General features: G+C 36.5%; 46 protein-coding genes (1 of these 46 only partly in view). 14 read left to right on the top strand and 32 right to left on the bottom strand.

The window, feature by feature from the left end; genetic code table 11:
- Positions 1 to 34 precede the first annotated feature (34 nt).
- The 3 genes from ACE3RB_RS05450 to ACE3RB_RS05440 all read left to right on the top strand — a co-directional run bounded on the left by ACE3RB_RS05450 (position 35) and on the right by ACE3RB_RS05440 (position 2,364).
- Complete coding sequence (locus tag ACE3RB_RS05450; protein WP_047420152.1) at positions 35 to 490, top strand: hypothetical protein; 456 nt, start codon at positions 35 to 37, stop codon at positions 488 to 490.
- An 8-nt stretch (positions 491 to 498) separates the two neighbouring features.
- Positions 499 to 948: a D-aminoacyl-tRNA deacylase gene (dtd, locus tag ACE3RB_RS05445; RefSeq protein WP_374463321.1), complete on the top strand. Its 450-nt coding sequence runs from the start codon at positions 499 to 501 to the stop codon at positions 946 to 948.
- Between the two features lie 267 nt (positions 949 to 1,215).
- Positions 1,216 to 2,364, top strand: a complete 1,149-nt coding sequence (locus ACE3RB_RS05440; RefSeq protein WP_374463320.1) for a S8 family serine peptidase — start codon at positions 1,216 to 1,218, stop codon at positions 2,362 to 2,364.
- Here ACE3RB_RS05440 and ACE3RB_RS05435 read toward each other — a convergent pair.
- From ACE3RB_RS05435 to ACE3RB_RS05390, 10 genes are all read right to left on the bottom strand, one after another.
- Positions 2,311 to 2,823 carry a hypothetical protein gene (locus ACE3RB_RS05435; RefSeq protein ID WP_374463319.1) on the bottom strand — a complete coding sequence of 171 codons (513 nt, stop codon included), beginning with the start codon at positions 2,821 to 2,823 and terminating at the stop codon, positions 2,311 to 2,313. The two genes, ACE3RB_RS05440 and ACE3RB_RS05435, sit on opposite strands and share 54 nt — an antisense overlap.
- 60 nt (positions 2,824 to 2,883) lie before the next feature.
- On the bottom strand, positions 2,884 to 3,423 hold the full coding sequence (locus ACE3RB_RS05430; protein ID WP_374463318.1) for a hypothetical protein: 540 nt from the start codon (positions 3,421 to 3,423) through the stop codon (positions 2,884 to 2,886).
- Positions 3,424 to 3,476: 53 nt separating this feature from the next.
- A complete protein-coding gene (locus ACE3RB_RS05425; protein WP_374463317.1) occupies positions 3,477 to 3,680 on the bottom strand; it encodes a hypothetical protein in 204 nt (67 codons plus the stop codon).
- A 17-nt stretch (positions 3,681 to 3,697) separates the two neighbouring features.
- Positions 3,698 to 4,183 (bottom strand): DUF1361 domain-containing protein, encoded by a 486-nt coding sequence (locus ACE3RB_RS05420; protein WP_374463316.1) that lies wholly within the window; start codon positions 4,181 to 4,183, stop codon positions 3,698 to 3,700.
- Between the two features lie 6 nt (positions 4,184 to 4,189).
- Positions 4,190 to 5,560 (bottom strand): DUF4173 domain-containing protein, encoded by a 1,371-nt coding sequence (locus tag ACE3RB_RS05415; protein WP_374463315.1) that lies wholly within the window; start codon positions 5,558 to 5,560, stop codon positions 4,190 to 4,192.
- Between the two features lie 196 nt (positions 5,561 to 5,756).
- Positions 5,757 to 6,242 carry a Coq4 family protein gene (locus tag ACE3RB_RS05410; RefSeq protein ID WP_374463314.1) on the bottom strand — a complete coding sequence of 162 codons (486 nt, stop codon included), beginning with the start codon at positions 6,240 to 6,242 and terminating at the stop codon, positions 5,757 to 5,759.
- 53 nt (positions 6,243 to 6,295) lie between these two features.
- Positions 6,296 to 6,586 (bottom strand): hypothetical protein, encoded by a 291-nt coding sequence (locus ACE3RB_RS05405; RefSeq protein ID WP_374463313.1) that lies wholly within the window; start codon positions 6,584 to 6,586, stop codon positions 6,296 to 6,298.
- A 64-nt stretch (positions 6,587 to 6,650) separates the two neighbouring features.
- The gene (locus tag ACE3RB_RS05400) at positions 6,651 to 6,941 is read right to left on the bottom strand and encodes a transcriptional regulator (RefSeq protein ID WP_002981743.1); all 291 of its coding nucleotides are present in this window, start codon (positions 6,939 to 6,941) and stop codon (positions 6,651 to 6,653) included.
- A gap of 87 nt (positions 6,942 to 7,028) precedes the next feature.
- Positions 7,029 to 7,646 (bottom strand): hypothetical protein, encoded by a 618-nt coding sequence (locus ACE3RB_RS05395; protein ID WP_374463312.1) that lies wholly within the window; start codon positions 7,644 to 7,646, stop codon positions 7,029 to 7,031.
- A 213-nt stretch (positions 7,647 to 7,859) separates the two neighbouring features.
- Positions 7,860 to 8,624 carry an enoyl-CoA hydratase/isomerase family protein gene (locus ACE3RB_RS05390; protein ID WP_374463311.1) on the bottom strand — a complete coding sequence of 255 codons (765 nt, stop codon included), beginning with the start codon at positions 8,622 to 8,624 and terminating at the stop codon, positions 7,860 to 7,862.
- Between the two features lie 254 nt (positions 8,625 to 8,878).
- On the opposite strand from ACE3RB_RS05390, the gene ACE3RB_RS05385 reads away from it, so the two are divergent.
- Positions 8,879 to 9,430 carry a phage tail protein gene (locus ACE3RB_RS05385; RefSeq protein WP_374463310.1) on the top strand — a complete coding sequence of 184 codons (552 nt, stop codon included), beginning with the start codon at positions 8,879 to 8,881 and terminating at the stop codon, positions 9,428 to 9,430.
- Between the two features lie 38 nt (positions 9,431 to 9,468).
- Positions 9,469 to 10,290: a T9SS type A sorting domain-containing protein gene (locus ACE3RB_RS05380; RefSeq protein WP_374463309.1), complete on the top strand. Its 822-nt coding sequence runs from the start codon at positions 9,469 to 9,471 to the stop codon at positions 10,288 to 10,290.
- 83 nt (positions 10,291 to 10,373) lie between these two features.
- Here ACE3RB_RS05380 and ACE3RB_RS05375 read toward each other — a convergent pair whose 3' ends face one another.
- The gene (locus ACE3RB_RS05375; protein ID WP_374463307.1) at positions 10,374 to 11,060 is read right to left on the bottom strand and encodes an SMUG2 DNA glycosylase family protein; all 687 of its coding nucleotides are present in this window, start codon (positions 11,058 to 11,060) and stop codon (positions 10,374 to 10,376) included.
- A gap of 4 nt (positions 11,061 to 11,064) precedes the next feature.
- Positions 11,065 to 11,841 (bottom strand): DUF4241 domain-containing protein, encoded by a 777-nt coding sequence (locus tag ACE3RB_RS05370; RefSeq protein ID WP_374463306.1) that lies wholly within the window; start codon positions 11,839 to 11,841, stop codon positions 11,065 to 11,067.
- Positions 11,842 to 12,017: 176 nt separating this feature from the next.
- Here ACE3RB_RS05370 and ACE3RB_RS05365 point away from each other — a divergent pair, with 176 nt between their 5' ends.
- Positions 12,018 to 12,689 carry a lysostaphin resistance A-like protein gene (locus ACE3RB_RS05365; RefSeq protein ID WP_374463305.1) on the top strand — a complete coding sequence of 224 codons (672 nt, stop codon included), beginning with the start codon at positions 12,018 to 12,020 and terminating at the stop codon, positions 12,687 to 12,689.
- A gap of 104 nt (positions 12,690 to 12,793) precedes the next feature.
- Here the strand turns inward: ACE3RB_RS05365 and ACE3RB_RS05360 are convergent, their stop codons facing one another.
- Positions 12,794 to 12,952: a hypothetical protein gene (locus ACE3RB_RS05360; protein ID WP_374463304.1), complete on the bottom strand. Its 159-nt coding sequence runs from the start codon at positions 12,950 to 12,952 to the stop codon at positions 12,794 to 12,796.
- A gap of 665 nt (positions 12,953 to 13,617) precedes the next feature.
- Between ACE3RB_RS05360 and ACE3RB_RS05355 the strand changes: the two genes are divergently transcribed.
- Genes ACE3RB_RS05355 through ACE3RB_RS05345 form a run of 3 tightly spaced genes read left to right on the top strand, consistent with a single transcriptional unit; the run spans position 13,618 to position 16,200 of the window.
- Positions 13,618 to 14,421, top strand: a complete 804-nt coding sequence (locus ACE3RB_RS05355; protein ID WP_374463302.1) for a hypothetical protein — start codon at positions 13,618 to 13,620, stop codon at positions 14,419 to 14,421.
- Positions 14,422 to 14,431: 10 nt separating this feature from the next.
- A complete protein-coding gene (locus ACE3RB_RS05350) occupies positions 14,432 to 15,280 on the top strand; it encodes a hypothetical protein (protein WP_374463301.1) in 849 nt (282 codons plus the stop codon).
- 8 nt (positions 15,281 to 15,288) lie between these two features.
- On the top strand, positions 15,289 to 16,200 hold the full coding sequence (locus tag ACE3RB_RS05345) for a hypothetical protein (protein WP_374463299.1): 912 nt from the start codon (positions 15,289 to 15,291) through the stop codon (positions 16,198 to 16,200).
- A 79-nt stretch (positions 16,201 to 16,279) separates the two neighbouring features.
- Here ACE3RB_RS05345 and paaZ read toward each other — a convergent pair whose 3' ends face one another.
- The 19 genes from paaZ to ACE3RB_RS05250 form a co-directional block, all read right to left on the bottom strand.
- Positions 16,280 to 18,775, bottom strand: coding sequence for a phenylacetic acid degradation bifunctional protein PaaZ (gene paaZ / locus ACE3RB_RS05340; RefSeq protein ID WP_374463295.1), 2,496 nt, complete (start codon positions 18,773 to 18,775; stop codon positions 16,280 to 16,282).
- Between the two features lie 103 nt (positions 18,776 to 18,878).
- Positions 18,879 to 19,706 carry an alpha/beta hydrolase gene (locus tag ACE3RB_RS05335; RefSeq protein WP_374463293.1) on the bottom strand — a complete coding sequence of 276 codons (828 nt, stop codon included), beginning with the start codon at positions 19,704 to 19,706 and terminating at the stop codon, positions 18,879 to 18,881.
- Positions 19,707 to 19,764: 58 nt separating this feature from the next.
- Positions 19,765 to 20,343, bottom strand: coding sequence for a transposase (locus ACE3RB_RS05330; RefSeq protein WP_374463291.1), 579 nt, complete (start codon positions 20,341 to 20,343; stop codon positions 19,765 to 19,767).
- A gap of 90 nt (positions 20,344 to 20,433) precedes the next feature.
- Entirely contained in the window at positions 20,434 to 21,027 is a 594-nt protein-coding gene (locus ACE3RB_RS05325) for a transferase hexapeptide repeat family protein (protein ID WP_374463290.1), read from the bottom strand.
- Positions 21,028 to 21,123: 96 nt separating this feature from the next.
- The gene (gene pcaF, locus ACE3RB_RS05320; protein ID WP_374463289.1) at positions 21,124 to 22,329 is read right to left on the bottom strand and encodes a 3-oxoadipyl-CoA thiolase; all 1,206 of its coding nucleotides are present in this window, start codon (positions 22,327 to 22,329) and stop codon (positions 21,124 to 21,126) included.
- A 61-nt stretch (positions 22,330 to 22,390) separates the two neighbouring features.
- Positions 22,391 to 23,086: a DUF6624 domain-containing protein gene (locus tag ACE3RB_RS05315; RefSeq protein ID WP_374463287.1), complete on the bottom strand. Its 696-nt coding sequence runs from the start codon at positions 23,084 to 23,086 to the stop codon at positions 22,391 to 22,393.
- A 31-nt stretch (positions 23,087 to 23,117) separates the two neighbouring features.
- Positions 23,118 to 23,531: a PaaI family thioesterase gene (locus ACE3RB_RS05310; protein ID WP_374463285.1), complete on the bottom strand. Its 414-nt coding sequence runs from the start codon at positions 23,529 to 23,531 to the stop codon at positions 23,118 to 23,120.
- Positions 23,532 to 23,862: 331 nt separating this feature from the next.
- Positions 23,863 to 24,330, bottom strand: a complete 468-nt coding sequence (locus tag ACE3RB_RS05305; RefSeq protein ID WP_374463284.1) for a hypothetical protein — start codon at positions 24,328 to 24,330, stop codon at positions 23,863 to 23,865.
- Position 24,331: 1 nt separating this feature from the next.
- Positions 24,332 to 25,465: a 3-hydroxyacyl-CoA dehydrogenase NAD-binding domain-containing protein gene (locus tag ACE3RB_RS05300; RefSeq protein ID WP_374463282.1), complete on the bottom strand. Its 1,134-nt coding sequence runs from the start codon at positions 25,463 to 25,465 to the stop codon at positions 24,332 to 24,334.
- A gap of 79 nt (positions 25,466 to 25,544) precedes the next feature.
- Entirely contained in the window at positions 25,545 to 26,345 is an 801-nt protein-coding gene (locus ACE3RB_RS05295; RefSeq protein ID WP_374463280.1) for an enoyl-CoA hydratase/isomerase family protein, read from the bottom strand.
- 147 nt (positions 26,346 to 26,492) lie between these two features.
- Entirely contained in the window at positions 26,493 to 28,259 is a 1,767-nt protein-coding gene (locus ACE3RB_RS05290) for a hypothetical protein (protein ID WP_374463279.1), read from the bottom strand.
- 123 nt (positions 28,260 to 28,382) lie between these two features.
- Entirely contained in the window at positions 28,383 to 28,847 is a 465-nt protein-coding gene (paaD, locus tag ACE3RB_RS05285; protein WP_374463278.1) for a 1,2-phenylacetyl-CoA epoxidase subunit PaaD, read from the bottom strand.
- Positions 28,844 to 29,524 (bottom strand): hypothetical protein, encoded by a 681-nt coding sequence (locus ACE3RB_RS05280; RefSeq protein WP_374463277.1) that lies wholly within the window; start codon positions 29,522 to 29,524, stop codon positions 28,844 to 28,846. The genes paaD and ACE3RB_RS05280 overlap by 4 nt, the downstream gene beginning before the upstream one ends.
- Positions 29,525 to 29,533: 9 nt before the next feature.
- Positions 29,534 to 30,283 (bottom strand): 1,2-phenylacetyl-CoA epoxidase subunit PaaC, encoded by a 750-nt coding sequence (gene paaC / locus ACE3RB_RS05275; protein ID WP_374463275.1) that lies wholly within the window; start codon positions 30,281 to 30,283, stop codon positions 29,534 to 29,536.
- 135 nt (positions 30,284 to 30,418) lie between these two features.
- Positions 30,419 to 30,700 carry a 1,2-phenylacetyl-CoA epoxidase subunit PaaB gene (paaB, locus tag ACE3RB_RS05270; RefSeq protein WP_002981782.1) on the bottom strand — a complete coding sequence of 94 codons (282 nt, stop codon included), beginning with the start codon at positions 30,698 to 30,700 and terminating at the stop codon, positions 30,419 to 30,421.
- Positions 30,701 to 30,803: 103 nt separating this feature from the next.
- A complete protein-coding gene (gene paaA / locus ACE3RB_RS05265; protein ID WP_332388167.1) occupies positions 30,804 to 31,742 on the bottom strand; it encodes a 1,2-phenylacetyl-CoA epoxidase subunit PaaA in 939 nt (312 codons plus the stop codon).
- 113 nt (positions 31,743 to 31,855) lie between these two features.
- Positions 31,856 to 32,941 (bottom strand): 2Fe-2S iron-sulfur cluster-binding protein, encoded by a 1,086-nt coding sequence (locus ACE3RB_RS05260; RefSeq protein ID WP_374463273.1) that lies wholly within the window; start codon positions 32,939 to 32,941, stop codon positions 31,856 to 31,858.
- On the bottom strand, positions 32,941 to 34,257 hold the full coding sequence (locus ACE3RB_RS05255) for a phenylacetate--CoA ligase family protein (RefSeq protein WP_374463271.1): 1,317 nt from the start codon (positions 34,255 to 34,257) through the stop codon (positions 32,941 to 32,943). The genes ACE3RB_RS05260 and ACE3RB_RS05255 overlap by 1 nt, the downstream gene beginning before the upstream one ends.
- Before the next feature lie 170 nt (positions 34,258 to 34,427).
- A complete protein-coding gene (locus ACE3RB_RS05250; protein ID WP_374463269.1) occupies positions 34,428 to 35,006 on the bottom strand; it encodes a TetR/AcrR family transcriptional regulator in 579 nt (192 codons plus the stop codon).
- A 385-nt stretch (positions 35,007 to 35,391) separates the two neighbouring features.
- Between ACE3RB_RS05250 and clpB the strand changes: the two genes are divergently transcribed.
- The 5 genes from clpB to ACE3RB_RS05225 all read left to right on the top strand — a co-directional run.
- Positions 35,392 to 37,986 carry an ATP-dependent chaperone ClpB gene (gene clpB / locus ACE3RB_RS05245; protein ID WP_374463267.1) on the top strand — a complete coding sequence of 865 codons (2,595 nt, stop codon included), beginning with the start codon at positions 35,392 to 35,394 and terminating at the stop codon, positions 37,984 to 37,986.
- Between the two features lie 336 nt (positions 37,987 to 38,322).
- Positions 38,323 to 39,291, top strand: a complete 969-nt coding sequence (locus ACE3RB_RS05240) for a zinc metalloprotease (protein ID WP_374463266.1) — start codon at positions 38,323 to 38,325, stop codon at positions 39,289 to 39,291.
- A 250-nt stretch (positions 39,292 to 39,541) separates the two neighbouring features.
- Positions 39,542 to 40,072: a hypothetical protein gene (locus ACE3RB_RS05235; protein ID WP_374463265.1), complete on the top strand. Its 531-nt coding sequence runs from the start codon at positions 39,542 to 39,544 to the stop codon at positions 40,070 to 40,072.
- Positions 40,073 to 40,100: 28 nt separating this feature from the next.
- Positions 40,101 to 40,361, top strand: coding sequence for a hypothetical protein (locus ACE3RB_RS05230; RefSeq protein ID WP_374463264.1), 261 nt, complete (start codon positions 40,101 to 40,103; stop codon positions 40,359 to 40,361).
- Positions 40,362 to 40,776: 415 nt separating this feature from the next.
- Positions 40,777 to 41,024 carry the 5' portion of a sensor histidine kinase gene (locus ACE3RB_RS05225; protein ID WP_374463262.1) on the top strand. 469 nt of this gene lie beyond the right edge of the window, so only the first 248 of its 717 coding nucleotides appear in the window; the start codon lies at positions 40,777 to 40,779; the stop codon falls past the right edge of the window.

Raw genomic sequence — 41,024 nt, 5'->3', positions numbered from 1 at the left:
TAATTTTTACAAATATATAAAAATTTAAATTGAAATGAAAAAAACTTTTTCAATCATATCTATTTTCAGCTTATTGATTTTCAGTAACTTAACTATAAACTCTTGTGGAAGCAGAGAAGATACCGTGAGCTGTTTCCCGAATAACCCCATTAATGTATCTCTTAATCTAAACCTGCCTGCTTACTATGCTTTGAACAATATTAACGGCTGGATTTATGTGAATGAACAGCAGTCCGGGACAAGAGGGCTGATTATTGTGCGAACTGCAAGCGGATTTAAAGTATATGACAGAAATGCGCCTCACATATGTCCTGATAATAACACAACCCTTGAAGTAAAGGACAATATTGCTATTATTTGCCCGCAGGACAACACACGATGGATCTTAAGTACGGGACAGCCAGAAGCCGGAGCTAAAACATCTCTGCCGCCTAAAACTTATCCTTATAGCTATGATGCACCAAGCAAAACGTTAAATGTTTATTATTAGAATATAAAATGAAGATCGTTATACAAAGAGTCTCTGAAGCCAGTGTAAAAGTAGACGGAAAAATTGTTGGTGAAATCGGGAAAGGGTTAATGCTGCTGGTAGGTGTGGATGAAAATGATGAAAAAACAGATGCAGATTGGCTTGTACAAAAGGTTTTAAACCTAAGAATCTTTGGAGATGAAGAGGGTAAACTTAATCTTTCTGTGAAGGACATTTCAGGGGAAATCCTTTGCATCAGCCAGTTTACACTGATTGCCGATTATAAGAAAGGAAACCGCCCTTCTTTTATAAAAGCTGCGAAACCTGATAAAGCAGTTCCTCTTTTTGATTATTTTAAAGAAGAAATAAGCAAATCCGGATTGAAAACGGAGAGCGGAATCTTCGGGGCAGATATGAAAGTATCCCTGATCAACGACGGACCTGTGACCATTGTAATGGATTCTATTACCAAAAGCTAAACAGAGAAAGACAAAAGCTCTAAATAACCAATACGTTTCAATAAACTGAGACGTATTTTTTTGATGTGCTTGTATTAAATATTCTCTTCTTAAACCTCACAGGTTTTAAAAACCTGTGAGGTTTATTAGGATAAGCAGGGAAATCCCTGCACAAAAGAAATGAAATAAAAATTTTAAAATTAAATTCACAAAAATGTGATTTATTTTTGTTTTATTACTACTTTTGATGTAAATCAACACTGATTCACAACCATTTAACAAAATAGTATGAAAACAAAAATCAACCTTTTCGCATTGTTTGCGTTCTGCTCTTCCCTGTCTTTTGGCCAGGACAGCCAGCACAGGATGGCTAATGATCAAAATTCAGTTATTTATGTATGCTTTTCAAAAGGCATCAATTCTGAAAAAGCAGCGTTCAGCCGAAACGCTGATCTGGAAAGATTTTCAAGAGAGAATCACATTTCGTTCAAGTATGATCTTGACTTTACGGATATTAAGCTTGATGAAATGGCCAGAAACAGTAAAGCCATCGGAAATTCCACAGAATCTGTAGAAAAGCTGAAAAGAATTTATAAGGCTGATCTTCCTCTTCAGAGCACAGAAACAGCAGAAAAGATCATCCGGACTCTGGAAAGGTTTCCGGAAATAGAATATGTGTCTGTCATGAGTGCTGATCCTGTTGAACCTCCTTTAGTCAATGCTTTTGTGGCTACACCGGATCTGGAAAGCCTTCAGACTTACCTGAACGACAATCCGGGCATCAATGCAAAATATGCATGGTCAAGAGGAATTACCGGACAAAATATCCGTGTAAGGGATGTGGAATATGGTTTTTACAAAACGCATGAAATGCTTTCCAATCAAAATTCTATACAGCTTGAGCCCGGATATTCTCCTAATTCAGGATTAGCGAATAATAATTACCGTGACCATGGGACTGCGGTGGTAAGTATTTTAGGTTCAATTAAAGATAATATCGGACTTACAGGAGCCGCCTACAGTACTTCTGAAATAAAAGGCTATATGGAATGGACCACTGTGGGATACAACAGAGCTTCTGCGGTAAGCAGATCTATCAGCGCATCTCAGGCCGGCGATATTATTTTATACGAAATGCAGACTGGCGGAAAAGACGGCCAGTATTGCCCTGCTGAGTATGACCAGGTCATCTGGGATCTTACAAAAGCGGCTACTGATTCAGGAATCATTATCATTGCAGCTGCAGGTAATGGCAACCAGAATCTTGATGATCCGTTTTATGCCAACTATCTTGCAAGAGGAAACAGCGGAGCCATCATCGTAGGCGCCGGATCTCTTCCGGAATTCCGGAAGAGGGTTTTTAATATCATTTTTTTATCTGTATTATTGTGCAGGAACGCTGTTGAAGTTAAGCGCTACTTTTATATTCATATCTGAAGAGGTCTGATTCTTCAGTTCATAAACTGTTCTTACCGTTAATCCGGAACTTTTTACAATTTCATCAAGGAATCCTGTATCATTCAGATCCAGATTTAAGCTGGAAGAATTGGTAGAAATATTGGAACGTGATGCAACCAGTCTTTCTCCTGTTCCGTTGGATGAAACATAGATCTTAACGGTTTTAAATGCACTCAGGTTACCTCCTGAAGGAGATGCAACAGAAATTTTTGCATCTGATATTCTTACATCTTTAATCTTTGCATTATTATTAACTCCAAACCATGTCTGCACATTGGTAGCTGTTGCAGTAGAAGAGACTTCTTTATCAGCAGGTACTCCCGTAGATACCAAGACATTTGTAGTGTATGGAAATGTATTCTGAACCAGCGACTGTACGGTTCCGCAACTTACGAGTACTGCTGAGGCGGCCATTGCTGTTAGAACTATATTTTTCATAATTTTAAATTTTTAAACTTCAAAGTTTAGTTTGCAGAAATTGTACCAAATTGATTGGTTTTATTCTACAGTTACTGTAAAGCTTCCTTTAGTATTTCCGGAAGCCATATTACTTTTACCGATAATTAGCCATACTTCTCCTTTTCCCGGAGTGTCATAAGTAATTTCCCTTCCAAAGGGACCATCGTAATTCCCATTAGGCAGTCTTATCTGATTGAATCTGATATTGAAATCTTTTTCTTTTGTAGAAATTTTTGCTTTAATATTCGGACGGTCGTAATGGGTCAGTTTTAAAACTAAATCCTGATCATCTTTTGTAAATTCTTCCCCTATAGTAAAAGGCAGCTGGCTGGCATCAGCAGTTCTTATAATCTGCCCCTCCTTTTCATCTCTCATGACACCTTTACGAAGAACTTCTTTGGTGGCCGGGGCATTGTTGATAATTGAATCTCTTTTTATCAATGCAGCAGAATCAGTTTTCACAGCAGAGTCCGGCATTTCTGTTACGGCTGTAGAGTCTTTATCCGGAACATTGGTCACGGCAGGCTCTTTTTTACAGGCAACAATCATCAAAGGGATTAACAATAAGCTTTTTTTCATAATAATTAATTTTAAAAGTGGTCAACCAATATTCTGTTGAGCTCAATTAAATGCTAAAACTGTTCCAATTCATGCAACGGTTTATTTTCCGGTTGCATTACTTTTTCATTACCTGTTCCTGCCCATCTGAATGTGAAGTACATAAAATTGAGCATGATCCCCATCAGAACAGTGACACCCCAGGTCTTGGTATATTCCATCGGATAGATGAACCTTATTACAATATCAGAGAAAAGACCAAAAGGATTATTGAGCACGTCCCAGCTGTTCCATCTCAGAAATATCTTCCCAGATAGACTCCAAAGCTGCTCATAAAAAGGAAAAATATGATTAAACCGGTAATGAAATTTCTGCCGGCATAATCTGAAAGTTGCTGTTCAATATCGTTAAGGCTTATAAAACCACAGATCAGACCTGTCCAGGCATAAGAAAGAATCACAATCAGATCATACCAGATCGGAATCCCGTTTCTTGCTCTCAGATGAAAAAGATCTGTAAGGATATAGGGCGAATTGGGAAAAAACAAAATCCAGACTACGATAATAAAGGCCAGCGAGATCTTGCCTCTAATATTAAAAGCCAGAATCAAAGAACTTAATAATAAAGGAATCCATGCCAGAAAGAGGTTCCAGCTGAGGAATAAAAACACTTTTGTATCACTGATGCAGTATCTGAAAACCGAGAGGCTGAAACAAAATACGGTCATCAGTATAAGGAGCATACCGATTTTAAATCTTGAAGTTCCTGCGAGCTTTTTCATGATCATTTATTGTATGGTTTGATAATAGATAATTCTGGAAAGAAACGTTTTGGATGTTTCATTTTTTACTTTATTCAGCAGTGTCTTTTTAAGCTTTTGATCATTTTTTGCATCTGCATACTTCAACAGCGCTTTTTCACTGAAATTAACGGAAGTCAAATGATAGTTCACTACAAAATCTTTTCTTTCCATGTTCTGAGCAGTAATAAAACCGCCCCAATTGAAATAGCTGCACACTAAAACGGTTCCGTAAACGTACCAGATCATCGTATTGACAAGGAAAATATTTCTTTTTTTCTTTTGAATTTTAATGAAGGTTAAAGCCAGACCGATCATTGATAAAACAAGGAAAGCAAAAACTCCCAGCCTTTTATAGGTAAATCCGTAATTAACGATATATTCATAGTTTTTAAGGACTGCAGACAAAACAAGAACAGCATTGAGGAAAATCCAGATTTTAGCTAGTATTTTTAATAGACCGGCTTTCGGATCAAAATTAAATCCTGATTTAAAATAAAACATGATCACCAGAATAGCCATGACAATAGACATAATCACCGCATTTACTCTTTCATGGGTTTCTTCTGACAACTGAACGGGTGTTTTTACCGTTTCATAAAACTGTTCGTAGTTGTACGTAATAATAAAGAATACCAACAGAATATTCAGCAAAACAAAGGAAATCATTCCGCTCATTCTTTCTGCATCTATGTCAAGGAAAGAATAGGTTGCCTCCGGGATCCGGGTATCTTTCTGAAACTCATTATCCAGAACATGATTATTTTTGTAGATCAGTTTTTCTACGGCATAGTTCCAGTAATTGAAGGCAATAAAGAATCCTAAAACAGATAGACAGAATACCTGCCAAAGATTTATATCCAGCTCATAATCTGTGAAAAGAGCCGCAAAATGATCGCTTCCTGCAGAATAAATTCCAAAGAAAACGGAAACCAGCACCAGCGGGATCAGAATGAAAGCCAGTGTTTTTTGCCATAACCCGGGGATATTCTTCTTAGGCAGCCATTCATCAAAACTGAAGAAACGGCAGAATGATGTACAGCAATTCACCACAAAAACCGGCATTAAAAAGAGAATTTTTAATCTTCTGTTCCTCGATTTATACCCTAGTAAAAGCAATGAGCTTACGACTGCAATAAAAGACGGAAAGTCTCCAAACCAGGCAAATGCAATGCTTGACAGGATGCTTGTCACAAAAAGAGTGTACAAGGTCCCGGTCCTGTTTTTTTCCTGTGTTCTGAACAGAGTCAGTAAAGCATAGGTAATCCCAAGAATCCCAAGGTTTAGCCCTACTTGCTGGTCATAGAAGACAATGACAAACAAGAGGGCTGTAAGAAATATATAATGATGTGTTTTCATGAGGTTAATTGTTTAAAGATTTAAAATTTAAAGGATTGGAGGATTTAATTTTACAGATATAAAAAAACCGAATATCACGAGAAATTCAACTTTTGTAATCCAAAATAAAAGCAGTAAAGATGTACCCAACAAAAAAGGAGTTTAAAAATGTCTTCTCCCCGGTGAACTGCATTTATTTTTGCCATTATCTTTAATCTTAATGAAGTGGTATTGTTTCTTTCTGTTGAATGAAGTCCTTCACATGTTCAAAATTCTGCCAGAGCAGCCCTTCAAAATCCCAGTGATGAAAAGCCCTCATATTCTGACCTTTTTTGTAGGCTTTGATATAAATTTTCACATATTCCGGAAGGATAATTGTTCCTAAGACGATTGCAGCCAGGAGATGTGCATTGAGCTTGCCGTTCCCGAGGAGTAAGTACTGCATGGCAATTTCATCTTCGAAGTTGGTTCCGCAGCCGGTAATCAGATGGTGAACATCGTGGTTTTCCATTTTTGGGATCATTGAAAACCCGTGTTTCCTGTAAAATTCACCGAGTTTTCTCCCCAAAGAATCTTCCTGGAATTCCAGCAGCTGTTTTTCATTGAACTGCCATTGTCTTTTTTTCTTTTTAAAATATTTTCTGTAGAGTTTTTGAGTTTTATCATACACAAATAGCAGAAACTGAACGCGTATTTTTTTCATAATGTATTAATTAACAATAATCAGATTAAATTCTGTGTTGTATAATTCTGTACTTAGCTTCCGGCAAACGGACTTCCGAAAATCCCTACTGCCAGTTCGAGCCAGATCAGTGCGAGAGCCAGCAAAATGAAAATGTAGATCATCACTTTCTGACTTTGTTTTTTGATTTTGTGTCTGACCCAATTGATCAAAAATGCTGTTGTAAAGAGTAAAATTCCCGCTATCAGAAAATCTGAAGGTGACCAGTTTACCTCTTTAGAAAATAGATTTCCCAACAACGGAATACTGAGCAAAGCCAAAGGAAGGGCATAAATTGCAACTGTTTTTTGTTTTTGTGTCATCATTTTATTTGATTTTATACTATAAAGTACTTTGTATTTCAAAGTTAATTTTCAAAAAAATATAGGACTACCGTCCCAATAATTTTTCAAGGGCATTAAGATGTTCAGTAAAAGCCTGTCTTCCACTTTGCGTAACACGATAAGATGTTTTAGGCTTTTTCCCGACAAATTCTTTTTTCACTTCTATATATCCTGCTTTTTCAAGTGCGTTGCTATGGCTGGCCAGATTTCCGTCTGTAATTTCGAGCAGGCTTTTCATTTCAGAAAAATCAACCCAGTCATTCACCATAAGAACGGACATAATACCCAGTCTTACACGGCTTTCGAATTCTTTATTGAGTTGATTTATTTTGATCATTTTATTATTTTATTTATTCTGCAATATTTCCTGATAACATTTATGGTGTTTATTATTGAGGCCAAATGTATAAACTACTTGCTCTGGTTACTTATACTTCTTATGCATAATCAATCCATAGATAATATGCAAAACACCAAAACCAATTGCCCAAAACACCAATCCCCAACCTAAAATGAATAAAGAAATAAGTCCTAAAACAATCTCAAAATATCCCAAATATTTTACATCCGTTAATGTATACCGTTCTGCTGCCACCAGAGCCAATCCGTAAAAAATAAGTGTAGCCGGAGCAATAAAAACGAAAAGATGATGATAAAGAAGTGCCAGGCAAAAGACTCCTCCAGCAATCAAAGGGACTGCAAAGGTAATCAAAAGACGCTTTGTTGTAGCATCCCAGATTTTCAAACCTTTCTTTTTACTTTTATAAGCTGTAAAAATATATCCGCTAAGGACAGCTACCACCAAAATAACGATCCCAATCAGAACAAGTTCTTTCACCAGGGAAGGCCCTAAAATATTCCTGTCCCCATCAAAATAGCTGATTCCCTCTCTCTGGAAAACAAAATACACATAAACAGCTCCGATAATTGCTGTTAAACCTGCAACAACTCCGGATAATCCGCTTAAAGAAATAAATCTGGAAGAACGCTCCATCATGGAACGGATGTGGGATAAGTCTTCGTGATAGTTTTTTGAATCCATAAAAAGAACTTTGAATTACAAAGCTATAATTTATTTTTAATTCGCCAAGTTTTTATTTTAAAATTTTGATGTTATTTTTATTGGTCTTTTATATTCATCATTTCTTAAAACTCAGGATAATCAATAATATGTGAGACAAAAAAATCCGGAGAAACAAAATGCTCCTCCGGATAGTATGCTATATTAGAATCTTCTATTTAAAGTACAATAAAACTATTTCGCTCTCAATCTTTCTTTAATGGATTCAATATTTTTCTTTGCAGAATCTTCAAGAATAAGACTGGCACTCATATGAATTCTTGCAGGCATTAATTCATTGAAATGATCTGTTCCTTCCCACGACACTTTTTTAATTAATGCCAGGGCATCACTGCTTCTTGAAGCCAAAGTTTGTAAAAATTTTCCCAGTTTTTCATCCATTTCCTGAATAGTATCTGAAACCGAATGGTAGATATTATGCTGTTCTGCCCACTCAGCAGATCTGAAATCAGCATCAATGGCCATTGCAGAGAATTGCGATTTGCCGATTTTTCTTTCCACATAAGGACCGATAACAAAGGGGCCAATTCCAAGATTGATTTCGGTAAGTGCCAGCGCTGAGTCTTTTGTGGCAAAACAATAGTCTGCTCCACAGGCAATCCCAACACCACCACCGGTAGTTTTACCCTGAACTCTTACAACCACAATCTTTCCGCAGTTTCTCATCGCGTTCAAAACTTTAGCAAAGCCTCCGAAAAATTGTGTAGACGCTTCCAGCTCTTCAATAGCTAAAAGCTCATCAAAGCTTGCTCCTGCACAGAATGCTTTCTCACCTTCACTTTTAACCAAAATAGCTTTCACCTCATCTTTCGCTCCTTCTTCAAGAATGGTTGCTGCCAGTTTTTCTAAAATTGCTCCCGGCAAAGAATTACTTTTAGGGGTACCGAAACTGATCTCGGCAATATTATTTTTAATTTCTGATGCTACAAATTCGCTCATTTTTATTTTTATTGGATTCTTACAAAAATAAGAAATACAGCTCGTTCAGAGAAACATAAATCCTATATTTTCTTTCTAATCCGACATAATGCCAGAGTATTATTACGTAGAAATACGGAGTTTTTAATTTGGTATTTTCTACTCTAGCACCTGCCTGCTATTAATCGTTCCTTTGAAATAAGAAATAATAACCCATGGCGGCATCTGAAAAGCCATTAAAAGAGTAAGAAATTTAAAACTAAAAACATATTATCATGGACGAGTACATTGGAATTGTAAAATTATTTGCAGGAAATTTCGCACCGAGAGGTTGGATGTTTTGCGACGGAAGCTTAATAAGCATTTCAAGAAATTCTGCTTTATTTTCTATTTTAGGAACCACTTACGGCGGAGATGGCATCACTACTTTTGCTCTTCCCAACTTAAAAGGACGTATGGCTTTAGGTGCGGGGAATGTAAACTCAGGTGAAAACTATCCTTTGGGAATAGTATCCGGTACGACGCAAAATACTCTTTTATCATCAAACATTCCAAGTATAGGAGCCGGATTCCAGCTTAAGGTAGCCAATAAGAATGCAAATTCGTCTACTCCTACAGCCACCTCAACAATTGCCATTTCAGGAACGCAGGTGGGAAGAGATTTCAATGCAGTACCGAGCTTCGTGAATGATGCCAACCCTGATACAACGATTAATCCACTAAGTATTTCTTTTACTGGACAAGGTTTACCGTTGAATAATATGCCACCATATCTTGGCTTAAATTATATTATCTGTGTTGAAGGCATTTATCCGCCAAGAGATTAATATCCTTTTAACCAACCTAACATTTAAAACAAAACATCATGAAAAGCACTACTTTTTTAGCAATCTGTAGCCTGCTCATTTCAATTTTCTCATTCGGGCAGACCAGTACAGAACTATTTGAAACGGAATCGCACGGGAGTACAAGCTTCACCGACAATGGAGTCATTTTCAATATCATTTCACATGTAAGTGTTTTTGATATCCAGGGGAATTTCCCGGGAACAGGCTGGAGCGGAACATCAAATGATAACCGGTATATTGATAATTCCAATGATTCTCAGTTTCCGCCTTCATTCAGTATTAAAACTACCTCTAACCTGTTCAAGGTAAACCGGTTCTGGATGTATCTTTCTGCGTTGAATCTGGATCTCAATGTAGCAGGAACCCTGACCATTACCGGAAAACTGAGCGGAGTAACAAAATTTACACAAACCAAAACTACCGGATTTGCGACAGGCTTAGGGTCCACTAATGGATATACTCTGATAGATCTTACCAATCTAAACGGCCAGAATTATTCAAATATCGTGATTGACGAATTGCAGATCACTGCAGGCGGAGCCTTCCGGTATGTAGGTTTTGATGCCTTTACCTGGGTAAAAGACAGCAATCTGGTATTAGGTACCTCAGAAACTAAAAGCACTCAAAAAAGCCTGACTGTTTATCCCAACCCAACCAACGGACCTCTTTCTATCACCACTGAAAAAGCCAGTGAAGCTAAAGTATACAGCCATGACGGTAAATTGCTGAAAACGGTACAAACCCAGAAAGGGAATAATGAAATCAGTATTTCAGAGCTTCCGAAAGGAGTTTATATTATCAAAACAGCAACAGAATCCACCAAAATCATTAAAAACTAATATCAGGAAATTGCACATAAGTTCCATATCCCTTAAAGATTCTAATTCATAAATGACAAATCCCTTCCGATGAAGGGATTTCGTCATTTTTTCAAGGCTAAAATGTATTTGTCTATATAAAGCTGTTTATCTTTTGATTTGTACTGCTGGATATATCTTGGATGTTCCAGAACGGTCATGGTATCGAAGAGTCTGGCTTCTTTATTCAGTTTTGAAAGAAAATCGGCATTCTTTTTACCCAGGACAAAAACTTCTGAAGTGTCCAGATTAAGACTGATATGCTTCTTCAGAGATTCGATCATAAAGTCTTTTACAAAACTGAAGAGCTCCTTGTCATCATAATAATTGGCATTAAGCCATCCGTTTTTTGTTTTCCTCACAATCGCCAGCGGAAACGGAGAATTGATATAAATATCCTTATAAAAAAGATCTGCACCGCCATATTCTTCAATCATATCATACATGAATACGGAAGAGACTTCATGGGTATATGCTGACTTCATTTTGATTCCGCAGATACTTTCAAGTCTTTTTGTATCGGTAAACGGAACTCCTGTTACTCCTGCTCCATGACGGCTTGGATTAATTCCAATCATAAATTTCCTTTTTGCCGAGTCATCATAGTATTTATGATAAAATTCCTGCATGACCGTCAATGTTTCCGGATTATCCAGATATGGATTCAGGACTTCAAACCCCTCCGGTAAATTTCCAGTATAACTAAGATTCTTATTGAAATCAATGACATAGTCTGCAAAAGTTGTATTCATGAAATTATTGCTTTAAAAATATAAAATTATCCGGCTGTTCAGAATCCTCTTCATCATTGTCTTCTTCCTCTTCTTCGGATAGCATAAGTTCAATATCAATAAAGTGAATATAAAGGCCTGAAATTTTCCCCTGAGCATCGTAAGCAAAGTAAACAGGATACAGGCCATCACCTAAACCACTTGCAAAGATAGGAATATGGTATTCCGTATCGGGAACCTTCCAGTTGATCCAGTCACCAAGATCTCTCTGGTTTCTAGGGTTTTCTTTGTAGCTTTCAGCAAAGAGTTCTGCAAAATAATTATCATAAATATTATCTACATTCAGTTCTGAAAGAAACTTCTCAACAAAAGGAACCACCTCAGGATCTGTGATACAGCCTAATCCTGCATCTACAGCAAACCCGAAATACTCTCCTTCATTGACACCTTCAAGATTTTCGGTTCCAATCAATGCTTCCTGGTAAAGTACTGGCTTTTCTTTTGTAAATTCTACTTTCACTGCAGCATACCGGTCTCCCCATCCTTCTAATTTTGCTACAGCAACCGTTACAGGAAAATCTCCTTTGGGAACTTCCACAAAATAAGGTTTCTCATCTGCATTCAGATATACCAGCGGGTCTCTCACGATAACTTTTCCGGAAGGCAGGGAAACATTTCCGATCTCCATGACTTCCATGGTCTGTCCCATAATCATCTCTGAAGTAAAATAACTATCTATATCCACAGGAGATGTAAGAATTTCCTTTACTTCTTCCCATTTTTGCATCCAGCTTTCGTTCATTGTTCTTTATTTTATGATTGAGTTTTAAAAATACTGTTTTTTTTGCAAGAGAAGGAAAAGACTAAAGCAAGGAACTATTAATTAAAAAAATTAAATCATTTCATTTCCGGCTCTATTTTTTTATTATCTTCGTTTTCAATGAAATAACTCTTTCATTCAAATAAAACTTATAACCAATGATTGGAATTATAATTGAGCTTATCATTTCCTGGATACTCCTTAAGTTTGGGGCAAAAAAGGATCTTTCTGTTTTAGGATTTAAACCAAGCCAAAGAAGATTAATTCATTGGTGTATCGGTTTTCTGCTGGCGGCAGCAGTCTGCAGCCTTTATCATATCATGACAACAGCCTTTATCGGCAACAGCTGGATCCTGAATAAGCAATTGACATTCTCTGCTGTATTAATAAGCTTGTGGTGGGTTGTAAAGTCGGTGCTGTTTGAAGAGTTACTTTTCAGGGGTGCGTTGCTTTATCTTGCTATTGAAAAATGGGGAGCCGTTAAAGCCTGTATTCTTTCTGCCATCTGTTTTGGCATCTATCACTGGTTTTCTTATAATGCTTTCGGAAATCCTTTTCAAATGGGAATTATTTTTGTGATGACTGGTATTTTTGGATGGATGCTGGCTGTATCCTTTGCTAAAACGAGATCCATATATTTTCCTATAGCCCTTCATCTGGGCTGGAACCTGGTTAATATTATTGTTTTCTCAAACGGTCCGCTAGGTAGACAACTCTTCATGAAAGCGAATGAGAGTCATCTTGAAGGAATTCCATCACTGCTTGTATTTTTGTTCCAGATCTTCGCTTTACCTCTTTTGGTATATAGTTATTTCAAGCTTAAAAAATAAATCCCTGCGCATCAAACACAAAGAATTTTTAACAAAAAATTATAAAACAAAAGCTGCAAAACCCTGGGAATTGCAGCTTTATGTATTGTTTAAAATTAAAAAATCTAAGAATCAGCGCAAATATAACATGCTCTGGCAATATCCGGCCATCTTCCCGGAAGGCAGCAGGTGCCTGGAGGACAAGGATTAAGGGTACAAGACCAGTTTGGTCCGGCTCCTTTAAGAGATCTCAACTCATGTCTTGAAAGTTTTTTAAGCTTCATAATAATTAGTTTTAATGTTCCCTCCTACTCTATATGCTTTTCGGATTACGCTTATTAAAGATAATAATTTTTATCCAAAAAAACTTATAATTAATTGATTAAAAGCCGATTCCGGATTTCCTAAATAAGATTTCCCATACTTATTGATCATAGAAAAAAATCTATCAGCCTGTCGATGTATATCTTAACACTATTTTTTGTAAGTATTCAAAAAATTTTCACTTTTGACAAAAATTTAAAACACTCTGGCTGTGGCACATATATTATTATAATCGAAGATTCTAAAAGCACATTAATGATGAGAAATTAAACTGTTGTTACGCAAGTTATGATTCTTTTTCAAGCGAGTCTCTTGTCAATTACTTGAGTAGAAATTGAAAAATTCTAAATTTTGTTACATCCCTCAAAAGCAAAAATTTAAGACCTCAAACAGATTTCTACTCATCACACTAATAATCAGCTTCCTAAGACATGTTTACTTTTTAAATCCTAAAAACTGGTTTTTAGAATGTCATTACTATTTAAAAATAATGACTTATTAAATTGTATTAATTGCCTAAAATTCTAAATTAAAATATGATCAAAAAAAACACAAATTATTAATACTTCCTTTTTGTTTCCTTATTAAACTCAATGCGCAAATAGGTATAGGAACAAATAATCCATTGGGGAGTTTACATGTAGATGGTGCTAAAGACAATCCCGCCTCAGGTGTACCAACACCAGCACAACTTTCTAATGATGTTATTATAAATAAGACTACTGGTTTTATTGGAGCCGGGGTTCTTAATCCGCAAGTTCAGTTGGATATGAGATCCGCAGGAAGTGAAAATTCACTTGGCTTGGGGACAACCAGTATGTCTGCTGTTGCTGCGGGTGCGGGTGCCACACGGTATGATGTAAACAATATACCGGTAGGGGCTAAAATTCAGGTATCTGACGGCATAGTATGGAACAAGGTTTATCTTGCCCCTCAAAAAGCAGTTGTTGTGGTCCGTAAAATAGCAAGCCAGTCAATACCGACAGCAACTCCTACCACTATTACTAACTGGAGCGAGGTACGTGATATGAGCAACAGCTTCGATCCAATCACCGGTGAATTTACAGCTCCCCGAAACGGAACTTATACCTTTCTGTTAACATTCAATTTTACAGGTGCTGTTATTAGCGATGGTTCCAGAGTTGAATCCCAATTTTATAATCCTACTACAGGTATTGTTCTTGCCAGCGTATATAAAACTTTCGGCCAATCTATGACAGGTACAGCTGATGATGCCAATTCTACACGTTCTACACAGGCTGGAGGATCAAGTACCGTTACCCTTACTTTAACTGCAGGTGCCAAGGTAAGTGCCAGGTTGTATCAGAACCTTACCTCAGGAGCTATTCCTCTCAGAGTTACCACTAACTCTTCAGATCCTGCCAATCCGGATGATGGATTCAACAATCTAACTATAATAGAACATTAAGATATAGATCATGAAAAAGAAAATCAATATCACTTATAAACTATTCTCTTCTATTTTATTTTTTCTGGCCATTAAAACAGCAGCCCAGGTAGGTTTTTTCACCCCTAATCCTGCACAGCCCCTGCATGTAGATGCCGGAAAAGATAATGGTTCTACTCCTGATGCTACAAAAATATCTAACGATGTTGTCATTACATCAGAGGGTCAGATAGGAGTTGGAGTTCTAAATCCGGTTACGAAGGTTGATCTCAGATCTTCAAACGACCAAAGAATTATTGGTTTGGGCAGCAATACACAGAGCCCTTCTTCAGCAGGTGGAGGAGCAATACGTTATAATACCAACGGGTATTTAGAATATTCTGATGGCGAGCAATGGATTGCATTACCACTCAACCCTCCGACTAAAGCGCTGGTAAATGCCAGTAATAGTTCTGCACAAAGTATTCCCAGTGCAACGACGACAACCATTACCGGCTGGACAGAAACAGTTGATTCAGGTGCAGCAGTAGGCGGAGATTTTGATCCAATAACCGGGATTTTTAAAGCCCCGCGTGATGGCTTCTATCTTGTTTCCTTCAATATTACTCTGGCCAACGGAAATATACCTAAAAATACTTTTATAGAAACCGCAATAGAAAGCAGCCAGAACACGAATAACATTCCCGTATTTAAAACAGTAAATTCTTATCCTGCCTTTCAGGCCGGTGCAGTAAGTAATTTTATAAGCGGTAACTGTAATGCTATTTTCAATCTTAAGAAAGATGATACTATAAAATTTACTGTGAAGCATAATATAGGCAGTGCGAGAAGCATTTTAAATGACAACAGATTAAATAATTTAAGTATCAGTGAATTGTAATATACACCATGATGAAATCAGAGAATAAAATAAAAAGATTGATCAGTATTTTTATTGCTTTATCATTCAATATAAACTATATCAATGCTCAAATAGGAATAGGATTATCCAATCCAACCAACCCTGTTGAAGTTAAGACAGATGCAGGGAACATTATCATTGATAATTCCGGAAAAATAGCCACATTAGCTGCTAGCCCAAAAGTAGCGCTGGATCTGCGCAACAATGTAAATGGTTCTGTAGCTATAGGAAATACTACAAAAACAGCTGCACAAGCGGGTGCAGGTGCATTACGATATGTAGCAAGCCCTGCGATTGGTGTAAAAGGTTATTTAGAGTTTTCCGACGGTTCAAACTGGGTAAGTTTTTTTCCTAAAGGGAAACCACGTATCATCGTAATGGCAAGCAAAACAACTCAGGACACTTATGTATTTGAAAGTGCTACGCCTTCAGAAATAGGAAACAAGTCCGGTATTGTTCAAAGAAGATCTTCTTATTTAACTAACTGGACAGAGAAATTAGACTCAGACTCAGGGGTTCCTACCTCAAATTTCGATCCGGCTACGGGTGAATTTATCGCACCGCGTGACGGTGTATATTTTGCAACCTTTACTTTTGCATTACAATCCAGCCAGGTCAATACAGGATCAAACAATCAGACTGAAGCAATTTGGGAAGTCAGAAATCCGGGTGGGACAATCACCCAAAGGATAAAAACAAATAATGGATATTCTTCTGATACCGGAGCAAGTCCCAATGCTGTACCAGTAGGGTCTTCATGTACAGTAAGCGTATATTTAAATAAGGGTGACAAATTAAGACCTTTTACCTGGATTACAGTAGCATTTGATGGTACAATCAGCCAGTTTGATACTTCAGGAAACGGAGCTTACAATTCACTTACAATAGTTGAACAATAATCGATTCATATTTGATATTTAATTACATAAAAAACAGCAGTTTAATAAACTGCTGTTTTTGTTTTATACTTAGTTTTAACTAAATCAATCCAAACTGTTGGAAGTGGTGAGTAAAATGCTTTCTGTGCATCAGTTCCCACATTTCTTTGTTCAGTTTTCCGAATACATAATTCATGTGTTCTGCCTGTGGATTCTCTTTGTAATAGATTACAAATTTCTTCAGATTATCCATGAATGACTGCTTTGCAACTTCCAGGTTTTTGTGGGTAAGTTCAGGAAGCGAACCATCCTGCGGAAGGAACGGAGCTGTGAATTCTTTCGGCATTGCTCTGTGATTATAAAGCGAGTCCTGCCATTTTTCAATATTTTCTTCCGGGGTGAAACATTTTTCTGCTTCAGGCTCTCCAAAGCTTACGAGTACTGCTTTTTCCAAATGTTCAATCATCTGCTGAGGAGACATTTTTCCCCAAAGCGCAGGAGTGTTTTCTGTTAATCCGCTCAGTATTTTCTGTATATTTTTCACATTCAGATCAATGAAAGGAGATTGCTTAGCGACCAATGTCAGGATTGTTGCCACGCAAACTACCTCATCTCTTTGGTTGACTACTTCCACCAGCCATTTTACAACACCGGAAGGAATGTTTCTTCCTTTTACTCCTCTGTTTATTTTTTCTTTTGCCGTTAAATAAACCGTGATGGTATCTCCGGCATATACAGGTTTGAAGAAGCTGCAGTCTTCCAATCCGTAATTAGCAATAACAGGTCCTTTTTTACCTGAAACAAATAATCCCGCTGCTGCTGAAAGAATAAAATATCCGTGAGCAACAGTTTTATCGAAGATAGTACCTGTTAAACTTGTGGCATCTGTATGGGCATAGAAATGATCCCATGAAACATTGGAGAAGTTTACGATATCTGCCTCTGTTACGGTTCTTCCTGCCGTTTCTAAAGAGTCTCCTACTTCCACTTCCTCAAAATATTTCTGGAAAGGATGTTTATCTGAGAATTTTTTCTCTGCTCCCTGCTGATAGATCTTGGTAATTGCTTTCAGTACATCCGGTGATCCCTGAATAGCTGTTTTCTGCAGGAAGAAATGAAGACCGCTCAGACCGCCCATTTCCTCTCCGCCTCCTGCTCTACCAGGACCTCCGTGCATTAATGTCGGAAGTGGAGAACCATGGCCGGTGCTTTCCTTGGCGTTATCTCTGTTCAATACAAAGATTCTTCCATGCTGGGAAGCCATTTTCCATGAAGTTTCAGCAATAAAGTTCTCATCATGAGAAATAATAGATCCCACTAAGCTTCCTTTTCCTCTTTTTGCCAGTGCAGCCGCCTCTTCAGCATCTTTGTAAGGCATTAATGTAGATACTGGTCCGAAAGCTTCTACATCGTGAGAGATATTCTTTTCGAAAGGCTTATCATTCAGGAATAGTTTCGGACTCATAAATGCTCCGTTTTCATAGTTCGCATCTACCAGTTCGTGTTTTCCATCATAGACCAGTTCCGTTTCTGATTTTAATAAGTTTACTTTTCTCAGAACTTCTTCGTACTGCTGTCTTCCCACCAAAGATCCCATTCTGGTTTCTCTGCTTAAAGGGTTTCCGATTTTTGTCTGATCCAAAGCTTTAGATAACGCATTCTGAACATCACCAATTAAGTGTTCAGGAACGATTATTCTTCTGATTGCAGTACATTTCTGACCAGCTTTTGTGGTCATTTCGTTTCGTACTTCTTTGATGAATAAATCGAATTCAGGTGTTCCCGGTTTGGCCTCCAATCCTAAGATAGAACAGTTCAATGAATCTGCTTCCATATTGAAACGAACGGCATTTCCTGCAACAGAAGGAAGTGATTTTAATTTTCTCCCTGTATGGGCAGAACCTGTGAACAATACAGAATCTCCATCCTGTACATAATCAAGAATATTTCCCGGCTCACCACAAACTAACTGAACAGCACCTTCAGGTAATACTCCACTTTCAATCATATCCTGGAACACCGCATTGGTAAGGTAAGATCCGAAAGGAGATGGCTTTACAATGGAAGGAACACCCGCCAGTAAGGAAGTGGAAAGCTTTTCCAGCATTCCCCACACCGGAAAGTTATAAGCGTTAATTTGTATGGAAACGCCTTCACTTGGTGTTAAAATATGGGTTCCCAAATGAGTCCCGTTTGCAGAGATTTTCTGTGTATCTCCGTCTACCCAGAATGGAGTATTGGGAAGCATTCTTTTTGCCAATCCGGAATAGGTAAAGAAAGTTCCGAAACCTCCTTCGATATCTACCCACGAATCCACATGGGTAGCTCCTGTTTTGTAGGACAGTTCATAGTATTTTTTCTTTCTTTCCAACAGGTAAAGGGCCACTTTTTTCAACATTTCCCCACGGTCGTAGAAAGTCATTGAAGAAAGGTTTTTATATCCCACTGTTCTTCCGTAATCAAGAGCCTGCTCGAAATTAAGTCCTTCTGTATCGGAAACAGCTACCTGCTCTCCTGTAACGGCATTGTATAAAGGAACTCCGTTTCCGGTTCCTTCTACCCATTGTCCGTAAATATAATTTTTTAACTTTTCCATAAAATATTTAATTTATCAATGTTGCAGTGTAACAGTTTACCAATAATTGCCTGCTATGGGTTTATTGTTACATTTCACATTGGTATATTGTCACATTTATTTTTTATTTCGGTTCCTGATAAGGAAACATTTTCACCAATCCTTCATATAAACTTCTGTGCAGAATGGTTGCGTGATTGTCTGTTTCCATCATTTTATATTCTAATGTCCAGTTTTTCTTTCCTGCTTTTTTCAAAACATCATAGAAAGCCTCAGCATCTTTTATCATTACAGGATGTTCTCCTTTTCCTACAGAAACATAAACAAACTTTTTGGTATCCGGAGATTTTGAAAGGAGCTGTGGAGCCTCTTTTAAAAGGCTTTCATCATCCCACCATAAACTTGGACTAATGATAAAATAATTATCAAACATTTCCGGTTTTTTCAACAGAATTTCTGCTGCCAAAAGCCCTCCAAGAGACTGACCAAAAAGATATTTATCTGTGGTTTTAAACTGCCCTTCAACATAAGGTTTCAATTCTTTTTCCATGAATGTGATAAACTTGTCAGAATGCCCTGTTGTAGGATAGTCTTTCTGCAGGTCTTTTAAATCCGTATGAAAAGTAAAGTCCCTTTTTCTGTCTACATTAGCAACTCCCACTACAATCGTTTCCGGCATGGAATACATCTGATTAAAGAACTGTACTAATCCTGTCACGTGAATAAAATCTTCGTTCATACTTCCATCCAGCAGATAGATTACCGGATATGATTTTGTTTTGTCATATCCCTGTGGAAGGTAAATATTCAGCGTTCTGTCTTCATTTAACGTTTTGGACTTAATGGTCCTCACTTCTCCTATTGTAAGCGGTTTTGTAGTAACTGTCTGTGCTGTGAGCGTAGAACTTACCGCAAACATTATGCTGCATGCAAGTGCAATTTTTTTAATCATATTTATTTTTGTTAAACCTAACGGGTTTTAAAAACCCGTTAGGTTTGATTATTAGCAATTATTCAAAATTTAAAAAGTCATATTCAATATTAGATTGATGATAGTTTTTAAAAACTTCGGTCGAATCAAAATACTGCATGATTTCCTTTCTATTCAATTTACTTTCTTTTTCAGAATTTAAATATGAATTATACGAAGAATGCTTCCATTGATCAATTTTATTTACAAATCCATGATTAATCGGATTATTATGGATGTAATGGAAAACTTTCAATAAATATTTCTCATCTGATATTTTCTTTCGTTTTACCGCATTCAGAAAAAGAGCTCCTTTTCTATTATATTTTTTGTTGTAAGCTTTAGCATAAGCATTCAATAAATTACCAAAATGTTTCATTAAAAACTGATGCTCATTTTCAATATTGATATTATCAAAATCCTTAAATCTTAACAACAAATGAAAATGATTAGGCAATAGACAATATGCATAAATATCAGCAACCGGAAGAATATACTTTTCTACCTTTTCCAGAAAAAATTGATAATTTGAGGGTTCACGAAAAATAACTTCAGTCCCATTTACATGAGAGAAAATGTGATAGGTACCTTCAAATTCAAAATTTTCTGTATTAATCATTCTTTTTAAATCTGGTATTAAAATTTTTAAACCAAACGGGTTTTAAAAACCCGTTTGGTTTGATTATCAGCAATTATTTTAAAATTCATACTATTTTATATCGTCCCAGATACTGTAATCAACAATTTTAGTCGGAGTCTGCTGAACATATTCCGTAAACGGCTCACAAGGCAGAATAGCTTCTTTCCCTTCTCTTGCCAGTTCCTGATATAGTTTAGTTCCTTCTGTTTTCCAGTGAATCATTTCATCGGAAACATCACGGATAATTTTCGCAGGGCTTCCTACCACTAATTTTCTTGGTTCACATCTGAAATTAGCCGGTACAAAAGCCAATGCTCCCACAATACTTTCATCACCGATATAGGCTTTGTCCATTACCACAGAATTCATTCCGATCAGGCAGTTTTTTCCAATATGCCCTGAATGAATGATCGCACCATGACCGATGTGTGCAGATTCTTCCAGGATAGTTTCTATATTTGGAAAAACGTGAAGGGTACAGTTTTCCTGTACGTTAGCGCCATCTTTAATGATAATTTTTCCCCAGTCGCCTCGGATTACCGCACTGGGACCAATATATACTTCTTCACCTATTTCTACATTCCCGATAATCACTGCCTGCGGATGAATGTAGGCAGAGGGTTTTATAATGGGACGAATCCCATGGTATGAGTAGATGTTCATATTTTTTAATTTGAAAATCTGAGAATGGGATAATCTGAAAATTAATAATGCTCTTAAACATTTTCAAATTCTCAAATTAACTCACCTTCAAATTAATTATACTTTTTCGATTACCATTGCATATCCCTGTCCGACACCGATACAAAGGGTACACAATGCATATTTTTTATCCTGTTTCTGAAGTTCCATAGCTGCAGAACCTACAATTCTTGCCCCGGATACTCCCAGCGGGTGACCGATTGCAATGGCTCCTCCATTCGGATTTATTCTTGAGTCGTCATCTTTTAAACCTAAGCTTCTTGTTACAGCCAGTGCCTGTGCTGCAAACGCTTCGTTCAGTTCAATGATGTCCATATCTTCAAGAGAAAGATTTAACCTCTTCAATAGCTTTTGAGTGGCTTCCACCGGTCCGATTCCCATAATTCTTGGTTCAACTCCGGCTACTGAAGATCCCAGAATTTTTGCTTTTGGTTTTAAACCATATTTTTTCACCGCTTCTTCACTTGCTAAAATCAAGGCAGCTGCACCGTCATTCATTCCAGAAGCATTTCCAGCAGTTACCGTTCCTTCTTTTCTGAAAGCAGGACGAAGTTTTGCCAACCCTTCCATTGATGAAGCAGGTTTAATGAATTCATCTTTTTCGAAAATGATCGGATCGCCTTTTCTCTGGGGAATTTCAACTTTTACAATTTCTTCTGCCAGCCTTCCGCTTTCCTGGGCTTTAGTTGCTTTCTGCTGAGACCAAAGGGCGAATTTATCCTGATCTTCCCTGTTGATCTGATGGATATCCGCTAAATTTTCAGCGGTCTCTCCCATTCCGTCAACCCCGTATAATTCTTTCATTTTAGGGTTGATAAAACGCCATCCGAAAGTGGTATCAAACATCTGGCTATCTCTCCCGAACGCTGCACTTGGTTTTGACATAACATAAGGAGAACGCGTCATATGCTCAACGCCTCCTGCAATATAAATTTCTCCTTCCCCTGCAGCAATGGAACGGAATGCATTGGCTACTGCAGACATCCCTGAAGCACACAATCTGTTGACTGTTTCTCCACCGATTTTATAAGGAAGACCAGCCAGTAAAAGTCCCATTCTTGCAACATTTCTGTTATCTTCACCCGCCTGATTGGCACATCCGAAAATAACGTCTTCAATTTTCTCAACAGGAACTTCAGGATTTCTCGCAACTACTTCTTTGATCACAATAGCAGCTAAATCATCTGCTCTTACTTCTGATAATCCTCCCTGCAGTTTTGAGATGGGAGTTCTGACATAGTCTATGATGTATACGTTGTTCATAATTTTTACTTTGAAATAAGATAATGGATCATTTAAAGCTAACACATCATCTCTTTTCGATTTATTTGTTTTTATTTCTTAGTTCTAAAGCCTGTTTTAAAGTATAAGGTTCATATTTAAAGTCTGGTCCGAACATTCTTTTGGCATTTTCTTCAAGGGTAGAATCGAAGCCTGCTTCTTTTCTTCTTTTATTAACATTTTTGGGATCTTTTACAGGCCATACAAAACTTACAAAGACTTGTTTGCCATCTTTATCTTTTGTCATTTCACCTTTTCCCTGGGTTCCATAGATCTGCTCTTTGTCCTGCTGCATCAGATACCGGTCTTCCATCATGGCAACCCATGTAAAAGGAATTTCTTTCTTTTTCCCTGCTTCTTTAATGAGAGGAAGATATTTTCCAATTTTGGTTGAATGCTGGATTACATACCAGGCCGCCTGATTGGTAGGTTCTCCTACCAGTGTTTTTCCCGGATAGCCATATTGAGCAATAATATTTTCAATTTTCTGCATGTTCAGACTATCGTGTTCTTCCACCATCTGCCAGCTTTTCTTTTTAAACTCCTCTTTGTCAATATTCAGATCTTTCAACAGTTGTTCTTTTTTCTCCGGAGTGATCTCAGTATCGAAAAGCATCCTGTATCCCTGATCCACCTTCATGATAGCATCAAGTTCTTTTTTCAAAGATTCGTTTACTTTCTGCTGGGCATTCATCAAAAGAGCTGAAAACCCAAAAATCAATGCAATTATTTTTCTCATTTTATTTAATAGGGTGTCTGGTATTAGTTTCTTATAAGTCAGTTACTTTTTTGCCGATTTTGTAGACTGTTCCTACAAATTTTGCAATCAGTTCCTGATTTTGATTGGTTATCTGAATATCATAAACAGCTGTTTTCCTCGTATCATTGACCAAAACACTTTCTGCCCTGAAAATATCCCCTTCTTTTCCTGCTTTGGTAAAATTGATGATGCAGTTCAAGGCTACTGCAGCATCTCCGGTATTATTGGAAGAAAATGCCAGCGCAGAGTCTGCAAATGCAAAGGTTACTCCGCCATGAACTGTCTTCAGGCCGTTCAGCATATCTTTCTTGATTGGCATTTCTATTAAACAGTAATTTTCTTTCACTTCAATCATTTTGATATTCATCCACTGGGAAAAATAATCCTGATTGAACATATAATCTGCAACTTGTCTTGGATTCATTTCTATTATTATATGTTTGTTATTTCTTCATACAGCTCATCGGATAATCTGTCGTAAACACTCATTGTTTTGCCCAGAATGATTTGCTCATATGATAGACTTTCTGAATCTGATGAATTTTCAGTGGGATATGAATCATTCAAATCAATCCCGTTTTCATTGGCCAGTCTTTTGATCAGCTCTTTATATTTTTCATTAAACTTTCCGAGTAACTCAAGCCTTTCCTGATCATCAACAGAGGAGACCTCCTGGATTAATACTGTTTCTCAATTGAAAGTCTGGTCTCCAGCTCTGCCCTGAATTCATCTATATTCATGATAATGACCTAATTTTATTTATTAATAATCCTATTCAAATCTTTAATTCCATTTTCATAAGATTTTTTGAAATAAAATTTAATTACGAAATAGATTATTGTATAAAGCATAACAATTGGTAATAATAATGCTAATGCTATTGCTCCAGTTTGAAAACAATTAACAATTATCGCAAAAACCGGAAGAATGCCCCAAACAAATAACATTATTCTAAAAGTTCTATGAAATTTTGAATTCAACTTTATTATTGTCTCATGTTCCTTTTGAAACAATTGACCTTCAAAAACACATAAAGCTCCCAATGGTACCTCGGCACTTATTACTTTAAAAAAATTTTTCTCTGTATATCCTCTTAAAAATTTATTCGTGCGATTCATTGTTAGAGAATAACTTTTCTCACTATTGCTATTTATATTTGATAAAATCTTTTCAACAGAGTTTAAAGATTTTATTTCATCATATCTTTCAGGAAAATATTTCATATTACATTTTCTTCAACAAGGGACTTTGTCTATACCTTTCTTCCTGATATTCTTCATAAAGGTTTTGTAAGGTTTCGGAGATTTTTGCATACCCGATTTCTTTCCCCCAGCTTAATAAACCTTTTGGATAGTTTACCCCTTTCTGCATGGCCAGTTCAATATCTTCGTCATTGGCAACTCCTAATCTTTTAGCCTCTACAGCTTCATTAATCAGCATGGAAATAATTCTTAAAAAGATCTGCTGATATAAAGCATCGTCTTTCTGAACTACAGGTCTTTCTGCTCCTTCGCTGTAATCGTAGAAGCCTTTTCCTGTTTTTCTGCCGTGAAGTTTTGCTTCAGACATCCTTTGCTGAAGTAATGATGGTTTGTATTTCGGATCGTAAAAATAGTCTTTGTAAACAGTTGTTGTTACGGCAAAGTTTACATCAACCCCGATAAGATCCATCAATTCGAAAGGGCCCATTTTGAAGTTACCCAGTGTTTTCATAGCCTCATCCACCTGTTCCGGTGTTGCAATGTTTTCTTCAACAATTCTTAAGCCTTCCCCATAATAAGGTCTGGCAATTCTGTTGACGATAAAACCTGGAATATCTTTGGCAATAACAGGAGTCTTCCCCCATTCTTTCATGAGGTTGTAGATTTTTTCCGCTAATGTATTTTCTGTTAATAAGGATGGAATCACTTCCACTAAAGGCATTAATGGAGCCGGATTGAAAAAGTGAATTCCGATGAAACGCTCCGGTTTCTTTAGTTCTGCACCGAGAGAGGTGATAGAGATAGAAGAGGTATTGGAACTAAGGATACAGTTTTCTGAAACATAATTTTCAAGCTCTGTAAACACTTTGGTTTTGATCTCTTTGTTTTCGATAATGGCTTCTATAATCAGCTCACAATCTTTGAAATTTTTCAATTCTGTAGCAATGGAAATATTAGCTAAAATTTCAGTCATTTTCTCTGCCGAAATTTTTTGTTTATCAACCAATTTGGTGAGTGTTTTTTCCAGACCTACCGTTGCCGTTTCTACTTGTTTTGCATTGGCGTCATATACCCATACTTTGCATCCGTTCGTTGCGGCTACCTGTGCAATGCCGATTCCCATTGTTCCGGCACCGATAATTCCAATATTTTTCATTTCTTTAGATGTTAGAAGCTAGAAATTAGAAGTTAGATTATTTGCTAACATCTAACTTCTAAAATCTAATTTCTATAATTTATTTTCCTTTATAATTAGGTTTTCTTTTTTGTAAGAAGGCGTTTACACCCTCGATGAAGTCTTCTGTTTCTGCAGCTTCCTGCTGAAGATCTCCTTCCAGTTCAAGCTGTTCTTTCAAGGTATTGTTATAAGAATTGGCAAATGCTTTTTTCGTAAGCTTGATGGCTGCTGTCGGCATGTTTGCCATTCTTTCAAGGATTTCCATAGATTTTGGAACAAATTCTTCTTCACTGAAAACTTCTGCTACAAGACCATAAGCTTTAGATTCTTCTGCAGATAATTTTTTACCTGTAAATGCTAAATAGTTGGCCAGCTGTCTACCTAAAAGCTTCGGTAAGAAGTAAGTTCCTCCTGTATCTGGAATCAAACCGATATTTGAAAATGCCTGAGCAAAATATGCTTTCTCGTTAGCCAAAACAAAGTCAGAGATCAAAGCCAGCATGGCTCCAGCCCCTACTGCAGGACCGTTTACTAAAGCAATAACCGGTTTTTTGCAACGGGTAACTTCCAAAACCAGGGGGTTATAATAATCTACCACAATTTTTCTGATGATGTCATGATCATGGTGTTCTTTGCCTACCACAAAAGCTTCATCCAGGTTCTGACCTGAACAGAATGCTCTTCCTCTTCCTGAAATGGCAACACATCTTACGGTTTCGTCTTCACTGCATTCTTTGACAAAATCTCTAAGATCTGCTAAAGCCGGCTTTGTAAGGGCATTCATGGTTTCCGGTTGATTAAGATATGCGATTTTAAGCTTTCCGTCAAAATGCGTTTCAATATCGAGTTGTGTATACATAAAAAATCAATTTTAAATCAGATAAATATAATCATTTAACAGTATATCTCAGTAACAATTTAGCAATGAAAGCCATGAATATTAAATGCTATACATTATTCATTGTTATTTGATTTTTCATTGGAATATTCATCTGTATTATAATTCTTATATCAATACATTGTTGTTAAAATTTTCGTGATAAATGGTTTGGCCGGGCACGTCTAAATCATTAATTGCGCCGATAGATGCATTATAAATTAAATTATCTTTAATAAAAACTTTTTTGGCTCTTATATAAAGTCCCCGTTCAACATTTTCAATCAAATTATTTGTTACTGTAACAATATTATTTAAAGAGTCCCCCGTATTAACAATAATACCATAACCATAATTATTGTTGGTAATAAAATTATCATTAATCCAGACTCTTCCCATAAAAGTATGAGTTCCATTAAGCCCATCTATCTGAACTCCAACTACCCCTTTAAAATCAGGATTTAAATTCCCACTAAAATTATTATTATTAATGTAAATTTTTGCAATTTTTCGAGGCTCAGACTCTACAGTATTAACAATCTTACGCCCTTGAATGTATATTCCTATAGCCGTAAGATTAAAAGCCTGATTATTATTTATTGAAACTACATCCATATCTCCATGAAGAGTTATACAGCTTTTTAAATTATAGAACTTATTACCTGAGATTTCAATATTTTCTGAATTACAATATGGCGATAATCCCTGAAGTATTATGCCATAACTGGTTGCTCCTGATGATTCCAGAATGTTATTGCTAATTGCTATGTTTCTGAATTCAGTTTGGCTGAATTCTGCTGCGCCTCTTGAAGAAGCATTGATCATTCCTCCATCATCTGAAATCAACTGATGAATTATATTACTATTAATAATCCCATTCTTTCTGGTCCTATCAAATCTAATAGCGCCCCAAGTTGTATTTCGGAATGTATTATTAGAAATAACAAAATTATTAACATTATCATAAAAGTCTATTGCATATAATCTATGATGTCCGGTATTGTCTCTTCCACAGTATTCAAAATAATTGTTATTAATTAATACCGATCCATAATATCCCAGATCAAAACCATAAATGCCACATGGTGATTTAGACGAATCATGATTTTCAGCATTTCTAAAAATATTATTTTCTACTATTACGTTAGCATTATGCGACTGAGAAATAACTAAATGCTCCATCACATAAATCTGCTCCTGAACACTGCTTTCAAATAAATTATTATTGACTATAATATGTCCTTGTTCACAATTATAGAAACGTATAGCACGATTGTATAAATCATAAAAATGACAATTTGTAATTTCTATATTATGAGAACCATTAACTTCATAAGTTCCTTTAATTAATATCCCTCCATTAAATTCTTTTGAAAGTGCATCATCAAAAGAACTGTAAGTCGGTAAGTTTCTTTTGTTCAAATCAAATTTGAACCCTTCTATAATAATATTGTTACAATCTGTAAAACTGAAATAAAAACTTTCAAACCTCTCCTTAGTACTTGATTTAATTATTGTATGCTGCTTATCTCCCAAAAGTTTGAAGCAGGAAAGATTTTGAAATGAAAGTTGTTTGTTTACAATATATTCTCTTGCAGCAAATCTCAATGTTGCTCCTAAATAAGCTGCCATCTTAACAGCAGCTAAAATGATATCCTCATCATTAGCATACCTTTCATTACATCTATACCATTCTATATTAATGGTATTTTCATGTAAAATAGCTTTATAATATTCTCCGTCTTTCTGAATAAGTACTACACCATCCTCTGGTAAATTAGTTCCAGGGATCTTCTGATAATAAACATCTTCTCCGGTATGAGGAAAAAATTTATTGAATCCATAATCTGCAGGATTACATGTTGATGGAAATTTTTGACTGTTACAATTTGTCATGATAAATGTTTTTGTATTGATTATTTTAATTAAGATCATTAAAAAATGATACTGTAACAAAACTAAATGCAGCTAACGACAAAACATGTCGTATCATTTTATCATTTTTAAAATCAATGACTTTTAATGACATTTAAAATAATCAAAAGGCTCCAGGCAGTCCAAGCATTGATAAGAGGCCTTACACAAAGTAGACCCGAATCTGCTGATCTGTTTGGTATGCTCAGAACCACAACGCGGACATTTTTTCGGTTTCCCGATGTGGTGTTCATCTGCTCCTTTTTCGGGAGGAGTGATTCCGTACGCGTGGAGTTTTTCTCTCGCTTCATCCGTTAACCAGTCTGTTGTCCAGATCGGAAACATCTTGGTCACTACTTTTGCTTCCCATCCGTTTTCTTTCATCATTTTGATAATATCCTCTTCAATGGTAAACATAGCGGGACAGGCAGAATAAGTAGGTGTAATGATCACTTCACAGGTATTTTCACCTGTAACCTGTGCATCTCTGACAATTCCTAATTCCACAATATCAATGACCGGAATTTCCGGATCTGGGATTGTTTTTAATAAATCTAAAAGCTCTTTCAAAATCGTTCTATAAAATATATTGTATTATCTCCCATAACAATACTGTCTTTATTTTTACCATTTAATAGCACAGTCTCGCCAAAATACCCCTTAACTATATCATCTTTCTTAAAGTCGTATTTAATGTTAATAAGATATTTACCTTCTTTCATTTTCATATTCTTATAGATAATAGAATCTTTTTTAATTTCTTTTGAGTTTCGTAAAATGAGATACCTAATTTTAGCTTCTTTATAAATCTCATCTTTTACTTTGGGAGAGAAAAAATTCATTACTAGTTCTTTTGCAGTTTTTTGCTTTACATAAAACTTACTTACAGAAGAATCAATTTTATTGTACTCTTTAAAAATTATTTGATTTTTAAATACATCCTTCTTATCAAAAATTAAATAATCAATCAAAATTTCCTTAGAATTTGTACTATTTTTCAAAGTCCAGATTCCTGTTCTGTTATTCATTTTAGTATCGAAGTCGCCCGTCAAAGTGAAATTATGCCATTGAGCCGTTATATGATCTATAGAATCATTAACTTTCAATCTAACCTGAGTCTTATAGTTTTTTAAATGAAACAATTCATTTAAATCTGAGATATTTTTAATTACTTTCGTTTTTCCTTGCTCCTTTGAACAAGCTATAATCATTAAACTAAATAATAAAAAAATTATAGATCTCGTCATAAGTTTATATTACCACGTACATCCAGGATACGCTCTCTGCATATACTGAAGCTCGCACAGAATATATCCAAAATATTCCGTGTGATATCCTGTTCTTGATTTTGGCTGCATGAAAGGATTTTCAGGATATTCCAAACCGAAATCTGCAAAATCTTTCTTTGTAATCGCAAGGAATTCTTCATAAAGAGCATCTGCATCCGGAGCAATATTCAAAGCTGCCAGATCTTCTTCTCCTTCTGTTTTCGCGAAAAGACCTTTTGTATATTCCCAGATATTTTCGATTGCTTTTACCAAACGGGACTTACTTTCTTCTGTTCCCTGAGCAAAGATTTTCATCCAGGAAGCGGCATGAGTATAATGATATCTTACTTCTTTTAATGACTTCTGAGCGATGGCAGCCAATTCTTCATTAGCAGAGTTTGATAATGCCTGGTACATCAGCTTCTGATATACTGCAAAAACATAAACTTTCAGAATTGTTTGAGCGTAATCTTCATTAGGAAGTTCTACCCAATGTGCATTCACATATTCATGCTCATATCTTAAAAATGCGATATCATCTTCACTTTTTCCGTTGTCAATCACTCTTGAAGCATAAACGTAAAAGTTATTCGCCTGTCCCAGTTCATCCAACGCGATATTCGTTAATGCAATATCTTCCTCTAAGTAAGGACCTTCACCACACCATGCAGACAGACGCTGCCCCATAATGAAACTGTCGTCTGCTAGTTTTAATAAATAATTATATAATGAGTTCATTATTTTTTAATTTGAAAATTTGAGAATTATTTAATTTGAAAATTGATGAATCGTCATAATTGAAAATTTGAGAATAATTAACTTGGTTAAGGTCATTTTCAAATTTTCAAATCAGTACATTTTCAAATTATTAATCTACATATTTTTTACGTCGTTAGGAATCTCGTAGAAAGTCGGGTGACGGTATAGTTTATCATCAGCCGGATCAAAGAAAGCTTCTTTATCCACACCTTCTGAAGTCACAATATATTTGCTTGGAACAACCCAAACAGAAGTTCCTTCTTTTCTTCTTGTATAAACATCTCTTGCGTTCTGCAAAGCCATTTCTGCTGTTGGCGCCTGTACAATTCCAACGTGTTTGTGAGATAATCCCGGTTTAGTCTGAATAAACACTTCCCACATATCTAAATTTGCCATATTTAATTTTGAGAATTTGAAAATTTGAGAATTAGATAATTTGAAAATCAATCTGCAGTACTTGCATTTTCAAATTAGCACATTTTCAAATTAATGCATTACATTATATTACTTCTTTTTGTTGTTTTTCTGCAAAAGCTACTGCTGCTTCTTTTACCCAGGCATTTTCTCTCTGAGCTTTTCTCTTTGTTTCGATACGTTTCTTGTTACAAGGTCCGTTTCCTTTCAGAATTTCCATGAACTCATCCCAAGGAAGTTCTCCGAAATCGTAATGCTGTCTTTCCTCATTCCATTTCAGATCTTTATCCGGAATGGTTAATCCTAAAAATTCAGCCTGAGGAACGGTAACGTCGATAAATCTCTGACGAAGGCTGTCATTACTTTCTCTTTTCACTCTGTAATTCATAGAAATTTTAGAGTTTGGCGAGCTGTCATCATTAGGTCCGAACATCATTAAAGCCGGCCACCAAAAACGGTTCAATGAAGCCTGAGCCATTTCTTTCTGCTGTTTGGTACCACGGCAAAGTGCCATCAGGATCTCATAGCCCTGTCTTTGGTGGAAAGATTCTTCTTTACAGATTTTCACCATTGCTCTTGAATAGGGGCCATAAGAATTCCCCATCAGCATTACCTGGTTCATAATGGCAGCTCCGTCTACCAGCCATCCGATTGCTCCGATATCTGCCCAGCTTAAGGTAGGATAGTTGAAAATACTTGAGTATTTTGCTTTTCCTTGCAGCATATCATCGTAAGTAGCATCTCTGTCTGCCCTGATGCTTCCGTCTCCTAAAGTTTCGGTAGCAGAGTAAAGGTATAAACCATGACCTGCCTCATCCTGAACTTTCGCCAAAAGAGCCATTTTTCTTCTCAATGAAGGGGCTCTGGAGATCCAGTTGGCTTCCGGCAGCATTCCCACAATTTCAGAATGCGCGTGCTGTGAAATCTGACGAACCAATAATTTCCTGTAATCATCAGGCATTACATCTTTTGGCTCTACTTTATTTTCTTCGTGAACGTATTGAACAAATTTTTCTAAGTCCATAATTTTTTAATTTGAAAATTTGAGAATTAGTTAATTTGAAAATTATTTTGAGAAACTGAGAATAAGTTATTACTCATTTTCAAATTTCCAAATTAGCACATTTTCAAATTGAATTAAACATCATAATTAAGCATCACCACATTCGTTGTCGGGTGACATTGGCAGGTAAGAACATAGCCTCGGGCTACTTCTTCTTCGGTAAGTGCGTAGTTTTTCTCCATGAAAACTTCTCCTTCCAGAACTTCCGCTTTACACGTACAGCAAACTCCTCCTTTACATGCAAAAGGCACAGGAAGATTGTCTTTCAATGCTTTATCTAAGATACTCTCTTTTTTGGAATTAAGGTGGAACGAATATTCATCATCATCAATGATTACCGTTACCATACTTTCAATATTGGCAATAGCCTTGAATTCATCACTCATTTCCTCCGTATTTTCCTCATCAGGAGGAGTAAAATATTCAAACAATACCTGAATAGCCGGAACTTTTTTATCTTTTTTCAGATAATCTGCAATTCCTTTGATCATTTCTGAAGGTCCACAGATGAAATAAGTTGCTTCTCTTACATCAATATCTGCGTATCTTTCAAATAACTGCTCCAGTTTTTCAGCAGAAATTCTTCCTTCAAAAACAGGATCTTCGTGCTTTTCGCGGCTTACCAGATAAACCACTTTAAGCCTTCCGTTGAACTGCTCTACCAGCTTATCAATTTCAGCTTTTCTTAAAACATGATTCATACTTCTGTTGCTGTAGAACAGATACGCATTACTCTTAGGTTCCTGATAAAGACTTTCTTTAATATTGGATAAAACAGGAGTAATTCCGCTTCCTGCAGCCAATCCAACATAGGTTTTCACATTTGTCGGGTGATAAGATGTATTGAAACCACCCATCGGAGGCATTACTTCCAATACTTCATCCATATGAAGATGCTCATTGAAATAGCCTGATACTTTTCCGCCTTCAAGCAATTTCACCAATACCTCCAGTGTATTGCTTTTTTCACTGGGAGCATTACAGATAGAGTAAGAACGTCTTTCCTCATTCCCGTTGATCATCATCCGGAAATTCAGATACTGTCCCTGTTTGAACCTGAACTTATCTTTCAGCTCTTCAGGAATTTCCACCGCTACATTTACTGCATCGGGAGTGTCTTTCTGAACCTTAACTGTTTTAAGTTTATAAAATGAATTCATTATTTTTTAAGTATTCTATTAATTTTTCCACCTTCGCACTTTGGCAGGCTGTCCTGGGCATGAACTTTTACTTTTGTAGTGATGCCTACCCGTTTTTTTATTTCGTTTTCTATGTTTTTTCCAAAGTTCCCGACAAAATTAAAATAATCATCGGTATTGGCTTCTATTTTCTGAGATTTCACCAGGTCATCATCTATTTCAACATCAATATCCAAAGCGATGCACATGTGCTCTTTCTCAACAGGCGTCAGGTAATAGTTAGGAACCACTCCTTTTACATAGGAGAAAGCATCTTCAATCTGACTTGGATAAACATTTACTCCTCTTATAATCAGCATATCGTCTGCCCTTCCGACAATGGGTTTCATTTTCACCATTGTCCTTTTGGCATTTTCGTCATAGTAAAGACTTGTAATATCATTCGTCCAGTAACGTAAAAGCGGCATTGCCTTTTTCGTTAATGTTGTAATCACCAACACTCCTTCTTCCCCGAAAGGAACCGGCTGCTTCGTGACCGGGTCTAAAATTTCAGGATAAAAATGATCTTCCCAGATATAAGCTCCTCCTTTTTCCTCAAAATCCTCCATGGAAACTCCCGGCCCGATAATTTCGCTCAATCCGTAGATATTGGTAGCATGAACTCCTAATCTTTCTTCAATGTGCCCTCTGATAATTTCAGTCCATGGCTCTGAACCTAAAACCGCATATTGAAGGCTGATTTCATCTGCTGATATTCCTCTTTTTGCAAATTCATCCGCAATCGTTAAAGCATATGATGGCGAGCAGCAGATTACTTCCGGCTTAAAATCCACAATCAGATCCACCTGTCTTGCCGTCATTCCCCCGGAAATAGGAAGAACGCTCATTCCCAGCATTTCTGCGCCATAATGAAGCCCTAATCCACCGGTAAAAATCCCGTAACCGTAAGCATTATGTAACTGCATTCCCGGTTTAGCCCCAGCAGCATCCAATGATCTTGCCACTACTTCACTGAAAAGGTCTACATCTTCCTTTGTATATCCTACCACAGTCGGTTTCCCTGTAGTTCCGCTTGAGCAGTGAATACGCTGAAGCTCGCTTTTAGGAACGGTAAATAATCCGAACGGATAGTTATCTCTTAAATCCTGTTTGTAAGTAATGGGAAGTTTCGTGATATCCTCAATCGACCTTATATCCTGTGGAGATATTTGCAGTTCATCAAATTTCTTTTTATAAAATTCCGACTTCTCCTCCAAATAGCTGATCAGACTGATCAACCGGCCGGATTGAAGCTGTCTCAACTGATCCAGCTCCAGATATTCAACTGAAAAATCCATAAAACTAACTAACATTTGTTAGGTGTAAATTTAAAAAGATTTTGGAAGCTGGCAAAATTATTATGACTTTTGTCATATTTTGAACGATTCTAAATAACAGAATAAAAGTTCAATGCTTTTCTTGTAAAAGTATAATGTAAAATGTATTAATGGTTCTTCTTGCCAAAGGCCTATGAATGTTGGTTTCCTAACAAACCGAAAAGGATTTTCTCTCTGATTTCTTCGGTAATCTCATCAGTGGAATCACTGCTTCTTTTGAACCAGAAATAGGAATTATTTAAGGTGTGAAGAATAAATCTCGTCGTAAACGAAGGTGATTTCAGTTCCCAGTTTTCAGCTTTATAGATCTCGGAAATCAGTTCCTCCACTTCCTGCTGATAGTTTTTTCTCAATTCAACAAATTCGGGAAGCCTTTCTTCAAGGTGTTTCCACTCATTGGAATAGATATGGGTAACGTCGCGGTTTTTAAGAACAACGGAAAGGTGCTTATCCAATAATAGATTCAGTTTTTCCTTCGGAGAAATATCCGTATTTTTTACCTTTTGAAGCTCATCGAAAAACTCCTGGGCAATACCGAAACAAATCCATTCCAAAATTTCTTCCTTTGAACGGATATGTGCATACAGTGATGCCGCTTTGATATTGAGTTTAGTAGCCAGATCTCTTACCGAGCTTCCCATATAACCTTTCTCTTTGAAAAGCTCTACTGCTACATCTAGTATTTTTCTCTGTTTTTCTTTTAGTTCCATCTGGTAAAATGCAAAAATAATTATTCTGAATTAAACTGCTCGTTTTTTGATCATAAAAGATAATCAGCCGGACCAATCCAACCCGTATTTTATCCTCTGTTTGTTAGCTGTAATAATCATGATATGACTATTTGTTCATAGATTTTAAATAAATAATTATGGAATCGGAAATTTTGTCAAGTTAAATTTCCGTTAAAAATGCAAAATCCGGAAATTTTGTCTGTACTTTTTGTAAATTTAATAATTGAACAGTTTTTGCGATACAGTCATCGATTAAATGATTAAATAATTGATTGGCATTAAGAAACTGAGCCTCAGAATTTGGTTTCTTGATGTTTTTTAAAAACTAAACTTTGAACGAATCATTACCAAAAATATATAAAATATGAACTTAAACCAATATACTGTAAAATCACAGGAAGCCATCCAGGCAGCACAACAGGTTGCGATGGAATATGGCAACCAAAGCATTGAACCCCAACATCTCCTTGAAGGAATTTTTCAGGTAGATGAAAATATTTCGCCTTTCTTATTAAAAAAGTCTGAAGCAGATGCAGCATTAGTAAGAGAACGCAACCGTGAAAATTTAGAAAAGCTTCCTAAAGTGCAGGGAGGAAATATTTATCTTTCACAATCAGCCAACAAAGTATTGCTGGATGCGCCCAATATTGCCAAGAAAATGGGTGATGAATATGTAACGATTGAGCATTTATGGCTGGCGCTTTTGGAAACCACTTCTGAAGTATCCAAAATGCTGAAAGATATGGGTGTAACCAAAAACCTGTTGGAAGGTGCTATCAAAGAATTAAGAAAAGGAAGCAAAGCGACCTCTGCAAGTTCAGAAGAAACGTATCAATCCTTAAACAAATATGCTAAAAACTTTAATGAATTAGCAGCAGAAGGTAAACTGGATCCTGTAATCGGGCGTGATGAAGAAATCAGAAGGGTTTTACAGATCCTTTCCAGAAGAACCAAAAACAACCCGATACTTATCGGGGAACCGGGTGTAGGTAAAACAGCGATTGCTGAGGGAATTGCCCACAGAATTATCAGCGGTGACGTTCCTGAAAACCTGATGGATAAAACATTATATTCATTGGATATGGGAGCTTTAATCGCCGGAGCAAAATACAAAGGTGAATTTGAAGAGCGACTGAAATCAGTTGTCAATGAGGTCATCAAGTCGGATGGTCAGATTATTCTTTTCATTGACGAGATCCACACATTGGTTGGTGCCGGAGGCGGTGAAGGAGCCATGGATGCAGCCAACATCTTAAAACCTGCTCTGGCAAGAGGAGAATTAAGAGCAATTGGTGCTACTACCCTGAATGAATACCAAAAGTATTTTGAAAAGGACAAAGCGTTAGAAAGACGTTTCCAGAAAGTGATGGTGGAAGAACCTGATACTGAATCTGCAATTTCTATCCTTCGTGGTATTAAAGATAAATACGAGGCTCACCACAAAGTAAGAATCAAAGATGAGGCAATTATTGCCGCTGTGGAAATGTCTCAAAGATATATCTCAGACCGTTTTTTACCAGATAAAGCCATCGACCTTATTGATGAAGCTTCTGCAAAACTGAGAATGGAGATCAATTCCAAACCGGAAGAGCTGGACGTGCTGGACAGAAAACTGATGCAGATGGAAATTGAGCTGGCTGCTATTTCAAGAGAAGGCAACCAAACCAAGATTGATCACCTTAAAGAAGATATTGCAAAAATATCCGAACAGAGAAATGAGATCAATGCCAAATGGCTGAAAGAAAAACAGAAAAGCGAAGATCTTACCCAGATCAAAAAAGATATTGAGTCTCTGAAATTGGAAGCAGAAAGAGCTTCCAGAGCCGGAGATTATGCCAAAGTAGCGGAGATTCAGTACGGAAAACTCCGTGAAAAGGAAGAAGAGCTCAGCAAAGTGGAGCTTGAAATGCAGAATCATCAAAATGAACTGATCAAAGAAGAGGTTACCGCAGAAAATATTTCTGAAGTCATTGCTAAATGGACAGGTATTCTTGTAACCAAGTTACTTCAGTCTGAAAGGGATAAATTATTAAATCTGGAAACTGAACTGCACCACAGAGTTGTTGGACAGGATGAAGCGATTCAGGCAGTTGCAGATGCGATCAGAAGAAACAGAGCCGGATTAAGTGATGATAAAAAACCGATCGGTTCTTTCTTATTCCTTGGGACAACCGGAGTGGGTAAAACCGAGCTTGCAAAAGCACTGGCAGAATTTCTATTCGACGATGAAAACAACATGACCAGAATTGATATGAGTGAATATCAGGAACGTCACAGTGTTTCAAGATTGGTAGGAGCGCCTCCGGGATATGTAGGATATGATGAAGGCGGGCAATTGACTGAAGCGGTAAGAAGAAGACCTTACTCCGTGGTACTGCTGGATGAGATTGAAAAAGCACACCCGGATGTTTTCAACACTTTGCTTCAGGTTCTTGATGACGGGCGTCTGACTGACAATAAAGGGCGTGTGGTTAATTTCAAAAATTCAATCATTATTATGACCTCGAATTTAGGTTCACACCTGATTCAGGAGAATTTTGAAAACCTTACAGAGGAAAACCAGGATGAAATTGTGGATAAAACCAAAGAAGAAGTTTTTGACCTTTTAAAACAAACCCTTCGTCCGGAATTCCTGAACAGAATTGATGAAATTGTACTGTTCCAGCCTTTAAGAAAAAAAGAAATCGGAAAAATCGTTCAGTATCAGTTGAGAGGATTTAATGAAATGCTGTCTAAAAGAAACATCATTATGACTTTCACTCAGGATGCAGTGGATTATCTGATGGACAAAGGCTACGATCCTGCTTTCGGGGCAAGGCCATTGAAAAGAGTGATCCAGCAGGAAGTATTGAATAAATTATCAAAAGAGATTCTTGCAGGAAATGTGAATGATGGAGATAGAATCACTTTAGATTATTTTGAGGAAACAGGTCTGGTTTTCAGACCTACTGAACAATAAAATAGTTTTTTTTCATATACATTATTTTTGTGAATAAGTGCTGTAGATTACTCTGCGGCACTTATTTTTATATATTAATCTTTTCAACAAATAATAATTTTCATACAATTTAAAATTTTTAGAAAAAATATTTTTAAAAAAACCAAAATATATTATATTTATTAAGAAACAACAATAATAATGAAAATAATTAGTAAAAATCATTTCAAAAATACATTTAACATAAAATAATACATGATTAATTAAATATATCGTATTAAAATTTCCCATATATTCGTTTTATTAAAAAAGCGAAATTTTATAAAAAAAACAATTTTAGGAGTTTTAATCACACTCTTGGTTTCATGTAACAACAATGAGACAGAAAATGTCACTCCAGAAAGCACAAATGTTGAAGAAACTAATATTACAGCTGGCAAAGAAGCTTTTTGTGGCTCTGATATTCTCAGAAGAAAACATCTGGCCGAAGATCCGGCAGCCATGCAGCGAATGCTTCAGATAGAAAAACAAACAGTCAACTTTATTGAGCAGAAAAAAATGGGTAAAATCTTACCTGACGGAAGTATAGAAATACCTGTAATCTTTAATGTCCTTTATACGAAAGCATCTAATAATGTCTCAGACGCCAGAATAAATTCTCAAATTGATGTACTTAATAAAGCCTTTGCATCCACTCATGCTGATATTTCCAAGATTCCTGCAGAATTTCAGCCTTTAAATGCGGGTGATACAAAAATTAAATTCAGATTGGCAGGCATTAACAGAAAATCCACAAAGACGTCCAGATGGGCACCGGATGACAAAATGAAAAAAGCATCTACCGGAGGTATGGATTCTACAGATCCTAACCAATATTTAAATATCTGGGTGGTAGATTATATGCCTTATCAATCCGGATATGTTTTAGGATACGCTACTTTTCCGGAAGACGCCGGGCTTTGGAACGACGGTGTTGTTATGATGGACGATTATGTAGGGGAAGGAGGTCCTGATGCTACTCATAACCAGGGAAGAGTTACCGTACATGAAGTAGGACATTATTTGAACCTCAGACACATTTGGGGAGATGCAAACTGTGGAGATGATTTGGTAGATGATACTCCTCAACAGATTACAAAACACTCTGGTGTGCCAACTTATCCAAGATACGAAACCTGTGGTGGAGTTTCACGTTCTGTAATGTTTATGATCTACATGGACTATTCAGATGAAACAACGTTATTCATGTTTACACAACAACAAAACAACAGAATGCAAGCTACCGTTTCAGCATCCGGACCACGTGCAGGATTAAGAGTTTTATAAAAATAACTGAACGAAAATAAAAAGACTGCTTCCTTAAGCAGTCTTTTTTATGCCTTCCCCACTCTATTCCTTTCTGACAAAGATCACATGAATAATATTTTCTATTTTCTATTCTATCGTTTACAAAATAAACAATCCGTAAAAACACGGTAAAAATAACAGTGTAAATCCCTATTCATGAGTGTATTTTCTACCATATTTTTTCCGAGATTTGCATATTAATTAAGTTATATCTGCAAAACACTAAGCTATGAATACAGAATCCAACAATCCACTGCAACCTGGAACAATGTCAAACAGTCTTATCCAGGCTCTGATCAACAATTACCGTCAAAATCACCTGAATGCTATTAATAGTGCTTTAGGAATAGAAGATGCACATTCCATCTGGTTTGACCTTCCGAAATTGAAAAATTTCATTGCCAATATTGAAGCAGAGGCAGCCAAAGCCAATCCAGCTGCATCTACAGAAGATTTAGGGGTCAGATTTTATTATTCTGCTTACCCGAAGGAAGAAAACTGGTCTATCATGGAGTCTCACCCAGTTCCGATTGAATATGCAGGAAGACATACTATAGTAATGGTCCCAACATTAAAAAAAGCCAATGAAACAGGAGAACTTATTGATTATGATTTCAACCCTTTCCAAAGCGCTGAAGGAAAACCTCTGGCTTTAGCCAACAAATCCGCTAAAGGCATGGGAGAAGATGATGATACAAGCCTTGGTGAAAATAATGGTATTCTTGTTCCGCCAAAAGCTCCTCTAGGTCAGTCTTTTTAATTGTAAAATATATTATACTTAACACTGTATGACAGAATTCCAGGAATTTGCACAAAAAAGTCTGCTTTGGGCTGAAGGACTTGCTGCGGTTATAGCACTTTTCTACTATAACCGTTTAAAAGAACAATATTGGAAACTTTTTGTGTTTTATCTGGTATTTATTTTTCTTGGGGAAGCTTATGGCAAATGGGGGAGTTTTGTTAATTTTACGAAAGCTCAGTACTATAACCACCTTTTAATGCCAATCCAATTCATATTTTTTACTGGTTATATGCTGCAAAATCTTTAGGAAAGCCCAATTTTTTTTGGATAATATCCATTTTATATCTGCTTTCCTTTATTCCCAACGAATTATATTTTTCCAAAAGTAAAATTGTATTTGCTTTCAATTATACATTTGGCTGTCTTATTCTGATGCTCTTGGTAATATTGGAGTATTATAAACAGATTACTTCGCAGGAAATCCTCAATTTCAATAAAAACAAAATGTTTTATATTAATCTTGGGATTACACTATCATATATAGGAACATTACCTTTCATGGCATTTTTATCACTTCTGGTAAAATACAAGGAAATTTGGGATATGTATTTTAGTTATTTTCTGATTTCAGTTTCAGTGATGTATATTTTATTTGCAAGTTCATTTATATGGGGAAAACAGAGCTCTTAATCGTTATTATTCTATTTAACATACTTTTTGTAATGTTTGTAACAGCAGTATTAGTCTATATACGAAGTTACAGACAGCGCAAAAAAGAATACCTGAATGAGATCGAGATGAAAAATGAAATTCATCAGCGAGAGCTTCTGGCCACTCAACTCGAAATACAGCAGGCCACCATGCAGCAGATCGGAAGAGAATTGCATGATAACATTGGCCAGAAACTTACCCTGGTAAGTCTCTATGTTCAGCAGATGCTTTATGAAAACAAAGTTCCGGAGGCAAGTGA

Origin of the sequence: Chryseobacterium sp., from assembly GCF_041914225.1 — a bacterium.
GTDB lineage: Bacteria > Bacteroidota > Bacteroidia > Flavobacteriales > Weeksellaceae > Chryseobacterium.
The sequence above is the reverse complement of the archived record's forward strand: the minus strand, read 5'-3'. Positions and strand labels throughout refer to the sequence as shown.

Bases quoted from the DNA above. Each gene is read 5' to 3' on its own strand.
- ACE3RB_RS05450 (WP_047420152.1), top strand. From the start codon at position 35: ATGAAAAAAACTTTTTCAATCATATCTATTTTCAGCTTATTGATTTTC.
- dtd (WP_374463321.1), top strand. From the start codon at position 499: ATGAAGATCGTTATACAAAGAGTCTCTGAAGCCAGTGTAAAAGTAGAC.
- ACE3RB_RS05440 (WP_374463320.1), top strand. From the start codon at position 1,216: ATGAAAACAAAAATCAACCTTTTCGCATTGTTTGCGTTCTGCTCTTCC.
- ACE3RB_RS05435 (WP_374463319.1), bottom strand. From the start codon at position 2,823: ATGAAAAATATAGTTCTAACAGCAATGGCCGCCTCAGCAGTACTCGTA.
- ACE3RB_RS05430 (WP_374463318.1), bottom strand. From the start codon at position 3,423: ATGAAAAAAAGCTTATTGTTAATCCCTTTGATGATTGTTGCCTGTAAA.
- ACE3RB_RS05420 (WP_374463316.1), bottom strand. From the start codon at position 4,183: ATGAAAAAGCTCGCAGGAACTTCAAGATTTAAAATCGGTATGCTCCTT.
- ACE3RB_RS05415 (WP_374463315.1), bottom strand. From the start codon at position 5,560: ATGAAAACACATCATTATATATTTCTTACAGCCCTCTTGTTTGTCATT.
- ACE3RB_RS05410 (WP_374463314.1), bottom strand. From the start codon at position 6,242: ATGAAAAAAATACGCGTTCAGTTTCTGCTATTTGTGTATGATAAAACT.
- ACE3RB_RS05405 (WP_374463313.1), bottom strand. From the start codon at position 6,586: ATGATGACACAAAAACAAAAAACAGTTGCAATTTATGCCCTTCCTTTG.
- ACE3RB_RS05400 (WP_002981743.1), bottom strand. From the start codon at position 6,941: ATGATCAAAATAAATCAACTCAATAAAGAATTCGAAAGCCGTGTAAGA.
- ACE3RB_RS05395 (WP_374463312.1), bottom strand. From the start codon at position 7,646: ATGGATTCAAAAAACTATCACGAAGACTTATCCCACATCCGTTCCATG.
- ACE3RB_RS05390 (WP_374463311.1), bottom strand. From the start codon at position 8,624: ATGAGCGAATTTGTAGCATCAGAAATTAAAAATAATATTGCCGAGATC.
- ACE3RB_RS05385 (WP_374463310.1), top strand. From the start codon at position 8,879: ATGGACGAGTACATTGGAATTGTAAAATTATTTGCAGGAAATTTCGCA.
- ACE3RB_RS05380 (WP_374463309.1), top strand. From the start codon at position 9,469: ATGAAAAGCACTACTTTTTTAGCAATCTGTAGCCTGCTCATTTCAATT.
- ACE3RB_RS05375 (WP_374463307.1), bottom strand. From the start codon at position 11,060: ATGAATACAACTTTTGCAGACTATGTCATTGATTTCAATAAGAATCTT.
- ACE3RB_RS05370 (WP_374463306.1), bottom strand. From the start codon at position 11,841: ATGAACGAAAGCTGGATGCAAAAATGGGAAGAAGTAAAGGAAATTCTT.
- ACE3RB_RS05365 (WP_374463305.1), top strand. From the start codon at position 12,018: ATGATTGGAATTATAATTGAGCTTATCATTTCCTGGATACTCCTTAAG.
- ACE3RB_RS05360 (WP_374463304.1), bottom strand. From the start codon at position 12,952: ATGAAGCTTAAAAAACTTTCAAGACATGAGTTGAGATCTCTTAAAGGA.
- ACE3RB_RS05350 (WP_374463301.1), top strand. From the start codon at position 14,432: ATGAAAAAGAAAATCAATATCACTTATAAACTATTCTCTTCTATTTTA.
- ACE3RB_RS05345 (WP_374463299.1), top strand. From the start codon at position 15,289: ATGATGAAATCAGAGAATAAAATAAAAAGATTGATCAGTATTTTTATT.
- paaZ (WP_374463295.1), bottom strand. From the start codon at position 18,775: ATGGAAAAGTTAAAAAATTATATTTACGGACAATGGGTAGAAGGAACC.
- ACE3RB_RS05335 (WP_374463293.1), bottom strand. From the start codon at position 19,706: ATGATTAAAAAAATTGCACTTGCATGCAGCATAATGTTTGCGGTAAGT.
- ACE3RB_RS05330 (WP_374463291.1), bottom strand. From the start codon at position 20,343: ATGATTAATACAGAAAATTTTGAATTTGAAGGTACCTATCACATTTTC.
- ACE3RB_RS05325 (WP_374463290.1), bottom strand. From the start codon at position 21,027: ATGAACATCTACTCATACCATGGGATTCGTCCCATTATAAAACCCTCT.
- pcaF (WP_374463289.1), bottom strand. From the start codon at position 22,329: ATGAACAACGTATACATCATAGACTATGTCAGAACTCCCATCTCAAAA.
- ACE3RB_RS05315 (WP_374463287.1), bottom strand. From the start codon at position 23,086: ATGAGAAAAATAATTGCATTGATTTTTGGGTTTTCAGCTCTTTTGATG.
- ACE3RB_RS05310 (WP_374463285.1), bottom strand. From the start codon at position 23,531: ATGAATCCAAGACAAGTTGCAGATTATATGTTCAATCAGGATTATTTT.
- ACE3RB_RS05305 (WP_374463284.1), bottom strand. From the start codon at position 24,330: ATGAAATATTTTCCTGAAAGATATGATGAAATAAAATCTTTAAACTCT.
- ACE3RB_RS05300 (WP_374463282.1), bottom strand. From the start codon at position 25,465: ATGAAAAATATTGGAATTATCGGTGCCGGAACAATGGGAATCGGCATT.
- ACE3RB_RS05295 (WP_374463280.1), bottom strand. From the start codon at position 26,345: ATGTATACACAACTCGATATTGAAACGCATTTTGACGGAAAGCTTAAA.
- ACE3RB_RS05290 (WP_374463279.1), bottom strand. From the start codon at position 28,259: ATGACAAATTGTAACAGTCAAAAATTTCCATCAACATGTAATCCTGCA.
- ACE3RB_RS05280 (WP_374463277.1), bottom strand. From the start codon at position 29,524: ATGACGAGATCTATAATTTTTTTATTATTTAGTTTAATGATTATAGCT.
- paaC (WP_374463275.1), bottom strand. From the start codon at position 30,283: ATGAACTCATTATATAATTATTTATTAAAACTAGCAGACGACAGTTTC.
- paaB (WP_002981782.1), bottom strand. From the start codon at position 30,700: ATGGCAAATTTAGATATGTGGGAAGTGTTTATTCAGACTAAACCGGGA.
- paaA (WP_332388167.1), bottom strand. From the start codon at position 31,742: ATGGACTTAGAAAAATTTGTTCAATACGTTCACGAAGAAAATAAAGTA.
- ACE3RB_RS05260 (WP_374463273.1), bottom strand. From the start codon at position 32,941: ATGAATTCATTTTATAAACTTAAAACAGTTAAGGTTCAGAAAGACACT.
- ACE3RB_RS05255 (WP_374463271.1), bottom strand. From the start codon at position 34,257: ATGGATTTTTCAGTTGAATATCTGGAGCTGGATCAGTTGAGACAGCTT.
- ACE3RB_RS05250 (WP_374463269.1), bottom strand. From the start codon at position 35,006: ATGGAACTAAAAGAAAAACAGAGAAAAATACTAGATGTAGCAGTAGAG.
- clpB (WP_374463267.1), top strand. From the start codon at position 35,392: ATGAACTTAAACCAATATACTGTAAAATCACAGGAAGCCATCCAGGCA.
- ACE3RB_RS05235 (WP_374463265.1), top strand. From the start codon at position 39,542: ATGAATACAGAATCCAACAATCCACTGCAACCTGGAACAATGTCAAAC.
- ACE3RB_RS05230 (WP_374463264.1), top strand. From the start codon at position 40,101: ATGACAGAATTCCAGGAATTTGCACAAAAAAGTCTGCTTTGGGCTGAA.